53 protein-coding genes and 2 pseudogenes (1 of these 55 only partly in view) are annotated in these 56,166 nt (G+C 60.4%); 21 read left to right on the forward strand and 34 right to left on the reverse strand.

Annotation, left to right across the window (positions count from 1 at the left end):
* A partial coding sequence (locus BZK31_RS04705; protein WP_244182632.1) for a methyl-accepting chemotaxis protein occupies positions 1-612 on the forward strand: 612 nt, incomplete at its 5' end.
* Between the two features lie 89 nt (positions 613-701).
* Positions 702-1,556 carry a CAP domain-containing protein gene (locus BZK31_RS04710; RefSeq protein WP_083181625.1) on the forward strand — a complete coding sequence of 285 codons (855 nt, stop codon included), beginning with the start codon at positions 702-704 and terminating at the stop codon, positions 1,554-1,556.
* Positions 1,557-1,603: 47 nt separating this feature from the next.
* Here BZK31_RS04710 and BZK31_RS04715 read toward each other — a convergent pair whose 3' ends face one another.
* The 3 genes from BZK31_RS04715 to BZK31_RS04725 all read right to left on the reverse strand — a co-directional run bounded on the left by BZK31_RS04715 (position 1,604) and on the right by BZK31_RS04725 (position 4,666).
* Positions 1,604-2,032: a nuclear transport factor 2 family protein gene (locus tag BZK31_RS04715; RefSeq protein ID WP_083181626.1), complete on the reverse strand. Its 429-nt coding sequence runs from the start codon at positions 2,030-2,032 to the stop codon at positions 1,604-1,606.
* A gap of 195 nt (positions 2,033-2,227) precedes the next feature.
* Positions 2,228-3,946: a methyl-accepting chemotaxis protein gene (locus BZK31_RS04720; RefSeq protein ID WP_415639713.1), complete on the reverse strand. Its 1,719-nt coding sequence runs from the start codon at positions 3,944-3,946 to the stop codon at positions 2,228-2,230.
* A gap of 102 nt (positions 3,947-4,048) precedes the next feature.
* Positions 4,049-4,666 carry a TetR/AcrR family transcriptional regulator gene (locus BZK31_RS04725; RefSeq protein ID WP_083181630.1) on the reverse strand — a complete coding sequence of 206 codons (618 nt, stop codon included), beginning with the start codon at positions 4,664-4,666 and terminating at the stop codon, positions 4,049-4,051.
* Between the two features lie 226 nt (positions 4,667-4,892).
* Here BZK31_RS04725 and BZK31_RS04730 point away from each other — a divergent pair, with 226 nt between their 5' ends.
* Complete coding sequence (locus BZK31_RS04730; protein WP_083181631.1) at positions 4,893-5,417, forward strand: DUF3237 domain-containing protein; 525 nt, start codon at positions 4,893-4,895, stop codon at positions 5,415-5,417.
* Positions 5,418-5,494: 77 nt separating this feature from the next.
* On the opposite strand, the gene BZK31_RS04735 is transcribed toward BZK31_RS04730, so the two are convergent.
* The 5 genes from BZK31_RS04735 to BZK31_RS04755 all read right to left on the reverse strand — a co-directional run bounded on the left by BZK31_RS04735 (position 5,495) and on the right by BZK31_RS04755 (position 11,223).
* Positions 5,495-7,573 carry a TonB-dependent siderophore receptor gene (locus BZK31_RS04735; RefSeq protein WP_167377845.1) on the reverse strand — a complete coding sequence of 693 codons (2,079 nt, stop codon included), beginning with the start codon at positions 7,571-7,573 and terminating at the stop codon, positions 5,495-5,497.
* Positions 7,574-7,713: 140 nt separating this feature from the next.
* On the reverse strand, positions 7,714-8,154 hold the full coding sequence (locus tag BZK31_RS04740; protein WP_083181634.1) for a GNAT family acetyltransferase: 441 nt from the start codon (positions 8,152-8,154) through the stop codon (positions 7,714-7,716).
* Between the two features lie 53 nt (positions 8,155-8,207).
* Positions 8,208-8,972, reverse strand: coding sequence for a DUF899 domain-containing protein (locus BZK31_RS04745; protein ID WP_083181636.1), 765 nt, complete (start codon positions 8,970-8,972; stop codon positions 8,208-8,210).
* Positions 8,973-9,061: 89 nt separating this feature from the next.
* Positions 9,062-10,006 carry an alpha/beta hydrolase gene (locus BZK31_RS04750; RefSeq protein WP_167377844.1) on the reverse strand — a complete coding sequence of 315 codons (945 nt, stop codon included), beginning with the start codon at positions 10,004-10,006 and terminating at the stop codon, positions 9,062-9,064.
* Between the two features lie 287 nt (positions 10,007-10,293).
* A complete protein-coding gene (locus BZK31_RS04755) occupies positions 10,294-11,223 on the reverse strand; it encodes a hypothetical protein (protein WP_083181639.1) in 930 nt (309 codons plus the stop codon).
* A 398-nt stretch (positions 11,224-11,621) separates the two neighbouring features.
* Here BZK31_RS04755 and BZK31_RS04760 point away from each other — a divergent pair, with 398 nt between their 5' ends.
* From BZK31_RS04760 to BZK31_RS04780, 5 genes are all read left to right on the forward strand, one after another.
* Positions 11,622-12,104 (forward strand): GNAT family N-acetyltransferase, encoded by a 483-nt coding sequence (locus tag BZK31_RS04760; RefSeq protein ID WP_083181640.1) that lies wholly within the window; start codon positions 11,622-11,624, stop codon positions 12,102-12,104.
* 458 nt (positions 12,105-12,562) lie between these two features.
* Positions 12,563-12,829, forward strand: a complete 267-nt coding sequence (locus tag BZK31_RS04765) for a DUF1652 domain-containing protein (RefSeq protein ID WP_083181642.1) — start codon at positions 12,563-12,565, stop codon at positions 12,827-12,829.
* A 680-nt stretch (positions 12,830-13,509) separates the two neighbouring features.
* Complete coding sequence (locus BZK31_RS04770) at positions 13,510-14,907, forward strand: pyridine nucleotide-disulfide oxidoreductase (protein ID WP_083181643.1); 1,398 nt, start codon at positions 13,510-13,512, stop codon at positions 14,905-14,907.
* A 93-nt stretch (positions 14,908-15,000) separates the two neighbouring features.
* Complete coding sequence (locus tag BZK31_RS04775; RefSeq protein ID WP_083181645.1) at positions 15,001-15,939, forward strand: ketopantoate reductase family protein; 939 nt, start codon at positions 15,001-15,003, stop codon at positions 15,937-15,939.
* Positions 15,940-15,996: 57 nt separating this feature from the next.
* A complete protein-coding gene (locus BZK31_RS04780; protein ID WP_083181647.1) occupies positions 15,997-16,236 on the forward strand; it encodes a DUF465 domain-containing protein in 240 nt (79 codons plus the stop codon).
* 72 nt (positions 16,237-16,308) lie between these two features.
* Here the strand turns inward: BZK31_RS04780 and BZK31_RS04785 are convergent, their stop codons facing one another.
* From BZK31_RS04785 to BZK31_RS04810, 6 genes are all read right to left on the reverse strand, one after another.
* Complete coding sequence (locus BZK31_RS04785; protein WP_083181649.1) at positions 16,309-17,178, reverse strand: DUF3618 domain-containing protein; 870 nt, start codon at positions 17,176-17,178, stop codon at positions 16,309-16,311.
* The gene (locus BZK31_RS04790) at positions 17,175-17,594 is read right to left on the reverse strand and encodes a phage holin family protein (protein ID WP_083181650.1); all 420 of its coding nucleotides are present in this window, start codon (positions 17,592-17,594) and stop codon (positions 17,175-17,177) included. The genes BZK31_RS04785 and BZK31_RS04790 overlap by 4 nt, the downstream gene beginning before the upstream one ends.
* The gene (locus BZK31_RS04795) at positions 17,594-18,322 is read right to left on the reverse strand and encodes a hypothetical protein (protein ID WP_157900701.1); all 729 of its coding nucleotides are present in this window, start codon (positions 18,320-18,322) and stop codon (positions 17,594-17,596) included. Before BZK31_RS04795 ends, BZK31_RS04790 begins: the two co-directional genes overlap by 1 nt.
* A gap of 255 nt (positions 18,323-18,577) precedes the next feature.
* Positions 18,578-18,766 (reverse strand): carbon storage regulator CsrA, encoded by a 189-nt coding sequence (csrA, locus tag BZK31_RS04800; RefSeq protein WP_002554157.1) that lies wholly within the window; start codon positions 18,764-18,766, stop codon positions 18,578-18,580.
* Between the two features lie 566 nt (positions 18,767-19,332).
* On the reverse strand, positions 19,333-20,685 hold the full coding sequence (locus BZK31_RS04805) for a GntP family permease (protein WP_083181654.1): 1,353 nt from the start codon (positions 20,683-20,685) through the stop codon (positions 19,333-19,335).
* Positions 20,686-20,782: 97 nt separating this feature from the next.
* Positions 20,783-21,271: a gluconokinase gene (locus tag BZK31_RS04810; protein ID WP_083181655.1), complete on the reverse strand. Its 489-nt coding sequence runs from the start codon at positions 21,269-21,271 to the stop codon at positions 20,783-20,785.
* 281 nt (positions 21,272-21,552) lie between these two features.
* On the opposite strand from BZK31_RS04810, the gene gntR reads away from it, so the two are divergent.
* Together gntR and BZK31_RS04820 are read left to right on the forward strand one after the other, a co-directional pair.
* Entirely contained in the window at positions 21,553-22,569 is a 1,017-nt protein-coding gene (gntR, locus tag BZK31_RS04815; protein WP_083181657.1) for an HTH-type transcriptional regulator GntR, read from the forward strand.
* Between the two features lie 344 nt (positions 22,570-22,913).
* Complete coding sequence (locus BZK31_RS04820; protein WP_208617177.1) at positions 22,914-23,843, forward strand: YncE family protein; 930 nt, start codon at positions 22,914-22,916, stop codon at positions 23,841-23,843.
* Positions 23,844-23,969: 126 nt separating this feature from the next.
* Here the strand turns inward: BZK31_RS04820 and BZK31_RS04825 are convergent, their stop codons facing one another.
* The 5 genes from BZK31_RS04825 to glcD form a co-directional block, all read right to left on the reverse strand.
* Positions 23,970-26,147, reverse strand: a complete 2,178-nt coding sequence (locus BZK31_RS04825; protein WP_083181660.1) for a malate synthase G — start codon at positions 26,145-26,147, stop codon at positions 23,970-23,972.
* A 117-nt stretch (positions 26,148-26,264) separates the two neighbouring features.
* Positions 26,265-26,672, reverse strand: coding sequence for a heme-binding protein (locus tag BZK31_RS04830; protein ID WP_083181662.1), 408 nt, complete (start codon positions 26,670-26,672; stop codon positions 26,265-26,267).
* A 30-nt stretch (positions 26,673-26,702) separates the two neighbouring features.
* On the reverse strand, positions 26,703-27,929 hold the full coding sequence (glcF, locus tag BZK31_RS04835) for a glycolate oxidase subunit GlcF (protein ID WP_083181663.1): 1,227 nt from the start codon (positions 27,927-27,929) through the stop codon (positions 26,703-26,705).
* Positions 27,930-27,932: 3 nt separating this feature from the next.
* Positions 27,933-28,991, reverse strand: a complete 1,059-nt coding sequence (glcE, locus tag BZK31_RS04840; RefSeq protein WP_083181664.1) for a glycolate oxidase subunit GlcE — start codon at positions 28,989-28,991, stop codon at positions 27,933-27,935.
* A complete protein-coding gene (glcD, locus tag BZK31_RS04845; protein ID WP_083181690.1) occupies positions 28,991-30,490 on the reverse strand; it encodes a glycolate oxidase subunit GlcD in 1,500 nt (499 codons plus the stop codon). The genes glcE and glcD overlap by 1 nt, the downstream gene beginning before the upstream one ends.
* A 282-nt stretch (positions 30,491-30,772) precedes the next feature.
* On the opposite strand from glcD, the gene glcC reads away from it, so the two are divergent.
* The 3 genes from glcC to hppD all read left to right on the forward strand — a co-directional run bounded on the left by glcC (position 30,773) and on the right by hppD (position 33,520).
* Positions 30,773-31,537, forward strand: a complete 765-nt coding sequence (glcC, locus tag BZK31_RS04850; protein ID WP_083181665.1) for a transcriptional regulator GlcC — start codon at positions 30,773-30,775, stop codon at positions 31,535-31,537.
* A 128-nt stretch (positions 31,538-31,665) separates the two neighbouring features.
* Complete coding sequence (gene maiA / locus BZK31_RS04855; RefSeq protein WP_083181666.1) at positions 31,666-32,301, forward strand: maleylacetoacetate isomerase; 636 nt, start codon at positions 31,666-31,668, stop codon at positions 32,299-32,301.
* Between the two features lie 142 nt (positions 32,302-32,443).
* Positions 32,444-33,520 carry a 4-hydroxyphenylpyruvate dioxygenase gene (gene hppD, locus BZK31_RS04860; protein ID WP_083181667.1) on the forward strand — a complete coding sequence of 359 codons (1,077 nt, stop codon included), beginning with the start codon at positions 32,444-32,446 and terminating at the stop codon, positions 33,518-33,520.
* 42 nt (positions 33,521-33,562) lie between these two features.
* Here hppD and BZK31_RS04865 read toward each other — a convergent pair whose 3' ends face one another.
* The gene (locus tag BZK31_RS04865) at positions 33,563-34,351 is read right to left on the reverse strand and encodes an IclR family transcriptional regulator (RefSeq protein ID WP_083181668.1); all 789 of its coding nucleotides are present in this window, start codon (positions 34,349-34,351) and stop codon (positions 33,563-33,565) included.
* Positions 34,352-34,485: 134 nt separating this feature from the next.
* On the opposite strand from BZK31_RS04865, the gene hmgA reads away from it, so the two are divergent.
* Positions 34,486-35,790, forward strand: a complete 1,305-nt coding sequence (gene hmgA / locus BZK31_RS04870) for a homogentisate 1,2-dioxygenase (RefSeq protein ID WP_083181669.1) — start codon at positions 34,486-34,488, stop codon at positions 35,788-35,790.
* Positions 35,790-37,076 (forward strand): fumarylacetoacetase, encoded by a 1,287-nt coding sequence (fahA, locus tag BZK31_RS04875; RefSeq protein ID WP_083181670.1) that lies wholly within the window; start codon positions 35,790-35,792, stop codon positions 37,074-37,076. Before hmgA ends, fahA begins: the two co-directional genes overlap by 1 nt.
* Positions 37,077-37,088: 12 nt before the next feature.
* On the opposite strand, the gene BZK31_RS04880 is transcribed toward fahA, so the two are convergent.
* Positions 37,089-38,552, reverse strand: a complete 1,464-nt coding sequence (locus BZK31_RS04880; RefSeq protein WP_083181671.1) for an N-acyl-D-amino-acid deacylase family protein — start codon at positions 38,550-38,552, stop codon at positions 37,089-37,091.
* 29 nt (positions 38,553-38,581) lie between these two features.
* Positions 38,582-39,202, reverse strand: a complete 621-nt coding sequence (locus BZK31_RS04885) for a TetR/AcrR family transcriptional regulator (protein WP_083181672.1) — start codon at positions 39,200-39,202, stop codon at positions 38,582-38,584.
* Positions 39,203-39,434: 232 nt separating this feature from the next.
* On the opposite strand from BZK31_RS04885, the gene BZK31_RS04890 reads away from it, so the two are divergent.
* The 3 genes from BZK31_RS04890 (at position 39,435) to BZK31_RS04900 (ending at position 42,872) form a co-directional block, all read left to right on the forward strand.
* A complete protein-coding gene (locus BZK31_RS04890; protein ID WP_083181673.1) occupies positions 39,435-40,526 on the forward strand; it encodes an MBL fold metallo-hydrolase in 1,092 nt (363 codons plus the stop codon).
* 111 nt (positions 40,527-40,637) lie between these two features.
* On the forward strand, positions 40,638-41,867 hold the full coding sequence (locus tag BZK31_RS04895; protein WP_083181674.1) for a cyanate transporter: 1,230 nt from the start codon (positions 40,638-40,640) through the stop codon (positions 41,865-41,867).
* Between the two features lie 69 nt (positions 41,868-41,936).
* Positions 41,937-42,872: a LysR family transcriptional regulator gene (locus BZK31_RS04900; protein WP_083181675.1), complete on the forward strand. Its 936-nt coding sequence runs from the start codon at positions 41,937-41,939 to the stop codon at positions 42,870-42,872.
* Here the strand turns inward: BZK31_RS04900 and BZK31_RS04905 are convergent, their stop codons facing one another.
* The 3 genes from BZK31_RS04905 to BZK31_RS04915 all read right to left on the reverse strand — a co-directional run bounded on the left by BZK31_RS04905 (position 42,873) and on the right by BZK31_RS04915 (position 45,191).
* A complete protein-coding gene (locus BZK31_RS04905) occupies positions 42,873-43,013 on the reverse strand; it encodes a hypothetical protein (RefSeq protein WP_083181676.1) in 141 nt (46 codons plus the stop codon). It lies immediately after the preceding gene.
* Between the two features lie 116 nt (positions 43,014-43,129).
* On the reverse strand, positions 43,130-43,807 hold the full coding sequence (locus tag BZK31_RS04910) for a type 1 glutamine amidotransferase domain-containing protein (protein WP_083181677.1): 678 nt from the start codon (positions 43,805-43,807) through the stop codon (positions 43,130-43,132).
* Between the two features lie 169 nt (positions 43,808-43,976).
* Positions 43,977-45,191, reverse strand: a complete 1,215-nt coding sequence (locus tag BZK31_RS04915) for an aldose 1-epimerase family protein (RefSeq protein ID WP_083181678.1) — start codon at positions 45,189-45,191, stop codon at positions 43,977-43,979.
* 225 nt (positions 45,192-45,416) lie between these two features.
* On the opposite strand from BZK31_RS04915, the gene BZK31_RS04920 reads away from it, so the two are divergent.
* Complete coding sequence (locus tag BZK31_RS04920; RefSeq protein WP_083181679.1) at positions 45,417-46,010, forward strand: NAD(P)H-dependent oxidoreductase; 594 nt, start codon at positions 45,417-45,419, stop codon at positions 46,008-46,010.
* A gap of 6 nt (positions 46,011-46,016) precedes the next feature.
* On the opposite strand, the pseudogene BZK31_RS29980 reads toward BZK31_RS04920, so the two are convergent.
* From BZK31_RS29980 to BZK31_RS04935, 3 genes and pseudogenes are all read right to left on the reverse strand, one after another.
* Positions 46,017-46,296 (reverse strand): annotated as a pseudogene (locus tag BZK31_RS29980) (sigma 54-dependent transcriptional regulator); the annotation flags it as partial.
* 27 nt (positions 46,297-46,323) lie between these two features.
* Entirely contained in the window at positions 46,324-46,629 is a 306-nt protein-coding gene (locus BZK31_RS04930) for a DUF7693 family protein (protein ID WP_083181680.1), read from the reverse strand.
* Between the two features lie 57 nt (positions 46,630-46,686).
* A complete protein-coding gene (locus BZK31_RS04935; protein ID WP_083181681.1) occupies positions 46,687-47,619 on the reverse strand; it encodes a hypothetical protein in 933 nt (310 codons plus the stop codon).
* A 146-nt stretch (positions 47,620-47,765) separates the two neighbouring features.
* Between BZK31_RS04935 and BZK31_RS04940 the strand changes: the two genes are divergently transcribed.
* On the forward strand, positions 47,766-48,680 hold the full coding sequence (locus BZK31_RS04940) for a LysR family transcriptional regulator (RefSeq protein ID WP_083181682.1): 915 nt from the start codon (positions 47,766-47,768) through the stop codon (positions 48,678-48,680).
* On the opposite strand, the gene BZK31_RS04945 is transcribed toward BZK31_RS04940, so the two are convergent.
* On the reverse strand, positions 48,677-49,837 hold the full coding sequence (locus BZK31_RS04945; RefSeq protein ID WP_083181683.1) for a TDT family transporter: 1,161 nt from the start codon (positions 49,835-49,837) through the stop codon (positions 48,677-48,679). The genes BZK31_RS04940 and BZK31_RS04945 overlap by 4 nt on opposite strands.
* A gap of 126 nt (positions 49,838-49,963) precedes the next feature.
* Between BZK31_RS04945 and BZK31_RS04950 the strand changes: the two genes are divergently transcribed.
* The gene (locus BZK31_RS04950; protein ID WP_083181684.1) at positions 49,964-50,860 is read left to right on the forward strand and encodes a LysR family transcriptional regulator; all 897 of its coding nucleotides are present in this window, start codon (positions 49,964-49,966) and stop codon (positions 50,858-50,860) included.
* A 30-nt stretch (positions 50,861-50,890) separates the two neighbouring features.
* Here BZK31_RS04950 and BZK31_RS04955 read toward each other — a convergent pair whose 3' ends face one another.
* The 5 genes and pseudogenes from BZK31_RS04955 to BZK31_RS04975 all read right to left on the reverse strand — a co-directional run.
* Positions 50,891-52,306 carry a lipid II flippase MurJ gene (locus tag BZK31_RS04955; RefSeq protein ID WP_083181685.1) on the reverse strand — a complete coding sequence of 472 codons (1,416 nt, stop codon included), beginning with the start codon at positions 52,304-52,306 and terminating at the stop codon, positions 50,891-50,893.
* A gap of 14 nt (positions 52,307-52,320) precedes the next feature.
* The gene (locus tag BZK31_RS04960) at positions 52,321-53,142 is read right to left on the reverse strand and encodes an acyltransferase (RefSeq protein ID WP_083181686.1); all 822 of its coding nucleotides are present in this window, start codon (positions 53,140-53,142) and stop codon (positions 52,321-52,323) included.
* A complete protein-coding gene (locus tag BZK31_RS04965; protein WP_083181687.1) occupies positions 53,139-54,554 on the reverse strand; it encodes an O-antigen ligase family protein in 1,416 nt (471 codons plus the stop codon). Before BZK31_RS04965 ends, BZK31_RS04960 begins: the two co-directional genes overlap by 4 nt.
* Positions 54,554-55,654 carry a glycosyltransferase family 4 protein gene (locus tag BZK31_RS04970; protein WP_083181688.1) on the reverse strand — a complete coding sequence of 367 codons (1,101 nt, stop codon included), beginning with the start codon at positions 55,652-55,654 and terminating at the stop codon, positions 54,554-54,556. The genes BZK31_RS04965 and BZK31_RS04970 overlap by 1 nt, the downstream gene beginning before the upstream one ends.
* Positions 55,645-56,166: pseudogene (locus tag BZK31_RS04975) on the reverse strand (glycosyltransferase family 4 protein) (it continues 695 nt past the right edge of the window). The gene BZK31_RS04970 and the pseudogene BZK31_RS04975 overlap by 10 nt, the downstream one beginning before the upstream one ends.

The following is a 56,166-nucleotide window of genomic DNA, read 5'->3' on the forward strand; positions in this document are numbered from 1 at the left end:
CAGGTCGATCATACGGTCAAGGGCATTACCACCATGGTCAATGAGATCACCGCGTCCACTGGTGCAGTGTCGGAGCTGGCCGGTCATGTGCGTGAAATCAGCAAAGTGCTCGACGTGATTCGCAGCATCGCCGAACAGACCAATCTGCTGGCCCTCAACGCAGCCATCGAAGCGGCGCGAGCTGGCGAGCAGGGCCGTGGTTTTGCGGTGGTGGCCGATGAAGTGCGCGCGCTGGCTCACCGTACTCAGGCTTCGACTGTCGAGATCGAGGGCATGATCAGCACCGTGCAATCAGGTGCCGACGGCGCCGTTGCGGCCATGGGCAAGAGCCTGTCGCTGGCCACCAATACCCAGGAGCTGGCTCTGCGAGCAGGTACTGCGCTGGAGAAAATCACCCAGGGTGTCGCGACGATCAACGAGCGTAACCTGGTGATCGCTTCGGCCTCTGAAGAGCAGGCTCAGGTCGCCCGCGAGGTGGACCGCAATCTGCTGAACATTCAGGATCTTTCGACCCAGAGCGCGGCCGGTGCTAACCAGACCAGCGCGTCGAGCCAGGAACTGTCGCGTCTGGCGACTTCCTTCAACGCACTGGTAGCGCAGTTCAGGCTCTGAGTTGTCTCGGCTGACGGCGTAAAAAAGCAGTTGCGTGGGACGGGGTGAGGTCGCGCATCATAGGCGCACTCAATCTGCCGGAGATTTCCATGCGTTTCATCTCGTCCGTCTTGCGTATCGCCACACTGTCATTGGGAATGGTCTGCGCCAGCGCGGCGCTGGCCTCCGACGAGGCGCAATTGATTGACTCACTCAACGCCTGGCGTGGTCAGGCGCAGCGTTGCGGCGATCAGGTGTCGATGGAACTGCCGCCACTGGTCACCGATTCGCGTCTGGTGCTGTCCGCCAGTGGTGGCGTGGATTTGCAGCAGGCGCTGTCGCGGGCCTCCTATCCGATGGTGACTGTACAGGCTATCAGTCTGTCCGGGCCGCGCGATGCGCAGTCGGCACTCAAGGCCGTACAGGAAAGCTTTTGTCATGTGGTGCTGGATCCGCAATTCATCGACATCGGTGTCAGCCGGGAAGGGCGCGACTGGCGCATCGTGCTGGCACGCTCACTGGTCGCGGCGCGGCTGGGTGACTGGCAGGCCGAGGCTCAGAAAATTCTGGAAATGATCAACGTGGCCCGCGCCACACCACGTCAATGCGGTACCCAAGCGCTTGCGGCCACTACGCCGTTGACCTGGAATGCCACGTTGGGCAGCGCCGCTCAAGCGCACTCCCAGGCCATGGCCAATAACAACTTCTTCGATCACAAGGATCGTGAAGGCCGCACGCCGGGCGATCGCGCCGAACTGGCTGGTTACATCGGGCAGCAGGTCGGCGAGAACATCGCCGCCGGGCAGGACACTGCGCGCAAGGTGGTGGACGGCTGGCTGGCAAGCCCGGGGCATTGCGCCAACCTGATGAATCCCGGGTTCCGCGAGTTGGGTGCGGCTTACGCCACCGATCCCAAGAGCGATGCAGGCATCTATTGGACGGCCATGTTCGGCACGCAGGAGTAAGGGGCTTCACACCTGCGTGCGCGTTGCCAACGCGTAGTCGCTAGCGCTTAGAAGCGGAACGCCTGACGACCGATCAGCAGCCACTGACCGTTCTGCTTCTGCCAGATCTGAAAATTTTCGATTTCGGTCGGGACCACTTTTCCGCTGTTTACCGCCTGAGCGGAGAAGTGGTTACGCACCATCGCGACATCGCCCGACAGAGTGATTTTTTGGTTGAGCATCTTCAGGTCGTTGAATGCGCTCTTACCGGTCTCGATATCGGCGATGAAGGCTTGTTTGTCCTGAATATTGCCGCTGGAGTGGCCGTAGGTCAGGTTGTCTGCGGTGAGCGCCTTGAGCTGCGCTATGTCCTTATGCCACATGGCCTGAGTCAGCTTGTCCACGGCCTGGGCGACATCTGCCTCATCGGACGGCGCGGCGATGACATAGCCGGTGAACAGGCACACAAATCCTACGAGCAGTTTGAGCTTTCTCATACGCATTCCTTTTTATTGTCATTGTTGGTCGGTTGGCAAAACGAACCGAGCATTACACCACGGCACCGCGTTCATCTGTCGTCGTACAACTTAGTCGAGGGTGATGGCGCTGACAAGCGCCGAATACGAGTGGGAAGGAAGGTGGTTACGTGGCGAGGAGGCCGGGACCACGAAAGGTCCCGGTCAATCAGGGTCTCAGACGACGCGGAATTGCTTGGTGAGACGGTTGAGGTCGGCTGCCAGCTTGGTCAGTTCAGCGGTAGCAATGGCGGTCTGGCTGGACCCTTCGGAGGTCTGGCTGGACAGGTCGCGAATGCTGACCAGGCTGCGATCCACTTCCCGCGCCACTTGCGCCTGTTGCTCAGCGGCCGTGGCAATCATCAGGTTACGCTCGTTGATCTGGCTGATGGAATCGGTGATATCGAGCAGCGCCTTGCCTGCGCCATTGGCCATGTCCAGCGTCTTCTGTGCCTGGAAGCTGGTCTGCTCCATGGCGGCAACGGCATTGCCGGTACCGGACTGGATCGAACTGACCATCTGCTCGATTTCCCGTGTCGATTGTTGCGTGCGATGCGCCAGCGCCCGTACCTCGTCCGCCACCACCGCAAAACCTCGGCCGGCTTCACCGGCGCGTGCCGCTTCGATGGCTGCGTTGAGGGCCAGCAGGTTGGTCTGTTCGGCGATGGCGCGTATCACGTCCAGCACTTTGCTGATGTCGGTCGCCATGACCGCCAGTCCCTGCACTTCGGTGGAGGTGACCTGCACCTTGGACACCATCAGGTTGATCGCCAATACCGTTTCGTCGACCTGTGCACGGCCGGCCATGGCCGCAGTGCTGGATTGCGAGGTCACTTGCGAGGCAGACGCGGCATTGCTCGCGACTTCCTCGACCGCAGCGCTCATTTCATTGACCGCCGTCGCGGCCATCTCGATCTCGTTGCTCTGGCGCAGAATGGTCCGTGACGCGTCTTCGGTCACGGCATGCATTTCCTCGGAAGTGGCAGCCAGTTGCGTCGAGGAGTCGCCAATCAGGGTCAGGGCGTTGCGCAGATTGGTTTGCATGGTCGCCAGTGCGGCGATCAGCTTGGCGGCTTCGTCACTGCCTTCAACCGTGATGTCCTTGCTCAGGTTATTGGCTGCGATGCGCTCGGCGATGTTCAGGGATTCGCCTATCGGGCCGGTCAGGCTTCGGGTGTAGAGCAAGGCGAGCACCAGTGTTGTGATTACACTCACGGCAATAAAGAGACCAACCATCCAGAGTGTCTGGTTGTAAGCGTAGTCCGCATTTTCACCCGCTTTCTGTGCCTTGCCATCGTTGACACTGATAAGGCTTTTGAGCGCTGTTTCCACCCGGTCAGCCGCGTTTTTCATCTCATTGTTGGAAATCGCCACTGCGGCTTCCAGGTTCCCGGCGGCGACAGACGCCAGGTAACGATCCTGATTGTTTTGATAATCGGCGTTGGCACTGGTCAGCTCATCGAACGCCTTACGGCCTTGAGACGTTACGATCAACTTGCCCAAGGCACTGGCGTAGTCAGCGATCAGCACCCTTGCCTGTTGGATATCGCTCAAGGCCTTGGTTTTGCGTTCCTGAGGTTCGATCGGGTTACGCAGGCGTGCATTATTGCCACGGATGCCGATGAACTCCCGATCCATAGAGCCCAGCAGTTTGACGCTGGGCAGCACGTTCTCTTCAATGAATTTTTCAGCCTCGTTCAGAATCGAGGCTTGTCGCAATGACAGCAATCCCAAAGCAACAATCATGAGGCAGAACAAACCGAAGCATAAAGCCGAGCGGGGTGCGAGGTTGAGCTTGCGCAAAATCATGAGCCTTCTCCGTGGGGTGATTAGGAAGCCTATCGCCTGCACGGAGGTTTTCTTGATGATAAGCGCAATATAAAGCACGCCGCGCATCTGAAAGCTGAAACGATTTAAAGACGCACGGTTAGTTCAGGCCGCACAGACAGGGCCGAACAGGCGCTGAAAAATATGAGCGGCGGGCTTTGTGGCGTGCTGCTAGACCTGGCCCATACCCAGCAGGAAGGTTTCCACGGCGCGCTCGACCATCGAATGAATCTGCTCGATGCTTAGAGGCATCGGGCATTCCTGATACAGACGAATCTCGGTTTCCGCGGTCAGCAGCGACGTAAATTGCAGCGCCGCGATATGAGGATCGGCCGTGCGCAACTGACCGTTCTGCATGGCTTGCGCCATCAAAGTGGAAACGGTCTGCAGGCATTGGCGAGGACCGGACTCGTAGAACATCATGCCAATGTCCGAACGGCCCGATTCTGCGACCACCATGCGATACACCGCCAGCGCACTGTTGTCGTTGACAAGCACCATCAGCATTCGCTCGCCGAAGCGGCTGAGCACGGTCCTGAGGTCCACCCGTTCATGGTCGTAGGCCGCCAGTTCCGAGACGGCTTCAGCCAGGTGTTCGGTTGCATGCCGGTTGACCACGGCGATGAACAGTTCTTCTTTGGAAGGGAAATAGCTGTAGATCGTCGCTTTGGAGCCGCCCATTCGTTTGGTGACTTCATTCATCGAGGTGCGCTCGTAGCCCATCTCGAGGAAAACGCTTGCCGCCGCATCAATGATGGCTTCACGGCGAGCTTCGGTACGCACCTTCATTCGAATCCTCAATCCTTCAGGGAATCTGCACTGGCAGGTAGTCGCAAAATAATAGATAGACTGAAACTGAACCGTTCGGTACGATTTAATTCGTCTCCGTGGAGCTTACTGGAAACGGGGCCTCAAATAAACGCCGTTGCATGATTGCTGTCTCAGGCAGATGCTTGAGTCATATCGTTTCTGACGCCAAGTGCCATGCCTATCGATCCATGGAGTGAGCAGAACTATGAATATCATTGACTTCAAGAAGCCTGGCAGTCCATCCATTCGACAGGTCCATTCAGCCAGGGCGCCTGCGCTGGAGAAAGTGCTGTCCATTACCTTGAAGACCGATGCGCCCACCCTGATGGGCATCTGCAGCGACGGTTTGCGCAGCAACAGTTCAATTCTGGGCGGTGAGTTTCAGGGGCAGAACATTCGCGGTTCCGTCTTGCCTGGCGGCAGTGATTTTTTCGTCGAACTGTCGAGCGAGCTGGCCTTTTTCAATGCGCGCTTTACATTGCGAACCCGGCTGGGTGAACTGATCAATGTCGAAAGCAAAGGCGTACTGCTGATGGACGAGGAAGGGCAGAGCGAACTGCAAAACGGTATCTGGCCGATTTCCGAGGGGCATTATCAATGCACCTGCACCCCGCAGTTTCAGGTGACTCTGGGTCCCAACGACTGGCTGGAAAAGAGTGTATTCATTGGCAAGGTCGAGTACCTGTTCTTCAATGAAAAGATCATGAACATCTATCGAATCAGATACTGATCGGTGTCTGGAGCGCAGGCTCATTCGCCTGCGATGCCGAAGCAAGCCCTGACTGAGCCTGCCCCGGCGGCGAATCATCAGAAAGTGACGCTGGCGCTCAGTCGTGCCGTGCGCGGTTCGCCCACATTCACCTGCAACTGGCTGCCAGTGCTGGACGGGTAATACTGTTTGTCAAACAGGTTGTCCACGTTCAGTTGCAGGCGGGTCTTGTAACCAGCCATCGGCACATCCCAGCGCAGGAAGGCATCGGCCACGGTGTAGCTGCTCATGTAGAACGTGTTGGCGTCGTCACCGGCGCGCTCACCCACGTAGCGCGCCCCGCCACCGGCATGCCATTCACCCAGGCCCGACGGAACCTGCAGGTGATGGGTCAGGTACAGGCTGGCGGTATGCCTGGGGGCCTGGCTCAAGCGATTGCCTTGGTTGCTCGGATCGTCAAGCACCTCGGTGTGCGTGTAGGCGTAGGTGCCAATCATGTCCCAGCGCTCGGCGATACGGCCGGTTACATCCAGTTCCACGCCCCGTGAACCGACCTTGCCGGCCGCTTCGCTGACGCCGGTCACGCCGGTCGGGGTGACGACGTTCTTCTTCTCGATATCGAACACCGCCATGTTGAAGTCAAGCCCCGGTGCCAGTGCGTATTTGGCACCGACTTCGTAGCTGCGGCCTTCCTCCGGATCGAAGGTGGTGCCGTCGTCGTTCACGTCCTCGTTGGGCACGAACGAGCGGCTGTAGTTGCCGTACAGCGACAGGTCTTCGTTGATTTTGAACACCAGTCCGGCCATGGGCAGGAAGACGTCATCGTTCTTGTCCAGGTTTACCGCGCGGCTTGCACCCAGGCCTTGCGCGATGTACTGATCGTAGTGCTGATAGCGTCCACCGAGCACCAGGATCCAGCGGTCATTCAGGTGCCAGTTGTCCTTCACATAAAGCGAGGACGAGGTCAGCTGATTGCTCAGGTTGCTGGTCGGCTGATTGACGACACTGGGTTCGGCCAGGCTGCCGTAGACCGGGTTGAAGATGTTGAAACCGTTCTGCGCGGTGTTGCGGTAGGTCTTGCCGCGAAACTTGTCGGAGTCTTCCTGTTCAGCGCCGATCAGCAGGTCGTGCTCCTGCCCCAGAAACGACTGTTTGCCGATGAAATCCCAACTGGCATAGCGCGTTTCGTAGTCGTAATGGCCGCCGTTGGCCTGGCGACGCAGAACGCCGCTGCCGAGTTGTGGGCTGGTTTGCGGCTGGGCAATGGCAAGGCTGTAGCGATCGTTATTCCAGCCGTAGGTCAGGCGGGTTTTCCAGTCGTCGTTGAGTTGATATTCGAAACGTGCAGTGGCGGTTTCGCTGATGCCAACGGTTTTGGCCCATTTCTCGTCCAGACGCTTGTTGTAGCTGACGTCGGCCGGATGCCCCCCGGTGAACACGGTGCCACGGTCGAACGGGCTGACGTAATCGTTGTACTCATACGCCAGCGTGAGGCTTGCACGCTCACCGGTCCACGACAGGGACGGGGCAATCAGGGTGTGCTGATCGACGCCATAGTTGCGCCAATAGTCTTCACTCTGGCGCTCGGCTACCAGACGATACGCCAGGCCGCTGTCGCCCAGCGGGCCAGTGGTGTCCACACCGAAGCTGCCGCCGCCCTCGCTGAAGGCCGACCCGCTCAATGTGGTGCTTTGTACATACTGCGGCTGTTTGCTGATCACGTTGATCACGCCGCCGGGTTCCATCGCGCCATACAGCAGCGAGGCCGGTCCCTTGAGCACTTCGACCCGGTCGGTGGTCGCGCTGAAGTTCTTCGAAACCACCGAGCGCACGCCGTCGCGCAGGATCGAACCGTCATCGTTGGTGCCGAAACCGCGCTTGACCAGCGAGTCCTTGGTGTTGCCCAGCGTGTTGCCCTGGCTGACGCCGCTGACGAATTTCATGGCATCGTCCAGCGAGCGCACGTTGTAATCGGCGATGGTCTGCGGTGTCACAACGTTGACCGACTGCGCTTCTTCCTTGAGCGGCACATCACTCTTGCTGGCGGTACTGGCGCTCGCGGCGCTGTAGCCCTCATCGTTCGGGGTGGCGGCGGCAGAAACCTGAGTCGCGGGCAGTGTTGCGGCTTCAGCGGCGTGGGCGGTGCTGGACAACAGGGTCAGGGACAGTGCTGACAGCAGAAAAGGGCCACAGCGGCGAGTGTGTAAAGAGGTGATCAAGGGAGATGCTCTGTCGGGACGTTAATAGCAATAATTGTAATTTGATATTAATTCTCATGTAAATGAGTGAATTGTCCTGCGCGTCATGTATCCGATCCCTACAACTGTGTGTCGGGATTGAACGGAATACGCTTGCCAAGGCTGATCAGGGGTTCCTGAACGTAGCCCAGGCCTGCATAAAACGCCTGAACACCTTCATTGCTGACGCGAATCTGCAGGTTGATCTTGAGGCAGCCGAGCGCAATCAGTGCCTGCTCGGCATGTCTGACCAACGCTGTTCCCAGCCCCTTGCCCCGTTGACGCGGATCGACGGCGACCGAATAGAGCCAGCCACGATGGCCGTCGTAACCGGCAAGCAGCGTCCCTGCGACCTTGTCGTCCACGGTGATGACGAAGAACAGCCGGTCGGCCACGGCGAGCTTCATGTCGATCGACAGATCAGGGCGGTTGTGGGGAGCGTCGTCGTTGAAGACGACTTTCCACAGCTCGATGACCGCCTGGCGGTGGTGCGGGTCCCAGTAGTTGATGATGCGGTGCATGGCGCAGCCCTTTAGTGAAGTGCGCCAACGCTATCGCCCCGCGTGGCACCTGTCTACCGATGGGCAGTGCCCTGCTCGCAGCAGTGCTCACCGGAATCGGCAGGCCCTGCATGCTCATAACGATCGTGGTGGCGCACCCAGTTCATGATCGGGTCTTCGTTGCGTCCCTTGGGCGTCAGGTCCAGAAAGTTATAGGTGCCGACCAGCAGGTCCAGGCCTCGGGCGTAGGTTGAATAGGTATGAAAGATCTCGCCGCGTTCGTTCTTGTAGAAAACGCTCAGCCCGGGCATCTCATCGAATGGTTCAGGGCTCTTCTCGTAGTTGTAGATGACATCGCCGTTGGCAATCTGCGCTTGGGTGAACGACACGCCGAAGTCGTGATTGAACGTGCTGCCCGCCGACGATACCCAGTCGAACTGCCAGCCCATGCGTTGCTTGAAGGGCTGGAATGCTTCCCATGACGCATGAGATACGGCCACCACGGACACGTCGTGGTGAGCGAGATGGAGGTTGGCGCCGTCCAGATGGTCGGACAGAAACGAGCAGCCTTTGCAGCCTTCCGTCCAGTCCGGGCCGAACATGAAGTGGTAGATGATCAGTTGAGTGTGCCGGCCGAACAGCTCAGCCAGGCTCTGTTCTGCGTTGGGGCCGCTGAACCGGTAACGGGTGTCAATCTTCACCCATGGCAGTTCCCGCCGCGCGGCACTGAGCTGGTCGCGGTGATGGGTGAGGGCTTTTTCATGGATCAAATGCTGGCGACGCGCTTGCAGCCATTGCTCACGGGAAACGACAGGGTGTCGGTCGAATGGGTTGCTCATGGCAGGCTCTCCTGACTCGGATAGGTACCTGAGTTGGTCGATTGGCCGTTCAACGAATCGACACCGTCAATCGGCGTTTCTAGCGTCCGTTAGCCAGCATGAGGCTGTTGTTCCTCTTTTTTCGTGACCTGAGGCGACGATGCAGGCGTTTTCAACAGAATTTGTATCGCCTGGCTGTAAGCCTGTTGGCCCACACGCATGCTGTTGTTATGTGTGCCGCCCGGCACCAACAGCAGGTTTTTCGGTTCTCGAGCGGCCTCGAACAGCTCTTCGCTGAAACGGGCCGGCACGTAGCGGTCATCGGTGCCGTGCACAATCAGTACCGGCATGTGAATGTCGGCGATCTTGTCGACTGAATCGAATTTCTGCGACAGCAGCCAGCGCACCGGCAGCGAGGTATTGGCGATGGCGGTGGCGACGTCCGCCAGATTGGTGAACGTCGACTCGATGATCAGCCCGCGCGCGGCCACCGGCGCATCGTTCTTGTCGGCTTCACGACCCAGTTCTGCCGCCAGGTCCACGCCCACCGCTCCGCCGAGGGAGTGACCATAGATCACCCGGCGCTGTGGATCGGGTTGCAGTTGCTTGAGACGCTCCCAGGCGATGCGCGCGTCTTCATAGACGGTCTTTTCGGACGGCAACTGGCCCATGCTCTGCCCGAAACCGCGATAGTCGATGGCCAGGATCGAGAACCCCAGCGCCCTGAGTTGCTCGATGCGGAACAACTGACCGGTCAGATTCCAGCGTGAGCCGTGCAGATATAACACCGCCGGAGCGTCCTTGCGTGGCGCGGGCCACCACCAGGCATGGATGTTCTGCGAAGTGCCGAAACCGGGTGCCCTGAGTTCCAACTCCTGCACATCTGCGGGCAGGCCGCTATACCAACTGGCAGTGCCTGGTTCGATGCGGAACACCAACTCGCGTTCCTTATGCTCAAGTACCGCGCAGCCCACCGGCAGTCCGACAATGACCGCGGCCATGCATAACCACCTCAGTGGACGAGTCTTGATACGGTCAAGAGAGAAAGAAGGCATGAAGGGTGTTCCGGTAAACAAATGAAATAAATGCCGGTTCCGTCCATGTGTTGCAATAGTCGATGGGAGATATCGGTTACAGGATATTGCGCAACTGATCGGCTGAGTGAATCGCTCGGCACACAGAACATCATTGCAAGGTCGCTGAATCAAAAACCCACGACCTTGGCTGCGCTTCGTGTATCAGGCGGTCAGTGCATGAACAACGCGATCAGAATGATGATCGGGATTGGCACGCCCAGCATCCACAACAATATCGAACGCATCATGAGTCTCCTGTCTGGCTTTTAGCGGGCAGCCCTTGCGGTCTGGGCTGACGTATTGACCGGGGCTGCGGCGTCACGCCGCCGTCCTCCGAATATCGCCGCCAGGCTTGCGAAAAACGCGCCGCACAGCAGGGTGACGAAGGTCCACAGTGCCGTGCCTGCGGCGATTTTCGCGGCAGTGTCGGCGGCCTCTCTGGCAGCGGTCCTGGCTTGCTCGATGGACAGCAACGCCTGGCCATAGACTTCATCCACGCGCCGCTCGGCGTCCTGCTGACTCATATTGGTGCGTTGCGCGATCATCTGAGCCAGGTAGCCACGGTCTTCCGGGCTGAGCTGGCCATTGTTGTCGAGCGTACGGCTAAAGATGCGCAGCACTTCTTCATGAATCGAATCGTCGTTGTCGGCAGGCGCGTCTTCCGTGCGAAACAGACGGTCGATGTAGTAGTGATAGTCCTGACCGCTGACATTGCCGACGGCATTGCCTGCCGCCTGCGTCATCGCGCCCGCTGCGCCGGAGGCAACGCTGGCACCTGCCTGAACGCCGCTGCCGACCACGCTTGCGGCTGAGCCTGCGATCAGGCTGGCGGCGACCAGTGTCGCAAGGGTCCATGCCAGAAAGCCGTGGGCGGTGTCGCGGAAATAGACTTCGTCGTCATGCACATTGACCCACTTCACCCGCAGACGACCGGCCAGGTAACCACCCATGGCGGAGGAGACAATCTGGACGATCACCAGCCAGATCACGGAGGAAATACCCAGGGCCTGCGCGCTGGCACCTTCGTCCGTCCAAGGTGAGATGGCTGAAAAGCCAAGCCCCAGTCCCAGCATCAGCAAGAGCATGGAGACCACCGCTGCGGCCACGGCACCGGCGAAGATCGCACCCCAGGAAACCCCGGAGTCATTGCCCGCACTGGATTCTGCAACTGCGTAAGTATCATTTGGGGAAACCATTGTCATCGACTCCGAGGGGAAAGGGTCAGGCGCTTCAGGCGCGTGGATGCAGGCGCGATGCCGCTGCTCCAATTCTCTAAAACGATTCGAAATCAATAGCTTGGACAGCTTCAAATCTCTTTGCAGGCATTCTGGACCCACTACACTGAGCTTGGCAGGCGTTCTGCATGGCTGATAAGTCGCCTTGTTTCAAAGGCTTGCACAAGGCAATTGAAGGTTAGCGCTCGTGGTGCCTGCGTTTAGTCCGGTTTGTTATTGAAGTAGCCCTTTTTGATAGCCGGGGATTATGCTGTCACCGTCAGGCCGCTGTATTTTTGTCGTCTGGAGGCGCCGGATTTACCGTTCCACAGCCAGCCTGCCTTGCATGTTCTTCAATTTCTTCAAGAGGTTACCGCTCAATGTTTCTACATCGCCCCCTGGAAGAAAAAGACATCCCGATCATCTGTGAGCTGCCGCAGAATGCCGACGAGCTGTTTTACATGTTTCCTCGCGCTACATACCCGCTGACGCCAGGCCAACTGATGGACGCGCTCGAGACCCGTTACGATTCCACGGTGATCGAGATGGACGGTGAAGTGGTGGGGTATGCCAACTTCTCCCGGTGTGATTTTCGCGGTCGGTGCGCGCTGGGCAACGTCATCATCGCGCCCAAGGCCAGGTCCAGAGGTGTCGGCCGTTACATGATCAGCTGCATGATGGACATTGCCTTCGACAAGCACGAGGCCAGCGAGCTTATCGCCTCCTGCTATAACCATAACGTTCCCGGCCTGCTGTTTTACCCACGCATGGATTTCCGCCCGTATGCCATCGAGGAGCGACGTGACAAACAAGGTGCGCGAGTCGCCGTGATTCACTTCCGCCTGCCCCGATCCGTAGACTGAGACCGTGCCGGGTGACCAGAGGCCAAGTGACTGCCTCTGGTCACCCTGGGCTGTCTGTGTACGCCACCTGAATGTTCGCTCTGAAAATGCGATCCGAGTGACCGAAATCTGACTGCAAGGGGCGGATTCGATGACCGTTCGTCGCGCTGCGTTAATTAATTAAACGGCTGTACAGCTATTTAATGATGCAGATCATGTCTTTCACCGCTTGAAGACATAAAGTGAATCGTTTTTTCTAGCAACAGTTACAAATAAATACATTTAACCTGCGTGCGAGTGGCCTACGCTGCACATTGCCGACCCGGTCATTGCAGGCGTATAAAGGACGTCAGGGATCAAGTAAGTGGCGACAATTAATTGGCAGGCAAGGGTGTGCCTCGTTTCAATTATTTAACGATAAAGAGCGGTATTGATCTGCCGGTGTCCGGCAGCGCTTACATAAAATAAGGAGATAGAAAATGATCGCGAGTGGACTGTCTACTCTGGAACTGCGCAGCATCGTTGAAGGCGCATTTTTACCGTTACGCTGTACCTGCACGGTGGCCCCGGACTATTCGATGACCGTACAGGTCAATGACCCGTATTCCGGACGTGTCGAACTGGTGGTGACCGGCATTTCGCTGCATGGCCTGAAGACCAGCCGCGACATATCCAATCTGGTCTCGGAACTGCGTGACGAGCTGAATCAGGGCGGTGTGAAACAGCTGCATTACCGCACGGCCTGATGGCTGAACGGTCCCGGTCGATGACGGTCGGGACAACTCTTTTCTATCCCTCAGGGCGTCTTTATCAGAGATCGCCCCGTTGTGCTTTGCCCTCGATAAGTATCCGGCTGACGCCCGTCATAGTCATGTCAATTTGTCGGCGCTGTATTCCTGTTGTTTTTCAGGCCTACCATGAAAAAATAAAAAGTCGATCGCTACAGGGTGCGTACTTTCGTTCACCGTGTTTTTATCGCGGTTGTTCGCAGGGTCTTTTGAAATCAGCCAGTTGCGACGCAGATCGATGAGGAAAAAGTCGGGCGTGCGTTATTTGACACTTCGTCGTTTCTTTGCAACTATCCAGTCAGTTCCACTCGCTGCACTGTGCCCCACCTTCTATAAAACCTGACGTGTTCGAACCTGTTGTTGAAGGGGCGGGCGGTAGCGTGGCGCGTTGTTTTTCTGGCGACCACGCACACTGTAATTGGCAGTTTGTTTCGGTTTGTGTAACTACTCATTTCTATTGATAAAACCTACAGGGTTTCTTGACCAAGTCCTGATAACGCTGTGCGTGCGTTGTTTATTTTAATGCCTTGTCTTTTTTAAATTGTGCATGGACGCTGGTTCGTCGTGTTGGCCAGGTATTCGATCATCCAGAACTTCTGGAATGCACCAACGTGTAGCTATGACGATGGAGCATCATCATGTTTGAAGATCCTTTGGAAACAGTCTGCGGATGTGTGGTGGGCGGTGCAGGGCTGGCGGGAATGGGGTTTCTGTTCAACGCATTGAAAAGCGGCATGCTGGCCGACATCGCAGCAAGCGGCCTGATTGTCATTGATGCCAGTGACCGGCCGGGGACCGGTGCCCTGGGACACTACCGGATTACCGCCAACTCGGTGGGTGATGTCTTCATCGACTGTCTGCGTGACCCGGCGTTGCGCGATATTTTCGAACCGCTGGAGTACTCGCCAGCGTACTGGCGCATTCGTGGCCAGGCGCAGAGTGCACCGCAGCTCTCGGATGTCGGCCAGTTGATGGTGGAGGCTTCGCGTCTGGTGCTCGAGCACATCGCTCGGGTCTACGCCGTGAAAATCTGGCACAGCACGACCATTACTGAAGTGATCAGCGAAGATGACGAGTTCTGCATCAAGGTGCAAACCGAAGGCTGCGTCAGGCTTGTGCGTTGCCAGACGCTGGTCCTCAATCTGGGCGGTCGTCAGGACCCACGGCATCTGATCGACAGCCTTGCGCAGCAGGGCCTGACACTCTGCGAATCGATGAATATCCAGAGTGCCGACCGGCTGCTGCGGATGAATGCCGTACAGTTGCGTGAAGTGTTTGCGCTGGCGCTGGCCAGTGGCGGTCGGATCACCGTCGTGGGCGGCTCGCACAGTGCATTCTCGATGCTGGAAAACCTCGCAGATGCCCTGGAGTTCGCTGGACTCGAGGAACTGACCCTGATTCATCGCACCCGCATCCGGCTGTTCTATGAAAGTGCCGAGGATGCGGCGGCGGCAGGCTACGCGTTTGATTCGCAACTGGACGTTTGCCCGGTTTCCGGGCGCGTCAACCGCTCAGGCGGCTTGCGCTACCGGGCGCTGGATATCGGCCGCGAAGCGCTGAAGCATGGCCGTATCGGCAAGACCGGTGTGCGGGTCCGATTGCTGCAGACTGTGGACGGTCCGGCCGGGGCTGTCGAGCAGGCCAGAGCGGCTCTGGCCGAATCATGTGTGGTGGTGCAATGCACCGGCTACCAGCCCTGTTTGCCGGTTCTGCGCCATGGTGATGGCAGTCCGATCGTGTTGCGCGAGACCAAAGGTGGTCTCGATTCGGATCAGGCCGGTTGTCCTGCAGATCATAACGGGCGACGCCTGAAAGGCCTTTACCTGTTCGGTCTGGGTGCAGGCTTGGGCGCGGACCCTCAGTTGGGCAGCGAGCCATCCTTCGACGGTCGGATCTACGGTGTCTGGCAGTTTCACCATGATGCCAGTCGGGCCGTGCTTCAGGCCGTCACCGCACGATTGCATCACAAGGCATCTGCCGTCGATACTTCGTGTCTGGCCGGTTTCATGCAGCTTGAGCCCCGGTTTCAGGCCTGACGGAAGACGTGACGCAAGACAGCCTCCCGCTGGCAAGGGCACCTGGACTGCGCTAGCGTTCTGCACTACAGCACCATCAGGAGATCCAGGATCATGCGCATCTTGATCGTTGGAGCAGGCGCGATTGGCGGCTATTTCGGTGGCCGCCTGCTGGAGGCCGGACGTCAGGTGACCTTTCTGGTCCGGCCGGGCAGGGCCGAGGAACTGGATCGGGACGGTCTTGTCGTGCGCAGTCCGCTGGGCAATTTTCAATACCCGTCACCACCGTATGTACTGGCCAACCACCTGGCAGATCCCTACGACCTGATCCTGCTCGGCTGCAAGGCCTTCGATCTGGAGGCGGCGATGGCGACCATCGGGCCTGCTGTCGGGCCGGGCACGTCGATTCTCTCTCTGCTCAACGGTATGGCTCATCTGGATCGCCTGACAGAACGCTTTGGTGTCCAGGTCGTGTTGGGCGGCCAATGCCTGATTTCCGTGGACCGCGATTCAACCGGTGCGATCCTGCACCTGAACGAGATGCATCAACTCTCGTTTGGCGAGCTGAGCGGCGCGTTGACACCGCGTATCCTGAAGGTTGCCGAGGCGCTGGCCGATGCCGGTTTCGAAGCGAATCTGAGTCAGCACATCGTGCAGGCGATGTGGGACAAATGGTGCTTCATCGCCACGCTTGCAGCCATTACCTCCAGCATGCGCGCCACGATCGGCGATGTCCTGAGCGCAGGCGGAGAAGGGCTGATCGCAAAATTGCTGTCCGAGTGCGCGACCATCGCGAAGGCCGCCAACTACCCGCTGGACACCAAAGTGCGCCAGCGTCACCTCGAACTGCTGACTGCGCCGGGTTCGAAGCTTACCGCGTCCATGATGAGAGATATCGAACGGGGTGCACCCACTGAGGTCGAACAGATTCTGGACGATATGCTGGTCAGGCGTACCGCTCTGGGTATCGCTTCGGGCGAACTGTCGATGCTGGAGATCGCCTGCCTGCATGTCAGAGCCTACGAAGCGCGTCGCGTTCGGGAACAGCCGTGAGCTATCCAGTGGCCTCGGTTGCCCCTGCATTCAAGTAGTCATTTGGAGGTGCTACTCATGCCAGTCAAACACGATTTATTCGCGGACCTGAAGTTGACCCGGGAGGAAGTCGCCGAGCGCAGCCGCAAGGATGCAAGATTGCAGCAACTGCTCAGCGATTACGACAGTGCAGACGTTCAGGTTGTGGAGGCCGAGAAAGGACCGGCTGGCGGCATCGGCGACGACCAACTCAAGAAACTCAAGGAAAAACGGTTACTGGTGAAAGACCGTATCGTTCAGCGCCTTTCCGAACTGTAGGCCGCGCGTTAGAAACGGCTGAGCCACGGTAAAAAAACGGCCCCCGAACAGGGGCCGTTTTGCGTTTGCCAGTCAACCCAGCCCCGGCGACATCGGGCGCTCGCCGGTCGGCAGGCTCATGTCGCTGCCTTCCTGATCAATGCCGTGCGGTGTGTCGTAGGTCCCCGACGTGACGCGGGATGCAGTTCCGGAACCAGAACCGGCCCCGGTTGATGCTGAGTCGGGTGCCGGGTTGTCGGTGTTGCGCAGTCTTTCCCTGGCCTGGCTGACAATCCGTTTCTCGCGAGTCGTGGCAGGCAGGACTGCGCCGATCACTGCGCCAACCGCAACGCCCATGGCGGCCAGCGTCAGCGGCTGCTCATTGAGCATCTGGCTGGCACTGGACTTCATTTGCAAACGTTTTTGCTCAAGCGAATGCCCTGCGTCGTGAAGCGAGTCCGAGCTGCCGGACAGCTTCTCGCTAACGCTACTGGTCAGGTGCGTGGTCTTGTCCTTGACCTGACTGGCTTTGTCTTTCATGTGGGAAACGGTCTGGGCCACCCGCGCCTTGGCACTGCTCAGGCTGTCACTGACGGTGTCGGCGACGCTGCTGACCCGCTCACCGACACTGCCCAGTACTGACGCGCCTGCCGACGGACCGATAGAAGCGGGGCGGTTGCTGCCCATCATTAGCCAGAGTACGCCAACCGTCGTCAGCACCGCTGGAACCGGATTGGCCTTGACGTTGTTGCCCAGATTGCCGAAAAACTCTCCGCCATTGTCTTTCACATACGCCAGCGCCTGATCCACCAACTGGCCAGGCGACATTTTCTTTTCCAGCGCATCGACGATATTGCCGATGCTGGAGCGCTGCTGGTCAATTTCCCGTTCCAGCGTTTCAGGGCTTTTCTGTGACTCCTCTTCAAAGTGTTCGGGTGTGTCGAAGCTGCTGTCGATGCTCATGAGACTTTCCTCTGGATAGCGTCCTTGTTTTTCTGCAAGGTGCTGGCGGTGCGCTCGGGAACCAGGTTGGAGGGTTCCAGTTTCTTGTTGCCGGCCTGAATCATGAAGAAGCCGATAACCAGAGCGGCGATACCCACGATCAGGGCTGCCAGCCAGGGGGCCATCACGTAGCTGAGGGCGTAGACCGCCGCCAGCAGGACCATGCTCAGGCCTCCCAGCATGACGATCGCGCCGATGCCGACTGCCGTCGCGCCCTGTTTGGTGGTGCGGATGGACTCGCGGAACTCCGCCTTGACCAGCGCCATTTCCTTGGTCACCAGCGCTGGCACTTCATGAGCCAATTGCCGAACCAGACTCAGCACCGAGGTGTCATTTTCAGGCGGTGTGTCCTGCTGCGTATTGGGTGGAGTGCTCATCACACGTCTCCTTTGGGCAGGCCTGACTTGGGTGCGCCGTCTCTGGACAGGTCACTGTTCAGGTCGTCGTCCAGATCATCGTTGAAATCAGTCATGGCTGGGCTGTCGGGAATGCCGGTTCCGGGGCGGGCGCTGTGCAGTACATCGTTGTCATGAGGGTGCGTCGCGACCATTTCTTCGGCGGCCAGCGTTGACGGACTGATCGGGTCGTAGGGACCTGACGCATCGACATCGGTCAGATCGCCGGTATTCGACGAGCCGGCTACCGAAAGATCCGCCGTGGTCATGTCCGGATCGGTATCGGTCGATGAGGTGGAGGCTTTTAACAATCGCGACAGGCCCAGGCCAAGCGCCACACTGCCACTGATGAACAGGACCGGATTTTCTCTGGCCAGCCTGCCGGCATCCTGCAGCAACTGTTCGGCACTTTTAGTGCGCAGGCTTTCGGCCAGGCGGGTCATGCTCTGAGCGATGTCGGTGACGTAGCGGGACAGGCCCAGATTGTCATTGCCTTCCATCTGTTGAGCTGCCGACTGAGCATTCTGGGCCAGGTTCTCTATCTGCTGTGCAGCATTGTCGCGGTATTGCTCGAACTGCGCGCCTGCCTGTCGGGCGATGTTTTCTGCGTTGCCATGGCTGTCATCCTGCAACCCCTGCAGGTGATCCTGGCCTGCCTGACTGCCAGTATGGGCATTGCCGCTCATGGAGGTTTCGTTGGTGGTTGCCATCATCATTCACCGTTTTCTGTCACCAGATAAAGAGAATGCTCGGCTCACTGCGGACTACGGGCTGGCATTGATTTGCATGCTTGCAGAGTGTCGACTCGTGATTTTTCGACGATGTTCCGAAAGGGTGACCAGTGGTCGCGCCACAGGGTCAGAAAAGGCAGCGCGCATAAAAAACGGCGTCGTATAGGACGCCGTACGGCTGATGATCCGCCGCAGGGGCAGATCAGCTTTGAATAAGGGGGTGTGACGAGGGGCTTATTGTGGGTCCTGGTTTGGAGCCAGTTCTGCCTGAATGCGTTTGTAGATTTCTTCGCGGTGTACGGACACATTTTTGGGTGCATTGATGCCCAGCCGGACCTGAAGCCCTTGAACGCCAAGAATCGTCACGGTGATCTCGTCACCGATATTTATGCTTTCGCCAACTTTGCGAGTGAGTATCAACATAATCTTTTCCTTGATGGCCTCTTGAAAACGCCTCTCTCAAGAGGCTGGCGTTTGCCTTTGCGTGGTGGTTGTTGCCGAGTGCATCCAAATGCATCCGTCCTAAGACGTCGCGGTGGTGAATTTAATTCCCTCGGTTCATTTTCTTGTCATCGAGATTTGCATCCGCGATACGACGAGTGCGCCAATTCTGCCCGTTTTGGCCTGAGAATGCCCGTATTTACTGGTGCAACATAAAAAGTAACGTGATCCGATGCACAATTCAGGTTCGCCATGGCATTGCTGAAGACAATTGAGCGGGCTTATCCCTGCTCGTTCCTAAGCGTAGGCACGACTTTGAAACATTGCCTGAGCTTTCTGAAAATTCAACCGAAAGAGCTGTAGGTGTGTGTAGGAAACAGCATTCGGACAGGTTTTCGGGTAAACGAAGCCGGGCCTGTTCATGTTGTCGGCAGGAAAGGGGAAACGTGTAGGGCGCAAGCGGGCAGGGGAAACCCGAGGGGATACCAGAAGAGAAACGAGCCTTCGCGAGCCTGGTCGCCCGCGAAGGTGGAGGGAGCGTCTGGCGCTTAAAGGGCCATCGACAGCAGCATGATGAAGATCAGGCCGACCACCGAAAGAATGGTTTCCATCACGGTCCAGGTCTTGAAGGTTTCGGCAACAGTCATGTTGAAGTACTGCTTGACCAGCCAGAAACCGGCGTCGTTCACGTGCGACAGAATCAGCGAGCCTGCGCCGGTGGCCAGCACCAGCAGCTCGCGGTTGACGCCTGGAATCAGGCCGACCACAGGCGCCACGATGCCAGCACCGGTGATCGTCGCGACCGTCGCCGAACCGGTTGCCACACGAATCACCGCCGCCACCAGCCAGGCCAGCATGATCGGGTTGATCTGCGCCTGAACCGCCATGTGACCGATGACATCACCGACACCGCTGGCAACCAGCATCTGCTTGAAGCCGCCGCCGGCACCAACGATAAGCACGATCGCAGCCACGGGTGCCAGGCTCTGATCGAGCAGTTTCATGATTTTGGAACGGTCGAAGCCGCGCGCGGCGCCGAAGGTGTAGAACGCCAGTAGCAGTGCGGCCAGCAACGCGGTGATCGGGTGACCGATCAGGTCCATCCAGATGCGGAACAGGTTGCCTTCCGGCAGCGCCACGTCGGCGAAGGTCTTGAGCAGCATCAGGAACACCGGCAGCAGAATCGTCACCAGCGTGATGCCGAAACCTGGCAGGTTCTCGGTGCTCGACTCCTTGGCAATCTGGTCCATCAGTTCCTGCGAAGGCGTGCCCGGAATGTATTTGGAAATCCATTTGCCGTAGATCGGACCGGCAATGATTGCGGTCGGCAGCGCGACGATCAGACCGTAGAAAATGGTCTTGCCGATGTCAGCGCCAAAGATGCCGATAGCCAGCAGCGGACCCGGGTGCGGCGGAACCAGGCCGTGCACCGCCGACAGGCCGGCCAGCAGCGGGATGCCGATCTTAACGATCGACACACCGGTGCGACGCGCCACGATGAACACCAGCGGGATCAACAGCACGAAACCGATTTCGAAGAACAGCGGAATGCCGACCAGAAAGGCCGAGAACATCATCGCCCAGTGCACTTTCTGTTTACCGAATGTGCGGATCAACGTTTGCGCAATTTGATCCGCGCCGCCCGAGTCGGCCATCAGTTTGCCGAGCATCGTGCCCAGACCAAGGATGATGCCGACGAAGCCCAGTACGCCGCCGAAGCCGTCCTGGAAGGATTTCATAACCTTTTCCACCGGCATCCCGGAGGTCAGGCCGAGGAAGCCAGCCGCCAGTGTCAGCGCGACGAAAGGGTGGACCTTGAATTGGGTGATCAGCAATACAAGGCCAACGATGGTCACCAACGCATCGATGAGCAGGAACGTCTCATGGGTCATACCGAACATGGGGTGTCTCTCCGGTTATTATTTTAAGGGCCGCTACCAACACCAGCGCCTTCTTCGTGTGTGCAAGACAGCGCTGTCTTTTGCACTTACGCCTTTATCAGGCGTGGGAGTCTTTCCACCAGGCCGCCGCTTGCGTGCCAATCTCGTCGATGGATTGGGTCGCATCCACCACCAACGTCAGCGGTTCGCCGTAAGGCGGCTCAAGCGTGGCGAACTGACTGTCGACCAGGCTGGCGGGCATAAAATGCCCCGGCCGGTGCGAGCAGCGTTCGACGGCGAGTTCCTTGGTCAGTTCCAGAAAGACGAAACCCAGCCCCGGCACGGCATCGCGCAGGCGCTGGCGGTAGATCAGCTTGAGGGCAGAGCAGGTCAGGACCGGGTGTTCGCCCCGGGCGAGGGCGGCGGCCAGTTCTTCACCCAGGCGGGTCAGCCAGCCGGCACGGTCCTGGTCATTAAGGGGGGTTCCAGCACTCATCTTTTCGATATTGGCCGGTGGATGGAAGGCATCACCTTCAATGAGGCGGCCTGCGCTCTTGAGTGCGATTTCGGCACCCACGGCACTTTTGCCGCAGCCCGATACACCCATAACCACCAGGGCTGAAATAGCAGTATTCGCAGTTGTCACAGTAGGCACCTCATCTGGAGACAGCGCTGTCTTGTCCGGTGGACATCAGGCTCAGCCTGGGCTGTTCCAGTTCTTGTCGTTGTTTTGGGTTCAACAATCAGCATCGGAGGCTGTTCTCCGTGGCGACCCGGCGCGGGTGGCAAATGTGAAACCAGCGATAAAGCGTTGTCACGGTCCATGAGACAGCGCTACCTTATGGGGCATTCGACACATTTGGCAACCCCTATGTTAGTTGGCAACGCATGATACGCATTGGTTCCCGCTCCACCGGTCGTCCGACCCTCAATGAAGTGGCCCGGCTGGCTGCGGTTTCTCCGATTACCGCGTCCAGAGCCTTGCGCGGCGTCACCACGGTGGCACCCGAACTGGCCGAGAAAGTCAGGGCGGCGGCGCAGAGCCTGGGCTATGTTGCCAACCCTGCGGCACGCGCGCTGGCTTCCTCCTGCAGCCAGACCGTAGTGGTACTGGTGCCTTCGCTTTCCAACCAGTTATTCATCGAAACGCTGGAAGCGATTCAGGATGTACTGCGCCCGCGGGGACTGGACGTGGTGATCGGCAACTATCACTACTCGCCCGATGAAGAAGAAAAGCTGCTGCGCAACCATCTGGTCAACCGTCCGCGCGGCATACTGCTGACCGGATTCGACCGCACCCCGGCTTCACGGCAGATGCTGGAAGCCAGCGGCATTCCCTGTGTACACATGATGGAACTGGACCCGCATCAGGGCGCTTACAGTGTCGGATTTTCGCAGCAACAGGCTGGCGCGCAGGCCGCCCGGCATTTGCTGGGGCGTGGGCGCAAGCGGCTGGCCTATATGGCAGCCCAGCTCGACCCTCGGGTGTTGCAGCGGGGCGCGGGGTTTCGTCAGGTGCTGGAGGAGGCCGGTCTGTTCGACGCGCAGCTTCAGGTTACGACGCCGTTGCCTTCCTCGATCGGCCTGGGCGGCGAGCTGTTCGCAACGCTGCTGAGCGAGCACCCCGATGTCGATGGCGTGTTTTTCTGTAACGACGACCTTGCGCAGGGTGCGGCGCTTGAAGCGTTGCGCCTTGGCGTCGCGATTCCGCAGCAAGTGTCGCTGGTCGGTTTCAACGACCTGCCGGGTTCGGCGCACATGGTGCCGCGCCTGACCTCCATCCGCACGCCACGCCAGGAGGTCGGCCAACGCGCCGCGCAGCTGCTGCTGGGCCTGCTCGACGGCATGACCCAGCAAGCCTGCGTAGATCTGGGCTTCGAACTGGTGGTGCGCGAAAGTTCGTGAATCGTTCGTGCGGCAGAGGCTGACCAATGGCGTCAGGCCTCTCCACGCATTCCAACCTGCGCGTCGACCCGTGACGGGGTTGTCTTTCAACGCTGCCCAGCCCGTTTTGCCACTAGTTGTAGCCCGCCACTGACTGTCATTTCTGTCAGTACCCAAGCCGTCTCGGTCAGTATTCAATGACTTCGGATTTTGGATCCCGGCGGCATAAGTGCCGTCGCTGCTTCGTTTGTTCGACGGGGCTCTACCTTGTTATCTGTACCCCGTCGTGGCGGTCTTTCGGGACCTGTTAATAGGTGAATGACATGCACAAAAAAGCACCCCAGGACGTACGCGCTTTGACTCATATGGCAGATCCGGAGGGTACAGGAGTACCGCTGGACATTGCATGGCTGACCGGCATTATTCCGCTGGGCTTCGTGCCCAGAGAAATCGCCCTGAGTCCCGATGAAAAAACGCTCTACGTGTCCCATGACAGTGGCAGTGAAATCAGCGTGGTGGACATCGAGACGGCGAGCGTGGTGAGCTGTATCAAGGGGGCCGGGGCTGGAAGTATCACCCTGAGCCCCGATGGCAGACGGCTCTACACCGTCGGCTACTACAAGTGTTTCGTTATCAACACCCTCACGCGAGAGGTGATCAAGGTCATTGCGTCGAGCTTCGTGAACCGGATCGTCTGCAGCGTCGATGGCCGGTTCATCTATATCTCTTATCAGTACGCGCCAGGTGGGCTGATAAGCCAGATCGAAACGCAGCACTACAAACTGATCAATGATTTCGACCTTGGCACCCTGTCGAACGCTTCGCTGGCGCTCGGCGTCAGTCCTGAGAACGATAGGGTGTACGCCTCGGCGCTGGCGGACGGGATCGGCACCACGGCCTTGTCGGCCATTGGTACAGTCGATTATCTGCAACACGACATTCCGGGTTTCAGCGACCCGCGCTCTCTTGCTATCAGTTCGGACGGCACGCGCCTTTATGTTGGCGGCATCGACGAGGTGTATGTGGTCGATGCCGTTCACTGCCGACTGTTCTATCGAGAAAAAATCGGTTCACAGGGCTACCCGGTAACGGTCATCGGCATTACACCCGATAACCGCTATGTCTATGCGGTCTACACCTGCAACTTCGATGTCTACAGAATCGACACGATCAAGGGTACCGTCAGTTGCGTGGCCTTCTTTCCATCCCTGGGCGGTTCAGTGCTGAACAAAACAGGTACTCGCCTCTACAGCACGCACACTGACATGAACTGGGTATCCATCTACACGCTTTAACGTTGTCAGCTCGTTTCTTCACACTGCTAATGTTTCGACTCTTTTTCCACTCACAGATGAAAGCCGAACGTTTCTCGGGGCACCGCTTACGGCCACGAGAAATATCCGGCTTTCGACGGTGGCTTGTCAGTTCCTGTTCTTGAACGTCAGCCTGGACTCATGCAGCAGCGGCTCAGTGTACCCAGCGGGCTGTTCGCACCCTTTGAACACCAGGTCGCAGGCTGCCTTGAAGGCGACGGACTGCTTGAAGTCCTTAGCCATCGCGCGGTAATGCGAATCGCCTGCGTTTTGCTTGTCGACCACCTTGGCCATGCGCTCCAGCACGCTGTGCACGTATTCGCTGTCGACCACCTTGTGCAGCAACCAGTTGGCCATGTGCTGGCTGGAAATGCGCAGCGTGGCCCGGTCTTCCATCAGGCCCACGTTATGAATGTCCGGCACTTTGGAGCAGCCCACGCCCTGTTCGACCCAGCGGACGACGTAACCGAGCAGACCCTGCGCGTTGTTTTCGAGCTCCTCGCGAATCTGCTCCTGAGTCCACTCAGGTTTGGCCACGACCGGAATCGTCAGCAGATCGTCGAGCAGTTGCTCGCTGACCTCAGTCAGGCTGACCTGTTCGAGTGTCTGTTGCACGGCGCGTACGTCTACGCGATGGTAGTGCAGGGCATGCAGCGTGGCCGCTGTCGGTGAAGGCACCCAGGCGGTGGTGGCACCGGATTGCGGATGTCCGATTTTCTGTTCCAGCATGTCCGCCATCCGGTCTGGCATGGCCCACATGCCTTTGCCGATCTGCGCCCGGCCGCGCAAGCCGCAAGCCAGCCCCACCAGCACGTTGCTGCGTTCATACGCCTTGATCCAGGGCGCGTTTTTCATCTCGCCCTTGCGCAGCACCGGGCCGGCCTGCATCGCGCTATGGATCTCATCGCCGGTGCGGTCCAGAAAACCGGTATTGATGAACGCCACCCGAGCCGAAGCGGCGGCAATGCACGCCTTGAGGTTGACGCTGGTGCGGCGTTCCTCGTCCATGATGCCCATCTTCACGGTGTGGCGCGGCAGCTTGAGCAGCTCCTCGATGCGCTCGAACAGGTGATCGGCGAACGCCACTTCGTCCGGTCCGTGCATCTTCGGTTTGACGATATAGATGCTGCCCGCACGCGAGTTGCCGCGCCGCTTGAGATCGTGCAGGGCGATCAGGCTGGTCATCACGCCGTCGAGAATGCCCTCGGGAATTTCATGCCCGTCGTGATCGACAATCGCCGGATTGGTCATCAGGTGGCCGACATTGCGAATGAACAGCAGGGCGCGCCCACGCAGTTTCAATTCTCCGCCATGGGCTGCCTGATAGGTGCGATCCGGGTTCAGGCGCCGGGTGATGGCTTTGCCGCCCTTGTCGAGGGTCTCGGTGAGGTCGCCTTTCATCAACCCCAGCCAGTTGCGATACACCAGCACCTTGTCGTCGGCATCCACGGCGGCAACCGAGTCTTCGCAATCGATGATGGTCGACAGCGCCGACTCCAGGAGCAGGTCCTTGATGCCGGCCACGTCGCTGCTGCCCACCGGATGGCGCGGGTCAATCTGGATCTCAATGTGCAACCCGTTGTTCTTAAGCAAGATGGCATCCGGCTTGTCGGGCTGCCCCTGGAAACCGACGTATTTTTCCGGCTGTTGCAGGACCGTCTGTGTGCCATCGGCCAGCGTAATGCGCAGTTGACCGTCCTGGATGCGGTAATTGCGTGCGTCGATATGGCTGCCTTTGGCGAGGGGGGCGCTGGTGTCGAGCAACTCGCGGGCGAAAACGATGACCTTGGCGCCGCGCAACGGGTTATAGCCTGCGCTGATCTCGGCACCGTTGGCGGTGGAAATCGCGTCCGTGCCGTAGAGCGCATCGTACAGTGAACCCCAGCGTGCATTGGCGGCATTGAGTGCATAACGGGCATTGCTGGCGGGAACCACCAGTTGCGGACCGGCCTGTTCGCTGATTTCCAGGTCGACGTTGGCGGTAGTTGCCGTCACGTGTTCAGGCACTGGCCGCAGGTAGCCGATCGACTGCAGAAAATCACGATAGGCGGGCATGTCGCTGATCGGTCCTGGATGGGCCTGGTGCCACTTGTCCAGCTCCGCCTGCAACCGCTCGCGTTCGGCCAGCAGTTTGCGGTTGCGTGGAGCCAGTTCGTGAACCAGTGCATCAAACCCTTCCCAGAACGCTTCCGGGTCCAGCCCGGTGCCGGGCAGAACCTCCTCGTCGACAAAGCGTTGCAGATTGACGGCCACCTTGAGGCGTTGGCATTTGACAAAGTCGGTCATGGGGAAGGGCTCCTTGGGGCGTGCTGAAAATGAGTGTCGCGCCAGAGCGAGCGGTGAAGGATCGCTCGCTCTGGTGGTGTGAAACCGGTCTGCGTGCCGCAGAACCGATGAATGAGATCAGTCGGCGTTGAGTGCGGCGACGCCGGCCTTGGCGACCTGCGCATCCTGATCGGCCTTCACGCCGGACACGCCCACCGCGCCAATCACCTGCCCATCGACGATCACCGGGACGCCACCTTCCAGCGAGGTCAGCAGCGGGGCGCTGAGGAACGCGGTACGGCCGCCATTGACCATGTCTTCGTAACCTTTGGACTCACGTTTGCCCAGCGCCGATGTACGGGCTTTTTCGATCGAGATGTAGCTGCTGATCGGCGAGGCATCGTCCAGACGTTCAAAAGCCAGCAGATGGCCGCCGTCGTCAACGATCGCGATCGCCACCGCCCAACCGTTGGCATGGGCTTCGCTGCGGGCAGCGCTCAGCATCTGGGTGGTTTCGTTCTGGGTCAAAACGGCTTTTATTTTCATGACAACTCCTGAGAAAGAGGGGGGAGTACGTTAACTGACGTTGCTCAAGGCCTGGTCGACCAGTTCAATCCAGTGCCGTACCGGGGTTCGCTCGGCACCCGCCAGATGGGTCTGACAGCCGATGTTGGCCGTGGCGATCACATGGGGCTTGCCGCTTTCCAGTGCATTCATCCGGTTGTCGCGCAACTGGCGGGCCAACGCTGGCTGCGTGATCGAATAGGTGCCTGCCGAGCCGCAGCACAGATGGCCGTCCGGCACTGTGGTCAGGTTGAAGCCTAGACGAGACAGCACCCGTTCCACCTCGCCACCGAGTTTCTGCGCGTGTTGCAGTGTGCAAGGACAATGAAAGGCCAGCCGCGTATCTGTTCTGACGCCCAGCGTCTCCAGGGGTTCGTCGCGCAGCACCTCGACCAGATCACGCGCTTTGGCGCTGACCTGCGCGGCCTTGTCGGCATAGGCTGAATCGTGCCGCAGCAGGTGGCCGTAGTCTTTGACGAATGCTCCGCAGCCGCTCGCGGTCTGAACGATGCTTTCGACACCTTCCTCAAGCGCAGGCCACCATGCGTCGATATTGCGCCGGGCGCGGTCCAGTCCGGCGTCCTGAGCGTTGAGGTGGTAATCCACCGCACCGCAGCAGCCCGCTTCGCTGACCGGTGTGACGCCGATCCCCAACCGATCCAGCACCCGTGCCGTGGCCGCGTTGGTGTTGGGCGACAATGCCGGCTGCACGCAGCCTTCCAGCATCAGCACCTGGCGTGAATGCCGACTCGTCGGGCGCTCACCGGCGGCGTGGATCGCGGTCGGCAGTTTGTTGCTCAGGGTGCCCGGCAGCAGAGGGCGCAACAGCGTGCCGACTCGGGTCAGCGCCTTGAACAATCCGGCATTGGGAACCACGTTGCGCAGCCCCTCGCGCAGCAATCGTTGACCCAACGGTCGTGGCACGGCGGCATCAACTGCCGCACGGCCGATGTCCAGCAGGTTGTGGTAGTCCACACCGGACGGGCAGGTGGTTTCGCAGTTGCGACAGCTCAGGCAGCGGTCCAGGTGCAGTTGGGTTTTCTCGGTGACTTCATTGCCCTCCAAAACCTGCTTGATGAGGTAGATCCGTCCGCGTGGTCCGTCCAGTTCGTCGCCCAGCAACTGGTAGGTCGGGCAAGTGGCGTTGCAGAAACCGCAGTGCACGCAACTGCGCAGAATGCGCTCGGCTTCTTCAGCGCGGGGCAGTTGTCTGGCCTGTTCGCTCAGGATGGTCTGCATGATTCAGAGCTCCGCGTACAGTCGACCGGGGTTGAAGATTCCCTGCGGGTCGAGCCGGGTCTTGAGTTGATGATGGTAGCGCAGCAGCGGCGTGACCAAGGGTTGAAACGGGCTGTCGTGGTGCCCCGGCGTAAGGCAGGTCGCATGCCCGCCGACTGACGTCGCAATGGCGCGAATGGCCTCGCCACTGGCATCGGATTTCAGCCAGCGCTGCGCCCCGGCCCAGTCGATAAGCGACTGGCCCGGCAGGTCCAGCACGCCGGTATCGGCTGGAACGCTTACACGCCACAAAGGACGTGGGTCTTGAAAGAAGGGCAGTTGCTGTTCGTTCAACTGTTGCCAGTAAGCCGGATCCAGTGGTTCGCCGCCCAGTCTGTCTCGGGCAGCGGCGACCGAGCCTTCGCCTCCTTCCAGTCGCAGGCGCAGTAGCTGTTCGTCATGACTGGCCGCACTGATCGGGATCGGCTGCTGGCCCCATTCGCTCAAGCAGGACAGCGCGCGAGCGGCGTCTATTTCCAGTACGAGGCTGCTGCACAGACGCGGTTTGGGCAGTACTTTCAGCGAAACTTCAGTCAGCACGCCCAGGCAACCGAGGCTGCCGACCATCAAACGCGAGACGTCGTAACCGGCCACGTTTTTCATGACTTCGCCACCAAACCGCAGATGCTTGCCGTGGCCGGTGATGACTCGTGTGCCGAGCACGAAGTCGCGCACCGATCCGCTCCACGGACGACGCGGCCCCGACAGCCCGGCCGCCACCATCCCGCCCAGCGTGGCTGCGCCAAAGATCGGCGGCTCGCAGGGCAGCATCTGACCCGCGGCGCTCAATGTTTCGATCAATTCGATCAAGGGCGTGCCCGCCCGGGCGGTGATCACCAGTTCGGTCGGGTCGTAGCTGACGATGCCGCTGTGACAGCGGGTGTCCAGCACTTCACCTGCCACTTCACGACCCAGAAACGCCTTGCTGTTACCGCCCTGGATACGTAAAGGCACGCCATCATGCAGAGCGTCGTTGACCTGCTCGAGCAGCGCCTGACTGGCGTCTTTATCTTCGCGACTCATCAGAAGCGCTCCAGGTCAGGGAAGGGCAGTTGCCCGGCATGCACATGCATGGCACCGAATTCCGCGCAGCGATGCAGCGTCGGAATGTTCTTGCCGGGATTGAGCATCCCGGTAGCATCGAACGCAGCCTTGATGGCATGGAACAGGGTCAGTTCGTCGCTGTTGAACTGCGCACACATCTGATTGATTTTCTCCCGTCCGACACCGTGTTCGCCGGTGATGCTGCCCCCCACGTTCACGCACAGTTCGAGGATCTTGCCCCCCAATTCCTCGGCCCGTTGCAATTCGCCCGGCTGGTTGGCATCGAACAGGATCAGCGGGTGCATGTTGCCGTCTCCGGCATGAAACACATTGGCGACCCGCAGGCCGTAGCGCTCGGACAGTTCAGCGATACCGCGCAATACCCCCGGCAGTTCACGGCGCGGGATGGTGCCGTCCATGCAGTAATAATCCGGCGACAGACGACCGACTGCGGGGAACGCGTTCTTGCGCCCGGCCCAGAAGCGCACGCGCTCCGCCTCGTCGCGGGCCTGACGCAATTCGGTGGCGCCCGCCCGGGTCAGGACTTCACGCACTCGCTCGCAATCATCGTGCACGTCAGCTTCGACGCCATCCAGTTCGCACAGCAGAATGGCCTCGGCGTCGACGGGGTAGCCCGCGTGGATGAAATCTTCTGCGGCGCGAATCGCCAGGTTATCCATCATTTCCAATCCGCCGGGAATGATGCCCGCCGCGATGATATCGCCCACCGCGCGCCCGGCTTTTTCCACCGAATCGAAGGCTGCCAGCAGCACTTTGGCGACCTGAGGTTTAGGCAACAACTTGACGGTCACTTCGGTAATGATGCCAAGCATGCCTTCCGAACCGGTGAATAGCGCGAGCAGGTCGAAGCCGGGTGAGTCCAGTGCTTCGCTGCCCAATGTCATGCGCTCGCCTTCGACGGTGAGGATCTCCACCTTGAGCAGGTTGTGAACGGTCAGGCCGTATTTCAGGCAGTGCACGCCGCCTGCGTTTTCGGCCACATTGCCGCCGATGGAGCAGGCGATCTGTGAGGACGGATCCGGCGCGTAATACAACCCGTGCGGTGCCGCTGCCTGAGAAATGGCCAGGTTGCGTACGCCGGGCTGGACCCGCGCCAGGCGTGCGGCGGGATTGATGTCGAGAATCCGGTTGAAGCGCGCCATCACCAGCAGCACGCCTTGTTCGAGCGGCAACGCGCCTCCGGAGAGCCCGGTCCCGGCACCGCGGGCGACCACCGGTACGCGCCGCTCATGACACAGCCTGAGCAGCGTCTGCACTTCTTCGATATGGCGCGGCAATACCACCAGCATCGGCGTGGTGCGGTAAGCGGACAGCCCGTCGCACTCGTAGGGCCGCAGCTCCTCGGCGCGGTGCAGGATGTCCAGGTCGGGTAATCGCTGTTGCAGGTCGTGCAGCAACTGCTGCTTGTCGACCACAGGCAGTACGCCGTCGAGGCGTTCGTCGTACAGAATATTCATGAGGTAACCCAGCATTGTTTTTATCGGGCTAGCGGTTGGCTTGCATCATTGGTGTTGCGCATCCTGGTGTCTAGGGTTCAACCATCTGGTCGAACCAGTTTGTGAGCGCACTTCGGGGTTTTATTTTTTATAAATCCATTTAAATCAATAGGTTGATTTTTGATCTCGAAAAGTGCCGCCTGCCCGGTCTGGCTGGTCATACCAGTTGGCTGGCTGGACGGCGGCCCACTGCGCATGAGATACAGCCTGGGTTGAAGCCTGGCGGATTACTCGGGAGAAACCATGACCAGCGAGTCGAAACAGCGGCCCCAGGTGGCGGACGTGGTTTGCGAGCGCATCGAGCGGCTGATCGTCGATGGCGTGTTGAAGGTCGGGCAATTGTTGCCGTCCGAACGCCGCCTGACGGAAAAGCTGGGCGTATCGCGTACGGCGTTGCGCGAAGGCCTCAAGTTGCTGCGCGCACGGGGGATTATCGAAACGCGGCAGGGCAAGGGCTCGTTCGTGGCGCAGATGAACGCGCATCAGCCCACTTCGCCACTGATGCACCTGTTCGGCTCACAACCCCGCACGCTGTACGACTTGTTTGAGGTGCGCAGCCTGCTGGAGGGTGAGTCGGCGCGGCTCGCGGCGTTGCGGGGCACGAAGGCGGATTTCGTGCTGATTACCCGCAGCTACGAGGCACTGGTCGCCGCGCAGGGCAGCGAGCTGTCGGCCAGCGAGCATGCGCGTCTGGATCACGCCTTTCACCTGGCCATCTGCGAAGCCTCGCACAACCCGGTGCTGGTGCAGACCTTGCGCTCGCTGACGGACCTGTTGCTCAACACGGTCTTCGCCTCGGTCAACAACCTGTATCACCGTGAGCCGCAAAAGCGCCAGATCGATCGTCAGCACGCTCGCCTGTACAACGCGGTCACCGGTCGTCTGCCGGAGCAGGCGCGCAAGGCCGCCCTGGCGCACATTCAGAGTGTCAGCGACAACCTGCGGGAGATCGAAAACGAGGAGCAACGTCTGGTCCGCGCCACCTTGCGTCTGGAAGGCTGGACCTGAGATGAACAAGGCTTGTGTTGACAGGCAGCAGATGATCACGCAGCTTACGCATTACGTAACACGATTACGAATAAGCGCGGCGAACAATAACAACAGACAACGCCGGTGTGTTCCGGCAGGCGACCCTCGTGGACCTATTCACTTATTACCGCTCGACGTCCAGCTACCGCGTGCGCATTGCGCTGGCCCTCAAAGGGCTGACGCACACGGCGGTAGCGGTCAATCTGATTCGTGACGGCGGCGAGCAGCTCAAACCGGCATATCTTGCGATCAATCCGCAGGGCCGGGTGCCGGTGCTCCGGCTCGATGGCGGGGAGATCATCACTCAATCGCCCGCCATCATCGAGTACCTTGAAGAACGTTATCCGGAGCCGCCTCTGTTGGCGACGGACCTGATCATGCGTGCCCGGCAGCGGGCTGTGGCTGCGATTATCGGCTGCGATATCCATCCGCTGCACAACGTTGCTGTCCTTAACCGTCTGCGGGCGCTGGGTCATGACGAGCAGCAGATCAACGCCTGGATCGGCCACTGGATTGGCGAGGGCCTGACTGCGATCGAGCCGCTCATCGACGGCGACGATTTCTGTTTTGGCAGCGCTCCTGGCGTTGCGGATGTATACCTGTTGCCTCAGCTTTACGCGGCGCATCGTTTCAATGTCGACCTGAGTGCCTTGCCGCGCATTCGCCAGGTCGAACAGCGCGCCTTGCAGCACCCCGCCTTTTTGCAGGCGCACCCGGATGCACAACCGGACAAGCCGGAGTAGGCTGACCCCATGAAGATTCTCGGACTGCAACTGATTTTCGGTGATTTTCTCGCCCGCAGCGTGCGAGGAATTCCCTGTGCGCCACCCGCAGGACTGTGACCGCCAGCGTTTCGCTTTCTCACTTTCCTGCAAGGAGCCAGTCATGGCTGATCTCTACGAAAACCCAATGGGCCTGATGGGCTTTGAATTCATCGAATTCGCAGCGCCGACCCCCAACACTCTCGAGCCTGTGTTCCAGATCATGGGCTTCACCAAAGTGGCGACCCACCGTTCCAAGGATGTGACCCTGTACCGTCAGGGTGCGATCAACATCATCCTCAACAACGAACCGCACAGTCTGGCCTCCTATTTCGCCGCCGAGCACGGCCCGTCGGTGTGCGGCATGGCGTTCCGGGTCAAGGATGCGCAGAAAGCCTACAGCCGCGCACTGGAACTCGGTGCTCAGCCGCTGGAAATCGCCACCGGACCGATGGAATTGCGCTTGCCAGCCATCAAAGGCATCGGCGGCGCGCCGCTGTACCTGATCGACCGGTTTGGCGAGGGCACATCGATCTATGACATCGACTTCAACTTCATCGAAGGTGTAGACCGGCATCCGGTCGGTGCCGGGCTCAAGTTCATCGACCACCTGACCCACAACGTGTACCGCGGGCGCATGGCGTACTGGGCGAATTTTTACGAGAAGCTGTTCAACTTCCGCGAAATCCGCTACTTCGACATCAAGGGCGAGTACACCGGCCTGACCTCCAAGGCCATGACCGCACCGGACGGGATGATCCGCATCCCGCTGAACGAGGAGTCGTCCAAGGGCGCCGGGCAAATCGAAGAATTTCTGATGCAGTTCAACGGTGAGGGCATTCAGCACGTCGCGTTTTTTACCGACGACCTGATCAAGACCTGGGATGCCTTGAAGGCGATCGGCATGCGCTTCATGACCGCGCCGCCGGACACCTATTACGAGATGCTCGAAGGGCGTCTGCCCAACCATGGCGAGCCTGAGGCCGAACTCAAGGCACGCGGCATTCTGCTCGACGGGTCTTCCGACGGCGGCGAGCGACGCCTGCTGCTGCAGATCTTCTCGGAAACGCTGATGGGACCGGTATTCTTCGAATTCATCCAGCGCAAAGGGGATGACGGGTTCGGTGAGGGCAACTTCAAGGCCCTGTTCGAATCCATCGAGCGGGATCAGATCAAACGCGGTGTGCTGACTGCCGATTGATACCGACCGTTGCCCGGCCCAGGTGTGGGTCGGGCATCGTGTTCAGACAGGCATCACGCCGCCCATGCGTGCGCTGATTGCCGTGGCCATGTCCAGCAAGCGTGTCGCCGCGATGCCTTGCACCTGATCGGTCAGCACCGAGCCCGGTCCTACTACTGTCACCACGCCCACCAGTTTGTTGCCCATCGCGAAGAGCGGGCAGGACGCCGCGTTGATGCCTGGCATCAGCAAGCCTTGGATCTGGTGTACGCCCGTCGTACGAATCTGCTGCAGATGCAGGTTTATCTCGGTCAATTGAGCGGCATTCAACCGGGGTGCTTCCTGTACGCGCAGCGGCGCGGTTTCAGCGTCCGTCAGAAAGCTTTCGAAGACCAGCCCGGTGGATGAACTGAGCAACGGCAACACCGAGCCGATCTGTGTCACCAGGGTGACGGCGCCCATCGATGGCTCGACGTACACCACGGTAGGGCCCTTGTTACCCCACACCGCGAGAAAGCAGGTCTGGTTCAGCTCGTCGCGCAGGTTCGCAAGCCAGGGCGCCGAGACTTTCAACACGTCCAGCTTGCCCAGCGAGGCCAGGCCGACCTGCAGGGCTTCGCGACCGAGCCCGTAATGGCTGGTCACGTCGTCCTGTTCGGCGAAGCCACTGGCGACCAGCGCTTGCAGATAGCGGTGCACCTTGGCGGCTGGCATGCCCAAATGATCGGCAAGTTTCGACAATGAGGTCGCAGGCGATAATTCGGCCAGCGCCTTGAGTACACGCAGGCCCACTTCGGCGGCTTGAACCTTCTGCTGACGTCCATTGGCCGGATGTTCGATTGATTCAGTCATGGGAGGTGCGCCGGTCCGGAAAGGCAGCTTTATAGCTTGACCGGTCCGTAAACTCAAATTACGTTATGCGTAATTGATTTACGAAATTTGTTACAGATATCCAGTCGCGTGACCCATAACAACAAGAGGTCGACATGTCTGCACACCTTCTTCAGGAGCCGCTGACCTATCAGTCGGGCTTCGGTAACCAGTTCAGCAGCCAGGCGCTGCCCAACGCGTTGCCCGTTGGGCAGAACTCGCCGCAGAAACATCCGCTGGGCCTCTACGCCGAGCAATTTTCCGGCACCGCCTTTACCGTGGCGCGTAGTGAGGCGCGACGCAGCTGGTTGTACCGCATCAAACCGTCGGCGGCCCATCCCGCGTATCAGCGCATGGCGCGGCAGATCGCCGGTCGCGAGCAGGGGCCGATCACGCCCAACCGCTTGCGCTGGAATGCCTTCGCCATCCCCGCCGAACCTGCCGATTTTCTGGACGGCCTCATTGCGCTCGCGAGCACCTCGTCCGCGGAGCAGGCCGAAGGGGTCAGCGTGTATGTCTACGTGGCCAACCAGTCCATGCAGCGCGCCTTCTTCAACGCCGACGGCGAATGGCTGATCGTGCCGCAGCAGGGCCGGTTGCGGCTGGTCACCGAACTGGGGTTGCTGGACATCGAACCGCAGGAAATCGCTGTGCTGCCGCGTGGCCTGAAATTCAGCGTGCAGTTGCTCGACGCCAGTGCCCGCGGTTATGTGTGCGAAAACCATGGCTGCGCATTGCGCCTGCCTGAACTGGGGCCTATCGGCAGTAACGGGCTGGCCAACCCGCGAGATTTCATGGCACCGGTGGCCTGGTTCGAGGAGCGTGACGAGCCGGTGCAACTGGTGCAGAAATTTCTCGGCGAACTGTGGGCCACGCAGCTGGACCATTCGCCGTTCGACGTGGTGGGCTGGCACGGCAACAATGTTCCCTACAAATACGACCTGCGCCTGTTCAACACCCTGGGCACCGTGAGCTACGATCACCCGGACCCGTCGATTCTCACGGTGCTGACCTCGCCCGGCGCCATTCATGGGCAGGCCAATGTCGACTTCGTGATCTTTCCGCCGCGCTGGATGGTCGCGGAAAACACCTTCCGTCCGCCGTGGTTTCATCGCAACCTGATGAACGAGTTCATGGGCCTGATCGACGGTGCCTACGACGCCAAGGCCGAGGGTTTCATGCCGGGCGGGTCGTCGTTGCACAACTGCATGAGCGCGCACGGTCCTGACAATATCACCGCCGAAAAAGCCACGGCGGCCGAACTCAAGCCCCACAAGGTCGAGAACACCATGGCGTTCATGTTCGAGACCGGCAAGGTGCTCAGGCCCAGCCGTCACGCGCTGGAGTGTTCCTGCCTGCAGGCGGATTACGACGCCTGCTGGAACGGCATGGCCAAGACTTTCAACGAGGAACTGTCCTGATGAATACCGCTTCGAACCGCCGCAGCTGGGTGGCGTCCGCCAACGGTCATGTCGATTTTCCGTTGCAGAACCTGCCCTTGGGGGTGTTCAGCGATGGCGGGTCGGGCCCGCGAGGCGGGGTTGCCATCGGCGATTTCATCCTTGATCTACGCGCTTTGGTACAGGCGGGGTTGTTTGAGGAGGCGACGGCCGAGATTGCCGATGTTGCCAGCCGCGACCAGCTCAACGATTTCTTCGCGCTGGGCACCGACGCCCGCCGGTCCCTGCGTGCCGCGCTGTTGCACCTGCTGGATGAAGACAATCTGCGCATGCAGGCCATTCAAGGTTTGCTGCTGCCCGCGAGCGAATGCCGTATGCACTTGCCGGCCAGGGTCGGCGATTACACCGATTTTTATGTCGGGATTCATCACGCGCTGAATGTCGGCAAGCTGTTCCGTCCAGACAACCCACTGTTACCCAACTATAAGTACGTGCCCATCGGCTATCACGGCCGGGCGTCGACGCTGTGCACATCCGGTACGCCCGTCAAGCGTCCGAACGGTCAGACCCTGGCGCCGGGTCAGGACGTTCCGGGCTTCGGTCCGTGCAAACGGCTGGATTACGAGCTGGAACTGGGCGTATGGATCGGCCCCGGCAACGCTCAGGGCGAAGCCATCGGTATCGGCCGGGCCAGTGAGCATATCGCCGGTTTCTGCCTGCTCAACGACTGGTCGGCGCGTGACATTCAAGCCTGGGAATATCAGCCACTGGGGCCTTTCCTGTCCAAGAGTTTTGCCACCACGATTTCGCCCTGGGTGGTGACCGCCGAAGCGCTTGAGCCGTTTCGTCGTGCTCAGCCAGCGAGGCCTGCGGGCGACCCGCAGCCGCTCCCTTATCTGCTCGATCAGGCCGACCAGCAGGGCGGAGCGCTGGACATCGAACTGGAGGTTTTGCTGCTGACCGAAAAGATGAGAGCCGACCGCGCTCCAGCGCATCGTCTGGCCCTGAGCAACTCTTTGAACATGTACTGGACGGTGGCGCAGATGGTCGCACACCACAGCGTCAACGGCTGCAAATTGCAACCGGGCGACCTGTTCGGCACTGGCACTTTGTCGGGCCCTCAGGCAGGGCAGTTCGGCAGCCTGCTGGAGATGACCGAAGGCGGCAAACATTCTGTGACCCTGCCTAACGGCGAGGAACGACGCTTTCTGGAGCAGGGCGACGAGGTGATTCTGCGGGCACGCTGTCATCGTGAGGGGCAGGTGTCGATCGGTTTCGGCGAGTGCCGGGGCACGGTCACCGGTTGAGCCCGGTCTGGCTCAGCCGCGCTTGAAACCCTCGGCCAGCGAACCCGAACGAGGCAGAAACTGCCCCCATCGTTCGGGTTGTACCTGACCGTCCGCATAACTCAACCGCCCGTTGACCCACACGCCGTCGATGCCTTCAGCGGCGCGCTGCGGGTTCTTGAAATCGGCGATGTCCTTGATTCGCAGCGGGTCGAACAGCACCAGATCCGCCCAGTAGCCTTCGCGCACCAGGCCACGCTGGTGCAAGCCGAAGCGCGCAGCCGAAAGGCCAGTCATCTTGTGCACGGCGGTATGCAGTTCGAACAGGTTGCGGTCGCGACTGAAATACCCCAGCACCCGTGGAAATGCCCCCCATAAGCGTGGATGCGGGAACGGATCTTCCGGCAGTCCGTCCGAGCCGATCATGGTCAGCGGATGGCTGAGAATGCGTTCGACGTCGGCCTCGTCCATCCCGTAATACACCGCTCCCGCAGGTTGCAGGCGACGTGCGGTTTCTTGCAAAGAGAGCTTCCAGTCGGTGGCGATATCGGCCAGTTCGCGTCCTCCTTGATCCGGATGCGGTGTCGACCAGGTGATGGTGATACGAAACGCATCCGTCACCTGCTTGAGGTCCAGCGTCGAGGAACTGGCTGCATAAGGGTAACAATCGCAGCCCACCGGATGGTTTGCGGCAGCCTGTTCCAAGGCGGCCAACAGCTGCGGGCTGCGACCCCAGTTACCGGCACCGGCACATTTGAGGTGCGAGATGATCACCGGCACTTTTGCATGCCGGCCGATGCCGAACGCTTCCTCCATTGCTTCCAGCACCGGCTCGAACTCGCTGCGCAGATGGGTGGTGTATACCGCGCCGACCGCTGTCAGTTCTTCGGCCAATTGCTTGACCTCATCCGTTTCGGCATTGAACGCTGAGGCGTAGGCCAGTCCGGTGGACAGGCCCAGCGCACCGTCCGCCAGGCTGTCACGCAGCTGTTCGCGCATCGCCTGAATCTCGCGTGCAGTGGCCGTGCGCAACAGGTCATGCATGTGGTTGCTGCGCAGCGCCGTGTGTCCGACCAGCGCGGCGACATTCACCGCAGGTCGCGCGCGTTGCACGGCGTTGCGGTAATCGGCGAAGCGCGGGTAGACGAACTCACGGGCAGGGCCCAGCAGGTTCATCGGGTCTGGCGGATCACCTGCCAGACTGACCGGTGAAGCGCTGATGCCGCAATTGCCGACGATGACGGTGGTCACACCCTGGCTGAGCTTGGGCAGCATGTCAGGCTTGCGGATCACTACGGTGTCATCGTGGGTGTGGACGTCGATGAACCCCGGCGCCAGCACCCGACCACCGGCCCGTATTTCTTCAGATGCAGAGGCGTCAGACAGCGCGCCGATGCGCACGATACGACCGTGATGGACCGCCACGTCAGCCCGGTAACCGGGCGCGTCGCTGCCGTCGATCACCTCGGCATCGCGAATCAGCAGGTCGTAATGCATCACGGACTCCTTGGGCGCTGGGATGCCGATCAGGACGTGGTCGGCTTTTCGTACCAGCCCAGGAACAGGTTCAATGCCGACTCCACGACTTCATTCTGTTTTTCCGCGCTGAGCAGCCCGGCGTTGAAGGTCACCTGGGGCCAGAATGCAAAAGACTTGAGCAGGGCATGCATCTGCGTCGCGGCAAAGCCCGGATCGACGGCTTTCAGGCGGCCATCTTTCTGTGCGGCACGGATCCAGGCGCTGAAGGTTTCTTCACGCTCGTTGATGCGGGCCATCCAGACCTGCGCGCGCTCCGGGGAATGGATGGTTGCCCCGACCACCACGCGGACCAGTTCGAGAAAACTGCTGTCGTTGAGCGTGCGCATTTTGCCCCATAGCAACTCGCGCAATTGTTCGCGCAGACCGAGATCGGCGTGATAGACCACTTCCGATTGCGGAGGAGAGCAGTTCCACAGGCGCTGGAGGATTTCGGCGAACAGCTCTTCCTTGCTGGGAAAATGGTTGTAGACCGTACGTTTGGAAACCTCGGCGCGGGCGGCAATGCGATCCATGCTGGTGACCTCGAAGCCACGGTCACCGAATTCGGCAATGGCTGCCAGAACAATGGCTTCGCGTTTCTGATCGGTGAGGCGCATCGGAGCGGTCATAGGTTCACTTCAAACGTACGTTTAGAGAAAAATTACACTCAGCAGTTTACTTGTCGTCACAGATCATGCAAGCTTAAAACTACACTGTGTAGTGTAATGCATTGTTACACATTTTAGGCACCGTGTCCGATGCTAAGTAGACGTTTCGTATTGGCGTTCAACATCCTGCAACGCAATCAACGTACAGGTATGTACGGCTGAAGCCCAACCTGCTCCCAGGAGTCAGCAAACCATGGCCAACACCCCCCGGAAAACGGAAACCTCTTCATTGCCCGTCCTGTCTCGTCACGAGGGGCGTTACCGTAATCATGCGCCGATGAAGCCGTTCAGCCTGGTCCGAACGTTGGGCGTGTTCTGGGATCAGGCGTTCAACAAGCCCAGGCACACACGGCCTGCGGGCGAAGTGCCGGTGCAGCCGCTGTCACGCCAGCAATTGCTCGCAGCGCCGGACAACACGGTGTATCGCCTTGGGCATTCGACCGTTCTGCTCAAGTTGCGTGGCCGTTTCTGGCTCACCGATCCGGTGTTCGCCGAGCGCGCATCGCCAGTGCAGTGGGCGGGGCCGCAGCGGTTCCATCAGCCGCCGATCAGCCTCGAAGAGTTGCCACCGATCACCGCAGTGATCCTCTCGCACAATCATTACGACCACCTGGACCGCATGGCGATCAAGGCGTTGATGGCCAAGACCGAGCATTTCATCGCACCATTGGGCGTCGGCGATACGCTGATCGAGTGGGGCGTGCCTGCGCACAAAGTGCGGCAACTGGACTGGTGGCAGTCCACCGAGGTGGCGGGGGTCGAGTTCGTCGCCACACCGTCACAGCATTTTTCGGGACGGACCCTGCGCGACAGCAACCAGACGCTGTGGGCGTCGTGGGTCATGCTCAACGGGTCGCAGCGGATCTTCTTCAGCGGCGACAGCGGTTATTTCGACGGCTTCAAGATCATCGGCGAGCAGTACGGCCCGTTTGACCTGACCCTGATGGAGACCGGTGCCTATAACGTCGAGTGGCCGCAGGTTCACATGCAGCCAGAGGAAACGCTGCAGGCGCACCTGGACTTGCGCGGTCGCTGGCTGTTGCCGATTCACAATGGTACGTTCGACCTGTCGATGCACGCCTGGTATGAACCGTTCGACCGGATTCTGGCGCTGGCCTGGGAGCAGAACGTGAGCATTACCACACCGATGATGGGTCAGCCGTTCTACATGGATTATCCGTGCCGGGGAATGACCTGGTGGATGGGCGTCGATGAAGTGTCCGCGCTTGAATCCGAGCAGCACGGCCATAGCGCCACATGCAGTTGCCCTCGTCAGAACGCGTGACTGCGATTGGGAAAGACTGATCTGATTTTTCGATAGCGCCGCCCATATTCTGATTTGCCGCTCAGAAACAACACCTGCCTAATCATCGCTTCAAGGCAGTCAGGTGATGATATGCAAGGTGCACGCGAGTCGGCGGTTCAGGGTGTTTGGTTGATGGTCGGCGTTGTGCTGGTGGCGTTGAACCTGCGCCCGTCCATGGCGGCGGTTGGCCCGCTCTTGTCGGCGATTCGTCTGGATATACCGTTGGGTTTCGCGGCGGCCTCGCTGCTGACCCTGTTGCCGGTCATGACCATGGGGCTGGCGATGTTCGTCGGCATGGGCCTCGCTCGACGCCTCGGTTCGCACCGGACCATCACCCTGTCACTGCTGCTCATCGGCCTGGCCACGCTGGTCCGCTTGTTTTTAGATTCGGTCGCCGAGCTGATTCTCAGTGCGGTACTGGCAGGCTTGGGCATCGCCATGATTCAGGCGCTGATGCCTGCGTTGATCAAGTCGCGCTTCAAAGCCCATGTCTCACTGTGCATGGGGCTGTACGTCACGGCGATCATGGGCGGGGCAGCCATCGCCGCAGCGTTCAGCCCGCTGGTGTTGGCGCGCACCGGCAGTTGGCGTTTCGCGCTGGCGGTCTGGGCGGCACTGGCGGTACTGGCTTTGTGTTTCTGGATCGCCCAACGTCACGCATTCCAGCGCGTCACGTCATCCGGCACGCCGCGTGAGTCGCGGCTTTCGACGATGCCCAGAGCCTGGACCCTGGGTATCTTTTTCGGTCTGGGCACGGCCGCTTACACTTGCGTACTGGCCTGGCTGGCGCCTTACTACCTGGAGAATGGCTGGAGCGAGCAACACGCCGGGCTGCTGCTCGGTTTTCTGACCGTGATGGAAGTCCTGTCGGGGCTGTTGACCCCGGCGCTGGCCAACCGCAGCCGCGACAAGCGCCTCGCCCTGGCGATCTTGCTGGTACTGATGATCGGCGGCTTCGCAGGTCTGGCCCTGATGCCGAATTCGTTGAGCCTGCTGTGGGCCAGTCTGCTGGGGCTGGGAATTGGCGGGCTGTTCCCCATGAGCCTGATCGTTGCCATGGATCACTGCGAGGACCCGCAACAGGCTGGCAGTCTTACCGCATTCGTGCAGGGCGTGGGTTATCTGATTGCCGGTCTGTCGCCTTTTTTGGCGGGATTGATCCGGGACGTGTCCGGCAACTTCGCGGGTGCGTGGTGGGCGCTGATCGCGCTGGTGGTGATCATGTTGCTGATGGTGATGCGTTTTGATCCGCAACACTATGCGCGCAATCTGTATGATTGCGAGGCCCATCAAGACACCGCAGAGGGGAAGACGGCATGATTGCATTTTGATGCTATCTTGCAGGGGCTGACCTGATTTGTCCGGTCGCGGTGCCGACGAGATCACTCGATGCTCAACAGTAATGCCCTCAGAAAGCTGGACATGCAGGACCTGATGGTCTTCGTGGCGGTCTTCGATCAGCGCAACCTGACGCTGGTAGCCGAAGCACTGCATGTCAGTCAGTCCACAGTCAGTTATTGCCTCAAGAAGCTGCGGGCCAATTTCGAGGACGACCTCTTCATCAGCACCCGCAACGGCATGCGTCCCACGCGCAAGGCAATGGCCATGCACAGTCACGTGCAGCAGATCCTGCACAAGGTCAATCTCTGCCACGACGGGCTGAAGCTGTTCAACCCGAGCAACGGGCAAACCACGTTCACAGTCTGCGCCCCTGAGTATTTCGAATTACTGGTGCTGCCGCATCTGTTGCGCAGCTTTGCGGCGGGCGGTTTTTCAGTGGCTGTCAGTGTGCACAAGCTTGACCGGCAACTGCCTGTCGAACAGCTCAACGACGAGCGTTTCGATCTGGCGCTGTGTTTCGGGCCAGGCTTTCATCGCGTGCCCGACAGCCTGATTGCCCAAGTGCTGCTCGAAGATGATCTGGTCTGTGTAATGGACAGTCAGTCGGCGCCGCTGAGCGCCTTGATGGATCTGGACACTTTTACTCGACGCCAGCACGTCTACCCGACACCCTGGACGTCCGACACCAACATGGTAGACGGCTGGCTGCAGCGTCAGGGCCGCGAGCGGCATATCGTGGCGCGGGCCAACAGCTACCGGGCGGCGTTGCAATTGCTGGAAGGGACGGATTTCATTCTGGTGCTGCCAAGGCGTATCCAGACGCTGCTGTGCAACGAACCGTGGATATCGGTATACGAACTACCGCCGGATCTGCATGGCTTCAGCCTGGACATGGTATGGAGTGCCCAGGCTGATCAGGACGAAGCCAACGGCTGGCTTCGTGAGCAGGTCGTCAAGGTGTGCGCGGAGCAGGGGCTGCTTTGATCAACGGTTTTTCTGCGGGTCGGGCTCGGTCGCAGGTCTGGGCTGTTCGCCTTTTTCGTTGAGCTGCTTGTTTTTCTCGCCGACCTTGCCGGCGTTTTCCGGCTTGTGGTCGAGGTCTTCGCGTTCTGATTCATGGGCCATGACCAATCTCCAGGATAATGGACTCTCCCTGTATTGGTCAGCGCGGCGCGCACAAGATTCGATTTATATCCGAGCGACCCGGCCGTCGCATTGCGCGACGCCGGGTAGGTGCCGTATCAGCTCAGCAGCGTGATCAGGTCCTTGGCCGCCTGGGCGGAACTGGCCGGGTTCTGGCCGGTAACCAGCTTACCGTCGGTCAGCACATGGACGCCCCAGTCATCGGTCTTGGAATAGTCGCCGCCCAGTTCCTTGAGTACGTCTTCCACCAGAAACGGCACCACGTCGGTCAGGCCAACGGCTTCTTCCTCGGTGTTGGTGAAACCGGTCACGCGGCGGCCCTTGACCAGCGGCTCGCCATTGGCTGAGCGCACCTTGCGCAGCACGCCCGGCGCATGGCAGACCAGGCCGTGCGGCTTGTCGGCTTTGGCAAAGGCTTCGATCAAGGCGATCGACTTAGGATCTTCGGCAAGGTCCCACAGCGGACCGTGGCCGCCCGGATAGAACACGGCGTCGAAATCTTCAGCCTTCACGTCCGCCAGTCGACCGGTGGTTGCCAGCGCCTGCTGGGCCGCCGAGTCTTCGCGAAAGCGTCGGGTTTCAGCGGTCTGTGCGTCCGGTTCATCGCTTTTCGGGTCCAGTGGTGGCTGGCCACCTGCGGGCGATACCAGTGTGACCTCGGCACCGGCGTCCTTGAAAACGTAGTAGGGCGCTGCAAATTCCTCGAGCCAGAAACCGGTTTTCTTGCCGGTATCGCCCAGTTGGTCATGTGAGGTCAGAACCATCAGGATTTTCATAGTCGCGCTCTTCGTTGAGGGATTGAGAGGGTGTAGACAAACGAAAGCGTCAAGTGTTGTGCGCAATCTTGCACATTGAATGCAAAAGGCCGGATTCGACGCGATGGCGTGGAAATCCGGCCTTTGTCTGGGGGGCGACAGCGAGCGTCAGCCTGTCACGCGGCCGCGCTTACTCCTTGGTCAGGTCCACCAGCGGTTCCTGACGTACTTCCGTATCGCGGCCGGCCTGAATGGTTTTGATCTGGCCGAGTGCCTTGTCGACGGCGCCTTTGTCGGCCAGCAGGCTGTAGCTGATCTGGAACTGACGCTGTTCTTTCGGTGCGATGGTCGGCACCAGCTTCAGCGGACGCTGGAAGCGGCGGTTGTAGGAAAAGCTGGTGCCGGGCTCCAGACCGGTCACGTAGCCCTGACCCTTGGTGTCGGTGTTTTTCCACAGCGAGAACACCGGCAGTTGTTGGGTATTGAAGCCTACCGCCACGCCCAGGCTTCCGGCCTTGTTGTGCAGCACGGTGACGGTGTCGCCTTTGGCATCGCCATACGGCACGATGTTGTAAACGGTCTCGTCATAGTCCGGGGTTGGCCCGCGGTAGGTCTGCCAGTCGCCCAGATCACCCTTGGCTTTCTCGTTGAACGGCGACACCTGTTTGACCGGCGCTTCGAAGCGGGCGCCCTGTTCCAGGAAAGGCGTACTGAAATTGCTGTGGTACAGCGCCTGATATTCCTTCGGATAGTCGCCATTGTTGGTCAGCGTGTCGTTGAGCGAGAAGCTCGCGCTGCCCGGCTCGGTGACCAGTTCGGTCTGCACCGAGAAATCGACTTTCTTGAACGCCTGCTCTTTGAGTTCACCTTTCAGGCGAATCGCGTAGGGCGGTTTTTCATCGATGTGCAGCGTCACTTTGCTGGCCGGGATATTGGCTGCGCGACCGTGCAGGGTCAGCAGTTCGCCATTGTCCATGCCTGGATGGCCGACCCATTCGTAGCCGCATCGGGTGACCAATTCATTGAACCCTTCCAGCCAGCCCAGCCCGCCGCGGCCATTGAGTTCGATGAATGCCGGGTTGACCACTTCCTTGACCGGCGAATCCCAACCCATGCGCACATCACCAACTGACGCCTGCAGCACGTTCATGCCACGCGTCGGCACCACCGAGAGCTTCATGGTGCCGTTGTCGATATCGATGACGCTCACGCCTTCCTGGCGACCGCCATGCAGGGTGCGCATCGTGATGGTGAAGGGTTTGTCGGTCTTGACGCCCAGTTGCTGACTGGTGATCTGCTGGTTCTGCGCGGCTTTGTCGGCGTCGAGCAGAACGTAGTCCCAGGCAAAAGTACTGGAGGCGGCGGCGAGGGCGCTTAGGCCCACCAGCAGGGGAAGGGTTTTCATGATCGGTGGTCCTTCTGAATTATTGGAATTATGGGGTGCTGGACTGGATTAAACGTTTCAGCAGTCAATGGAGTCTAGCCAAAGTCATCACCGCTGTGGAGCAGAATTTAGCCGTCTGTGTCTTCAGGCCGGTGTCAGATAACGCGCAATCCGCCAGGAGCCGCTATTTTGCTCTGTTGGGGGATATAACACACCGCCCACTATCGATCATCAGGAGGGGTTGCCGTGCACGCGCTCATCATCGTTGCTCATTACGATCCACAATCGCTCAGCCAGAGCGTCGCCAGGCAGATTGCCGAGGGCATTTCGCAAACAGGCGAGGCGCACGACGCCGAGATCGTCGATCTGGTCGCCGAAGGGTTCAATCCAGTGTTCACTGCAGCCGACCACAGTGTGCATTGCGAACAGGCCCGGCCGCCCGAAGACGTGCTCGCCGAGCAAACCAGAATCGACCGTGCCGACGCGCTGGTGCTGGTGTTCCCGGTGTACTGGTGGTCAATGCCCGCACTTTTGAAGGGCTGGATCGACCGGGTGTTCATCAGTGGCTGGGCCTTCGATTTCAACCCCGGCGCGGGTCTGGTGAAAAAGCTCGGGCACATGAAGGTCCACCTGATCGGTGTGGGCGGGGCCGATGCGGACACCTATGCCCGGCACGGCTACGATCAGGCCATGAAGACCCAGATCGATCACGGCATCTTCGGCTACTGCGGTGCCACCGTGGTGCAGTCAGCGCTGCTGCTGGACTCCGAAACCAAAGATCCGGCAGCCGCGCTCGATGCCGCGCTGGCGTTGGGGCGCGGGGTGTTTGCTCAGGCTTAGCTGCTGATTCAAGCCCCAGGCGTCACGCAGTCGTTCGATTTCTTCCTGCACCTGCGCTTCGTCTGTCCGCCAGCGTTGCCATACGGGCAATCGAGGCCGACAGTTCCCGGAAATCGCCCAGCCATGCCGCTTCGCTCGAGCAGGCGAACGTCACGTAACGGCGGCGTGCCTGCAGGTTGAAGCCGACCATGCTGCCCGATTCGCGTGCATGGCGTTCAAGCTCGAAATCGATATTGGTGTCGATGTCTTCGCGGCGGGCTGCCAGGCCCGGCAGCTCGAAGGTCCAGTGTCACGGCGCGTGAGCACTATTTGTTTACGCCTCGGGTTGGTCCAGCAACCGTTCGATCTGCGCCTGCTCCCACGCACTGAGCAGGCTTACCGGATCGGTGCGTGGCCAGTTTTCAGTCGAACCCTGCTGCCCATCCGCAGCCGTACAGCGCTGACATCCCGTTATCCGCTTGCCTGCCATTTCCAGGGACAGGTGCCAGCCATCGATCTCGATCCGCACTTGCCCCGATACAAGCTCAGGACCGAGGCGGCGCAGGCTGCGAATGCCCAGCGCCGCCTCTTTCAATTGCTGGTAGACCTGACGGGCGCTCAATGATGTGGGCGGACTCATGCGCGCGGGTGTCGGCTGAAAAAAGGGCGCTCAGCATAAAAGCCTGTGCCCTGCCTGTCACTCTGGCCGTTGTGCATCGGGGGAAGCGGCGCCAAACAGCGTCTCCACTTCGGGCCGGGTCTGGTTGATCGCGCCCAGGCGACGGATCAGTTCAGCCTGCCTGCTGCCTCGAATGCCGGCGGTGGTCATGACGCCATCACGCACGTAGGTGTAGATGCCGCTGACGCCGAACGGGGTGATGTGCTTCACATGCGCGCCAAGGCCTTGGGTGATCGCCTTGAACCGTTCGCTGGCGTAGCAGGTGCGCCGGGTCCAGGCCGATTCGAACGCCAGCTCCATGACCACGATGTTCAGGCGCTGCTCGCTGGCGTAGTGAGCGACATCCGGGGCAGGCGGAGCGGGCTGTTCGTTGTCGTAGGGTTCGGCGAGGTGCAGGCGCAGCTTCAGCACCGCGTCGAGGCCGGCCAGTTCACCGGCCAGTGTGGTGATGGCTTCGCGGGCGGCGGTCAGGTTGCTGCCGTTCAGATGAAAGTGCAGGTGCAGACGGTCCAGCGTCGATGTTTCGTTAGGGGACGGGTCGGGCAAGCGGTCCATCAGCGTGGTGGAGCCGTCCGGCACATCGTACGCCAGGGTTTGCTCGAACATGTTCTGCTCGTCGGAGAACAGAATCGAGCTGGCCTGCTGAAACCGCTGTTGGTGTTCGGCAGACAGAAAACCGATCTCAACGCCGCCATCCAGCACATAGCCCTGCAGCGGCTCGATACCTTCGATGATCGGCCACAGGTGGGCGTCTTTTTCGCGGGACAGGTGGTGCTGAACGTACCAGCCCAGTCCGTCGAGGCGTGCGCATAGCGGGCCGTGCACATCGCGCCAGTAGGTGGCGAACAGTTCGTGCGGCACACCTGTTCTGCGCAGCACGGTGGTATAGGTATTGATGACGATGCGTTGATCGCGGGCAGCGTGGTTAGTGGTCAAGGGTGACGTGTGCATGAAAGCTCTCTGCGCTGAAGGTATCTGAATCAGGCGTTGGCGCGGTGGGTTAAGTTCAAGGAATTCGCCCGGCGGGCAGTGATCCGGCGCTGGCGCCGATCGCCACTCGCGTTATCATCGGCGCGACATCGCCCACGGACAGTCTTATGCAGTTGCCAGACCTTAATCTGTTGATCGCCCTCGATGCGTTGCTCGATGAAGGCAGCGTGGTGGGCGCTGCCCGGCGCATGCACCTGAGCCCGGCAGCGATGAGCCGCACATTGACGCGCATCCGCGAGGCTACCGGCGATGAAGTGCTGGTGCGCGCCGGGCGCGGTCTGGTCCCGACGCCCCGGGCCTTGGCGATGCAGGCGCAGGTGCGCGAACTGGTCGAACAGGCCGCTCAAGTGTTTCAAGTACGCGACGAAGTCGACATGAGTACCCTGGAACGCTGCTTCAACGTGCGCTCCAATGGCGTTTTCTTCGGCTCGTTCGGCGCGCGCGTGCTGGAGGCGATCCGCCTCGAAGCGCCTGGCTGCATGTTGCGCTTCGTGCCGGAAGGTCCGGGCGACGATGACGCGTTGCGCGAGGGCAAGATTGACCTGCACATCGCCTCGCGGCTCAATTTCGGTCCGGAGATCAAGGTGCAGAACCTGTTCACCACGCGGTTCTGCGGTCTGGCGCGGGAGGGGCATCCAATCTTCGACGGGCCGATCACGCCAGAGCGGTTCGCTGCCTTCGATCACGTCAGCGTGTCGCGCAGAGGCCATGCCCGTGGTCCGATCGATCCGGCGCTGGCCGAACTTGGATTGGAGCGGCGCATCGCGCTGATCACGCCGCATTTCCATTCGGCCATTTTCGGCGCTGCCGATTCGGACCTCATTCTTACGCTACCCGAACCTGTGCTGTGGGGCATGAAGAAGCTGGGGCTGAAGATGCGCGCCTTTGCCATCCCGCTGGCGCTGGAAACGGTATCGGTCAATCAGGCGTGGCACCCGCGCTTCGAAAAAGACCCGGCGCATCGCTGGTTGCGTCAGGTGCTCAAGCACGTGTGCTCGGTGTCGCGGCAGATCGATCTTTAACGAGCGCCGTTCGGGCAGGTGGCGATACATGGCGAAACGAACAGGTGACCGCGCCATGCGCCTGCCACGGTTCGGCTTGCGACCAGACCCCACATCAGCGCCAGCAGGGCGACCAGCGCCATGCCGAACGTGTCGAAAAAACCAAGGCGCAGGGTCGATCCCAGCTTGAGTGTGGCCAGTGCGTAGACGCCGAGCGGAAAGGTAAACGCCCACCAGCCCAGATTGAACTCGAGACCCGCCTTGAAGTAACGCACGGTGATCAGCGTCGCCAGGGCCATCCACCACAGGCCCAAGCCCCAGAACAGCGTGCCGACGATCACCCCGACGCCGGCCACCACATTGCCGACCGAAGCCAGACCGTGAGCAGCAAACACCGTCGCCGCGTCGCCGCCCATCACCAGCATGCCCAGCGCCCCGGTACCAATCGGCCCCAGCGCCAGCCAGCTCGAGGCCGCCATGCTTTCGTGGGGCAATTTATGCAGCGCCAGGCGCAGCAGCAGAATCACCAGAATGCTCAACGCCACTGGTACCGAATACGCCCACAACACGTAGCTGGTGATCAGCACGGTGAACTGCGCAGAGGCCTCGCTCAGATGAGCCGTGAGCGAGCCGCCACACGCTGCGGCAACTTCGGCCGCCACCACCGGCAACAGCCACACGGCGGTCATCTTTTCGATGCTGTGTTCCTGGCGGGTGAACATCATGAACGGAATCAACACGCCACAGGCCATGGCCATTGCCACATCCAGCCACCATAACGCTTCGGCGATCGGGACCACCGCGTCGCCCCAGCGCTCCGGTCCGAAGACCAGCAAGCCGCTGATGATTGTCGCCAGCCCCATGGGGATTGTGCCGAAGAACATCGACACCGTGGAATGCCCGAACACCTGGCGGGCTTCGTCGAAGAACAGTAGCCAGCGGCTGGCGTACATCGCGCTGAACAGCATGAACAGGCCGACGTTCAAGAACCACAGCGCTTCGCCCATATCGCGCAACAAGGCGATGTCGCCCGGCACTTGCGCGAGCGCCAGAGACAGGACGCCGGTGCCCATGATGACCGCGAACCAATTGGGCGTGAATTGCCTGACGGCTTCGCGCGGGCTCGATAGCGAGGCGAGGGGAGCGATTCCCTCGATGACGGTGGCAAGCCGGCTCATGTGTTCTCCCGATCACTGCTTCAAACGACGGGATCAGTCTACGGGCAAGCCGATCACTCTCTAAACGGGTAATCTGGGTTCGAATTACCTGTTTTTCAGGTAACAACGTCATTTGGGAGACTTCGCTTGAAACTGAGCCTGCGTCAGTTGCAGATTTTCTACGCCATCACGCGGCAGGGCAGCACCATTGGCGCGGGGCTTGCCGTTTCGCTCTCGCAATCGGCGACCAGCGCGGCGCTCAACGAGCTGGAAAGCGCGCTGGGCACCCGGCTGTTCGATCGGGTCGGCAAGCGCCTGGTCCTGAATGACAACGGCCACGCACTGTTGCCCCAGGCCAAGAAAATGCTCGAGAGCGCGCAGCAGATCGAGGACAGCTTTCTGCTGTCCGATGCCACACTGAATACCCGGTTGCAGATCGGTTGCAGCAGCACCATCGGCAACTATGTGCTGCCGTCGATCATCGCCGCACTGCGTGTGTCGGCCCCGTCGTTGCGGGTGGACATGGACATTGGCAACAGTGCCCTCATCGCTCGCAAGGTCGCGCATTTCGAAATCGACATGGGGCTGATCGAAGCGCCATGTTATTTACCTGAGCTGATTTCCGAGCCGTGGCTGGTGGACGAGATGGTGATTGTCGCCGGTCGGACTCATCCGCTGGCCATTCAGGCACAGGTGTCGTTGAGCGATCTGCAACACGCCGAATGGCTGCTGCGCGAACCGGGTTCGGGCACGCGTGGAGAGGTTGAACACTTGCTGCTGCGTCATTTGCATGACCTGGCGGACATGCGCCAGATGGGCAGCTCCGAGGCGATCAAGCGCACGCTGGCCCATGGGATCGGCATCAGTTGCCTGTCGCGTCGGGTGGTGGCGGACCTGTTGAAGAGCGGGGAGTTATCGGCGCTGAACAGCCCGCTGCCGCCTTTGACCCGTCGGTTTTTCCTGATTCGCCATCGCGACAAGTTCATTTCCAACAGCCTGCAACGCTTCAGCGAGCAGTGCAGGCAGTCGCTGCTGCAGCCATGAAAACGGATCTGAAGGCGGTGTGCGGCTCGCTCACTGATCAGTCATGCGCCAAGGCTTCAACCAGAGTGCCATGCCGATCAGCAGCACAGCGCCATATGCACAGCTCAGCCCCAGTTGCAGCCACTTGTTGTGCAACGGGTGCAGCATCAGTGCGGCCAACGTCATCAGTCCGGCGGCCAGCAGCCAGTGGCTGCGCCATGGCACAACGGCCAGCAACGCTTGACGGCGCATCAGCAACAGACCGGTCACCAGTGCACCGCCCAGCGCCGCGACGGCGATGCCGGTCAGGCCCAACAGCCACGGCAGCAGGGCCAGCAACACGGCATTGCACAGGCTGCCGATCAGCTCGCAGTTGAGCGGCAATCGCGTGTCACCCGCGGCATAGGCGTAACGTGCCAGCAAGGCATTCCAGGCACCGAACATCAGTGGCACCGCGAACCAGGCGAGCAGGCCGGGCAGCGGGCCGTCATGGGCCTGATTGGGCAACAGCAGGACCACCAATGCACCGGCCGCACCGATCAGGCCTGCCACGGCGGGAAGGGTCAGCAGCGTGGCGCTGCCCAGACCACGACGCAGCAGGGCCAGTCGCTGGTCACCGGCGCTGCCGCTCATCAAGCCCAGCAATACCTGATTCAGGCTCATCAAGGCAATCAACGGCAGGTTGATCAGCTTGCGTGCCAGATTCACCCAAGTCACGGCGCCTTCACCGAGCAACGACGCGACCATTCGTTCCAGCAACGCCAGACCCTGGCTGGCCAGGTTGCTGCTCAACAGTGGACCGATGCGCTGCAGCAGTTCGCGCATGGCGCCGGGTTCGGCCTGCCATTGCCAGGGCCGCCAGCCCGAGCGATGCAGACTCGGCAACAGCACGCCCGGCATCAGCACGCTGCCCAGTACGCAGGCGCTGGCCAGTCCGGTGGGCGTAGCGGCGTGACTCAGGGCGGCAAGATAGATGACCGGCGGCAGGTTGAACAACAGCGACCCCAGCCCGGCCAGCACGAAACGCGAGCGCGCCTGCAATGGCACGCAGAACAGAGCGTGCAGCACAAAGCCCGGCGCGGACCAGGCCAGCCACTGCAGACCGCTGGCCGCCTGTGTGTAGCCGTCGTCATCCAGCCCCGGTCCGATCAGCCGCACCAACGGCCCGGCACCTGCCGTCAGCAGCAGGCTGAACAGCACGCCGATCAACACCAGCCGCGGCGTCATCGCGCCCAGCCAGCGGCGTTGGCCGTCAGCCGAGCGCTGCTGATAGAGCGGCAGGGCGGCGGCGCTGAGCAGGCCCGCCGCCAGCGACATGCGCAGCGCTTCGGGCAGGAACATCGAGACCAGAAATGCATCGCTCTGGCCGCCTGCGTCCCACGCCGCGACCAGCAGCCATTCCCGGGCAAAGCCTGCGGTCAGTCCGGTGAGGGTGGCCAGGGTCAGCCACAGTGTCGAACCCAGCATTGCGTACGCTTCTGTCAGTGAAACAGGGTGAACAGGCCTTTGCCGCCCACCTTGTAGTTGAGATTGCGAGCACGTTCGCCTTTGATTTCTGCGTTCGGGCCGCTGACGATGGCGTACGGCGGCACGGGCTTGGATACGACGCTGTTGCCGCCGACCACCGCACCTTCGCCGATATTGGCACCGAACGAGAGCAGCGCCCGGCTACAGATCCAGGCGTAGTCACCGACGAACACCGGACCGCCGACCGCCCAGAATTCGGGCTCGTTCAAGTCATGCCCACCCGCGATGATCAGCACGTGGGAGGCGATGGTGACGTGGTCGCCGATCACCAGGCCGCCTCGAGCGTCCAGTTGGCAATGCCAGCCCACCGTGGTGTCGTCGCCGATGCGCAGGCTGTCCACGCCCAGCACTTCGGTGTTGCGCCACACGGTCGAGCCCTTGCCGATCTTCGCTCCGCCGATACGCAGCCACAGCAGACGCAGGGTGTGGCTGGGGATTTTGCAGATGATCATGTTGTACACCTGCTCCCAGGTGCGCAGCATGCGGTCGCGCAAGGTTGGCCAGTTGATGCCGTACAGCGGAATCAACGCGCCGAGGGTTTCGCTGGCCAGCAGGCGATAAAAGCGCCGCGCCAGTGGCGGCTCGATTCTCGGCTCGATGTTCAGGTAGCAGATGAACGACAGGGTGGTGTCCTTGATGCGGGTCTCGAAGCACACTTCGTTGTCCAGCATCCACTGGTAAGTGGCTTGCAACTCGTCGAGCGGCACACCCATCTTGCGGGCGTAATCGGGCAATGCTTCTCGCAGGTTATGCGAATGCATCATGCGGTGTTTCATGGGACGGCTCCCTGCTCGGGTAGGACGACGGGGGAAGGATGCGGTCTGGCCGCTGCGGCGCGCAGGCGTCTGCTTTCATGCAGGCTGATGCCGATGAACAGCCAGAACAGCGCGACCAGTACGCTGGTAAAACTGAAATAGTGGTCAAACAGGCCGCTGCACAGGGCGGCCAGCACACCGGTCATGCAGCCCAGATTGATGGCGTTTTCCCTGGTCAGCACGATGCGGCCGCTGGGTGGGCGGACTTCTTTCCACCAACTGATCGTGATCGCGATGAACAGCAGCATGCCGGGCAGGCCCATCTTGTAGATGAAGTTGAGCCAGAGGTTGGAAATCCCGAAATCGGTGTAACCCAGCACCGGCGGATCGGTCTTGAACCCGATGCCAAACGGGAAGGTCGCCATGGCATCCGGGAAGTGGCTGTATTCCAGAAAGCGAATCGCGGTGCTGGTGTCGTCATCGGAAAACAGTCCCATCAGACGATCCTGCAGTGGTGGGTAAAACATCATCAGCACCACGCCTGCCGCCGCGCCGCCCATCAGAAGTCGGCCCAGATGCGGAATACGGCGGCGGGTCATCCACAGCATCACCACCACCAGGCTGACCAGCGCGCCCCGCGAGCCAGTCAGCAGCAGGCCGATGGCGCCCAGTGCCGCAACGGTCAGGCCCAGCGTGCGGGCCGAGCCGGTGCGGGTCATGCCGAAACAGAAGGCCAGCGGCAGCAGCATGGCCAGCGCACCGCCCGCCACGTTGGGGTGCATCCACGGCGAGCCCATCCGGCTGGACAGCGACAACAGCGCTTCGCTCAGCACGTCGGCGCCGCTGTAACCCATGACGCGCAGGATCGGCGTGATCGCGGTGGCCGACCCGCTTATCACGTAGACCGGAATCGACAGCAACAACAGCATCAACGTGCCGCCGAGCAGGGCAACGACAAGTTTCTCCAGCGTCTGCAACTCGGTCAGCAGGCGCGGCACCAGAAACAGGATCGACAGGTTGAACAGCCAGCGCACCCAATTGACCGGACCATTGCCCTCGGCCACTACCGTCAGTTCGCCGACCAGGAACGGAAACGCACTGAACATCATCAGCGCCACCAGCAATCGCTCTGTACGCAGCATTTTCGGGATTCTGGCCTGTTGCTGGATCACCGCCTGCAGCAGGTAGCTGCCCCACGTGAGCATGATCAGCGCTTCGGACACGGTGGTGCGCACGCCAATCTGTACGGTGGAGTAGGGGATGAACGTGCCGATCACGCAGAACAGCAGCAACCCGCGCACCGGGCGTCTGATGATGGTGATGACCGACGCGGCACCGACGGCGGCCAGCAGCACCACCGGCATGGGCAGCATCCAGATCATCACGCCGAAGAGCAGGCTGAAAAACAGTCCTATGGGCATGGCCATCGGCATCAGCGAAGTTCCTCCAGCGTGGCATGCACCTGCTTGCAGAAGGCTTCCAGGTTGTAGCGGGCCGCCCAGGCTTTGGCCGCGGCGGGATCCTCTTGCGGGGCGTTGGACAGCGTACCCATCAGGTGAATCAGGTTGGCGCTGTCGGTCGGCGAGAAGTGCGGGCTGTCCGGCGGCGCGATCTCGTCCAGTGATGAACCGGTGGCAACCGCAACCCGGGTACCGACACTCAGGGCTTCGATCACCGGCAGGCCGAAACCTTCGCACCACGAGGGCTGCCAGAGGCGATCCGCATCGCGGTACACCGCGTGCAATTCGGCATCGCTAAGACCGGTGAGCACATGCAGGCCGGGCAGTTGACGCTGCGCTTCGGTCAACGGCTCGTCACCGCCGACCAGCACCAGGTCCGGCGTGTCGACGAACTGCATGCGCGCTGTCTGCCAGGCATCGACGAACCACCGCATGTTCTTGCGCGGTTCGCGCGTGCCGACGCACAGCCAGTAGCGCTCCGGCAATTTCAAATGACCGATGTCGGCCGCTTCGCCCTTGAAGCCCTCGACCAGCAGCGGCACGATGCGAATCTTGTCGCGTGCCTTGGGAAACAGACGTAACACTTCACTGGCGGTGTATTGCGAGGGCAGCCAGATCTGATCGGCGACCTGGATGGAATAGGCAATCGACAGGTAATCGGTCAGGCGATAGACGCGCGCCTTGAGCCGTGAGCCGTGGTTGTTCTGCTGAGTGATCTGAAACACGTCGTGCAACTGCAGCACGTAGCGCAGGCCCGCCGGTTTTCGACCCAGCGGCAGCCCCATGTTGATGTTGGCGAAGTAGATCTGGATCTCGGCATCGCGCAGCGCACGCGGCAGAAACACGCCTTCGAAGCGCAGCCGGTCAGGGATGCGGTGCACCGAATTCAAGGGCGTGGCCCAGTTCGGGGCGTGGATCAGCCGCCGGATCGGGTGGTTGTAAGGCGCCACGCCGAACAGTTGCAACTGAACGTCCGGGTGAGCGCGAAAGGCTTCTTCGAGGGCGAAGTTCTGACGGCCGATGCCGCTAACGGGGTAACCGGCTGCTGCGCGGTAATCAAGTCCTATACGCATGAGCGCGATCCTTGCTTGGGAGCGTAAGTCGGGTGTAGATGACTTCCAGTTGGGTGGCGGCGACAGACCAGTCGTGCCGGGAGCGGACGTACACGCGTCCGGCCTCGCCGATCTTGTCCAGCCGCACAACATTGTCGATGTTGTCGACGATCAACCCCGCCAGCCCGGCAGCGTCTTCGCTGCCCAGGTAATGGTCGCCATTGGCGACCTCCAGCCCGGAAACACCTTGCTGGGTGGTAACGATCGGCAGCCCTGCGGCCATCGCTTCGAGGGTCTTGAGCTTCGAGCCGCCACCCTGGCGCAACGGGGCGAAGAAGATCGCTGCGGTCGCCTGCAGGGCGCGCAGGTCAGGCACGAACCCCAGCCACTCGATGCGTGGATCCGGCCAGCGCTCGCGCCAGACCTGGGGCATGGCAAAACCGCCGATGGCGAAACGCACGTTGGGCGAGCGGGCCCATACCTGGGGCATGATCTCGTCCAGCGCCCATTCGATCGCATCGATGTTGGGGCCG

Origin of the sequence: Pseudomonas floridensis (genome assembly GCF_002087235.1) — a bacterium.
Lineage (GTDB): Bacteria > Pseudomonadota > Gammaproteobacteria > Pseudomonadales > Pseudomonadaceae > Aquipseudomonas > Aquipseudomonas floridensis.

What these genes read in the sequence shown, in the direction of transcription:
- BZK31_RS04805 (WP_083181654.1), bottom strand. Translation starts at nt 20,685, where the DNA reads ATGTTCGGTATGACCCATGAGACGTTCCTGCTCATCGATGCGTTGGTG.
- BZK31_RS04795 (WP_157900701.1), bottom strand. Translation starts at nt 18,322, where the DNA reads ATGGCAACCACCAACGAAACCTCCATGAGCGGCAATGCCCATACTGGC.
- hppD (WP_083181667.1), top strand. Translation starts at nt 32,444, where the DNA reads ATGGCTGATCTCTACGAAAACCCAATGGGCCTGATGGGCTTTGAATTC.
- BZK31_RS04710 (WP_083181625.1), top strand. Translation starts at nt 702, where the DNA reads ATGCGTTTCATCTCGTCCGTCTTGCGTATCGCCACACTGTCATTGGGA.
- BZK31_RS04810 (WP_083181655.1), bottom strand. Translation starts at nt 21,271, where the DNA reads ATGGGTGTATCGGGCTGCGGCAAAAGTGCCGTGGGTGCCGAAATCGCA.
- BZK31_RS04885 (WP_083181672.1), bottom strand. Translation starts at nt 39,202, where the DNA reads ATGACCGCTCCGATGCGCCTCACCGATCAGAAACGCGAAGCCATTGTT.
- BZK31_RS04720 (WP_415639713.1), bottom strand. Translation starts at nt 3,946, where the DNA reads ATGCGCGGCGTGCTTTATATTGCGCTTATCATCAAGAAAACCTCCGTG.
- BZK31_RS04890 (WP_083181673.1), top strand. Translation starts at nt 39,435, where the DNA reads ATGGCCAACACCCCCCGGAAAACGGAAACCTCTTCATTGCCCGTCCTG.
- BZK31_RS04970 (WP_083181688.1), bottom strand. Translation starts at nt 55,654, where the DNA reads ATGCGTATAGGACTTGATTACCGCGCAGCAGCCGGTTACCCCGTTAGC.
- BZK31_RS04760 (WP_083181640.1), top strand. Translation starts at nt 11,622, where the DNA reads ATGTTTCTACATCGCCCCCTGGAAGAAAAAGACATCCCGATCATCTGT.
- BZK31_RS04965 (WP_083181687.1), bottom strand. Translation starts at nt 54,554, where the DNA reads ATGCCGATGGCCATGCCCATAGGACTGTTTTTCAGCCTGCTCTTCGGC.
- glcF (WP_083181663.1), bottom strand. Translation starts at nt 27,929, where the DNA reads ATGCAGACCATCCTGAGCGAACAGGCCAGACAACTGCCCCGCGCTGAA.
- BZK31_RS04945 (WP_083181683.1), bottom strand. Translation starts at nt 49,837, where the DNA reads ATGAGCCGGCTTGCCACCGTCATCGAGGGAATCGCTCCCCTCGCCTCG.
- BZK31_RS04730 (WP_083181631.1), top strand. Translation starts at nt 4,893, where the DNA reads ATGAATATCATTGACTTCAAGAAGCCTGGCAGTCCATCCATTCGACAG.
- hmgA (WP_083181669.1), top strand. Translation starts at nt 34,486, where the DNA reads ATGTCTGCACACCTTCTTCAGGAGCCGCTGACCTATCAGTCGGGCTTC.
- BZK31_RS04825 (WP_083181660.1), bottom strand. Translation starts at nt 26,147, where the DNA reads ATGACCGACTTTGTCAAATGCCAACGCCTCAAGGTGGCCGTCAATCTG.
- glcD (WP_083181690.1), bottom strand. Translation starts at nt 30,490, where the DNA reads ATGAATATTCTGTACGACGAACGCCTCGACGGCGTACTGCCTGTGGTC.
- BZK31_RS04745 (WP_083181636.1), bottom strand. Translation starts at nt 8,972, where the DNA reads ATGAGCAACCCATTCGACCGACACCCTGTCGTTTCCCGTGAGCAATGG.
- BZK31_RS04865 (WP_083181668.1), bottom strand. Translation starts at nt 34,351, where the DNA reads ATGACTGAATCAATCGAACATCCGGCCAATGGACGTCAGCAGAAGGTT.
- BZK31_RS04910 (WP_083181677.1), bottom strand. Translation starts at nt 43,807, where the DNA reads ATGAAAATCCTGATGGTTCTGACCTCACATGACCAACTGGGCGATACC.
- BZK31_RS04755 (WP_083181639.1), bottom strand. Translation starts at nt 11,223, where the DNA reads ATGGTTTCCCCAAATGATACTTACGCAGTTGCAGAATCCAGTGCGGGC.
- BZK31_RS04905 (WP_083181676.1), bottom strand. Translation starts at nt 43,013, where the DNA reads ATGGCCCATGAATCAGAACGCGAAGACCTCGACCACAAGCCGGAAAAC.
- BZK31_RS04880 (WP_083181671.1), bottom strand. Translation starts at nt 38,552, where the DNA reads ATGCATTACGACCTGCTGATTCGCGATGCCGAGGTGATCGACGGCAGC.
- BZK31_RS04830 (WP_083181662.1), bottom strand. Translation starts at nt 26,672, where the DNA reads ATGAAAATAAAAGCCGTTTTGACCCAGAACGAAACCACCCAGATGCTG.
- BZK31_RS04775 (WP_083181645.1), top strand. Translation starts at nt 15,001, where the DNA reads ATGCGCATCTTGATCGTTGGAGCAGGCGCGATTGGCGGCTATTTCGGT.
- BZK31_RS04790 (WP_083181650.1), bottom strand. Translation starts at nt 17,594, where the DNA reads ATGAGCACTCCACCCAATACGCAGCAGGACACACCGCCTGAAAATGAC.
- BZK31_RS04820 (WP_208617177.1), top strand. Translation starts at nt 22,914, where the DNA reads ATGGCAGATCCGGAGGGTACAGGAGTACCGCTGGACATTGCATGGCTG.
- BZK31_RS04725 (WP_083181630.1), bottom strand. Translation starts at nt 4,666, where the DNA reads ATGAAGGTGCGTACCGAAGCTCGCCGTGAAGCCATCATTGATGCGGCG.
- BZK31_RS04785 (WP_083181649.1), bottom strand. Translation starts at nt 17,178, where the DNA reads ATGAGCATCGACAGCAGCTTCGACACACCCGAACACTTTGAAGAGGAG.
- BZK31_RS04715 (WP_083181626.1), bottom strand. Translation starts at nt 2,032, where the DNA reads ATGAGAAAGCTCAAACTGCTCGTAGGATTTGTGTGCCTGTTCACCGGC.
- BZK31_RS04770 (WP_083181643.1), top strand. Translation starts at nt 13,510, where the DNA reads ATGTTTGAAGATCCTTTGGAAACAGTCTGCGGATGTGTGGTGGGCGGT.
- fahA (WP_083181670.1), top strand. Translation starts at nt 35,790, where the DNA reads ATGAATACCGCTTCGAACCGCCGCAGCTGGGTGGCGTCCGCCAACGGT.
- glcC (WP_083181665.1), top strand. Translation starts at nt 30,773, where the DNA reads ATGACCAGCGAGTCGAAACAGCGGCCCCAGGTGGCGGACGTGGTTTGC.
- BZK31_RS04765 (WP_083181642.1), top strand. Translation starts at nt 12,563, where the DNA reads ATGATCGCGAGTGGACTGTCTACTCTGGAACTGCGCAGCATCGTTGAA.
- BZK31_RS04915 (WP_083181678.1), bottom strand. Translation starts at nt 45,191, where the DNA reads ATGAAAACCCTTCCCCTGCTGGTGGGCCTAAGCGCCCTCGCCGCCGCC.
- BZK31_RS04895 (WP_083181674.1), top strand. Translation starts at nt 40,638, where the DNA reads ATGCAAGGTGCACGCGAGTCGGCGGTTCAGGGTGTTTGGTTGATGGTC.
- BZK31_RS04940 (WP_083181682.1), top strand. Translation starts at nt 47,766, where the DNA reads ATGCAGTTGCCAGACCTTAATCTGTTGATCGCCCTCGATGCGTTGCTC.
- BZK31_RS04960 (WP_083181686.1), bottom strand. Translation starts at nt 53,142, where the DNA reads ATGAAACACCGCATGATGCATTCGCATAACCTGCGAGAAGCATTGCCC.
- glcE (WP_083181664.1), bottom strand. Translation starts at nt 28,991, where the DNA reads ATGAGTCGCGAAGATAAAGACGCCAGTCAGGCGCTGCTCGAGCAGGTC.
- gntR (WP_083181657.1), top strand. Translation starts at nt 21,553, where the DNA reads ATGATACGCATTGGTTCCCGCTCCACCGGTCGTCCGACCCTCAATGAA.
- BZK31_RS04900 (WP_083181675.1), top strand. Translation starts at nt 41,937, where the DNA reads ATGCTCAACAGTAATGCCCTCAGAAAGCTGGACATGCAGGACCTGATG.
- BZK31_RS04740 (WP_083181634.1), bottom strand. Translation starts at nt 8,154, where the DNA reads ATGCACCGCATCATCAACTACTGGGACCCGCACCACCGCCAGGCGGTC.
- BZK31_RS04935 (WP_083181681.1), bottom strand. Translation starts at nt 47,619, where the DNA reads ATGCACACGTCACCCTTGACCACTAACCACGCTGCCCGCGATCAACGC.
- BZK31_RS04750 (WP_167377844.1), bottom strand. Translation starts at nt 10,006, where the DNA reads ATGCCTTCTTTCTCTCTTGACCGTATCAAGACTCGTCCACTGAGGTGG.
- csrA (WP_002554157.1), bottom strand. Translation starts at nt 18,766, where the DNA reads ATGTTGATACTCACTCGCAAAGTTGGCGAAAGCATAAATATCGGTGAC.
- BZK31_RS04930 (WP_083181680.1), bottom strand. Translation starts at nt 46,629, where the DNA reads ATGAGTCCGCCCACATCATTGAGCGCCCGTCAGGTCTACCAGCAATTG.
- BZK31_RS04955 (WP_083181685.1), bottom strand. Translation starts at nt 52,306, where the DNA reads ATGCTGGGTTCGACACTGTGGCTGACCCTGGCCACCCTCACCGGACTG.
- BZK31_RS04780 (WP_083181647.1), top strand. Translation starts at nt 15,997, where the DNA reads ATGCCAGTCAAACACGATTTATTCGCGGACCTGAAGTTGACCCGGGAG.